Origin of the sequence: Planobispora rosea, assembly GCF_014648175.1 — a bacterium.
GTDB lineage: Bacteria > Actinomycetota > Actinomycetes > Streptosporangiales > Streptosporangiaceae > Planobispora > Planobispora rosea.
Genome location: NZ_BMQP01000019.1, coordinates 56,728 through 114,398, shown reverse-complemented (window position 1 = coordinate 114,398; position 57,671 = coordinate 56,728). Strand labels below are relative to the sequence as shown.

Sequence of the window (57,671 nt, the reverse complement as noted above, 5' to 3'; positions counted from 1 at the left end):
GGCCCAGCCGAACCGCGAGGCCTGGGAGGCCCTGCGCACCTGGAGCAAGCCCTTCCTGGTCGCCTTCAGCGACCGTGACCCGATCACCGGCCCCATGGCGGGGGTGTTCCAGAGTCTCGTGCCGGGCGCGCAGGGGATCGACCACCCGGTGCTGGAGGGCGCCGGCCACTTCCTGCAGGAGGACGCAGGCGAGCGCCTCGGCCACGAAATCGTGCGCTTCGTCCGGAACTGAGAGCTCGCGGCACTGGACCAACGCGCTCCCGGCACTGCACCAACGCGTTCCCGCCAACCCGCCGCCTCCCGGAACGGCGCCTACGCGGCCCGGCGACTCGTGGCCGGACAGGAACAGCGGAGCGACCCGGCGGGTGGCGCTGCCTGCGGTCATGCGGGGTAGGACAACAGTTGTCAACGGCCGACGGCGGACGCCGGGGCCGACGGGGGCGAGGAACCACATGCCGGACCAGGAGCGGGAAGAATCGCTGGTGACGTTGCTGGAGGACATCACCGCGATCTTCGATATCACCGAGGATCCGCGCTCAGCGGCCCAGGCGATGCTGCACGCGGTGCGGAAGATGATCGGCTGGCCGCTGGGCCATCTGTGGGTACCCGACGGTCCCGAGGGCGCGCTCGTCTCCTCCGGCGTCTGGGCGGGATCCATCGAACACTTCCCGCACCTGCGCGAGGCCACGGCACAGGCCAGCCTGCCGGTGGGAACCGGCGCCGCCGGTCAGGCCGTCGCCGCCGGCAGGCCGCTGTGGTCGCGCGACCTCACCGGCGACCCGCTGTTCGCGCATGTCCATGACGACGCGGCGGTGGAGGCCAGAGCGGCGCTGACGGTGCCGGTGACGACCGGTGACGGCGTGGCCGTGGTGCTGGAGTTCTTCTGTCCCGAGGTGCTCGCCCCGGATGAGCCGCTGCTGCGGATCCTCGCCAGCCTGAGCCGCCAGATGGGCCGGATGGCCGAGCACTGGCTCGCCCGCCAGGAGACACGGACCGTCAGACGCCAGCTGGAGCAGGTGATCGAAACCTCGGTCGAGGCATTCGTCTCCACCGATGCCGATGAACGCATCATCGGCTGGAACGCCGCCGCCGAGCGCATGTTCGGACTGTCGCGCCGGGAGGCCCTCGGCAGGATCATGAGCCATACGATCGTGCCGGTCCGCTATCGGGCCCTCTACCGGCAGGAGCGGGAGAACTTCCTGGCCACCGGCCGATCGTCGACGCTGGGACGCAGACTGCAGGTGGCCGCGATCCGCGCTGACGGCAGCGAGTTCCCGGTCGAGACGGTCATCTGGGCCACCCGGGAAGCCGGGGTCTGGACCTTCAACGCCTTCCTGCACGACATCACCGACCGCCGCCGCGCCGAACAGGCTCTGCGCCAGGCCTACACCCAGGAACAGGCCACCGTGGCGCGCCTGGAGGAGCTGGACCACGCCAAGAGCGTGTTCATCGACACCATCGGCTACGAGCTGAGCACCCCGCTGGCGGGCATCCTCGGCTACCTGGAAATCCTCACCACCACCGACGACGAAGCGCTGCCGGCCGAGCGGCGCGTCCGGATGATGCGGGCCGTGACCGACAACGCCGTGCGGCTGCAGAAACTGATCGAGGACGTCCTCACGGTCAACGCCACCATCGGCAGATCGCGGGAGATCACTCCCGCTCCGACGACGGTGCAGGAGGTCATCGCCGAGGCGGTGCGTAAAGCGGAGTCCGAGACCCGTTCCGGCGAACATCCCGTCCGGGCGCGCGTCGACGCCGGCCTGCCGACCCTGCATGCCGACCACGGCCTGCTGGTGCGCGCGGTGAGCGCGTTGTTGTCCAACGCGGGCAAGTTCTCCGCGACCGGGACCCCGATCACCGTGCACGCCTCGCACTCCGGTGACGCGGTGGCGATCGCCGTCAGCGACTCGGGGATGGGGATCAGCGCCGACGAGCTGCCGCATGTCTTCGACCGTTTCTACCGCACCGCCGCCGCCCGCCAGGCGGCCATCCAGGGCATCGGATTGGGACTGGCCATCGCCAAGGACATCGCCGAGGCCCACGGCGGCACCCTCACCGCCGGCAGCGTCCCGGGAGAGGGCTCGACCTTCACCCTCACTCTTCCCTGCCCGCGATCCGGCACCTGAAGATCGGCGGGCCGCCCCCGGAACCCCGGGTGTCACAGGAAGGCTGCCACCAGGGCGGCGAACTCCTCGCAGGTGACGACCTTCACGCCCAGCTCCTCGGCCTTGGCCTTCTTCGAGCCCGCCTTCTCGCCGGCGACCAGCAGCGCGGTCCTGGCCGAGACGCTGCCCGAGGCCCTGCCGCCGGCGCGTTCGATGAGCTCGTTGACCTGGTTGCGGGACAGCTCCGCCAGCGGGCCGCCCATCGCCCCGGTGGCCACCACGGACATGCCGGCCAGCGGCAGCCCGGCGGCCGGTTCAGCGCCCTGACCGCCCTGGCCGCCCTGGCCGCCCTGGCCGTCCTTGCCGTCGGACGCGGCGGGGGCGGGGGCGGCGCCGGGCTCGGTCATGTTGACGCCCGCGGCGACGAGCTTGTCGATCAGCGGGCGCAGCTCGGCCAGCTCGGCGACCACCACCGGCGCCTTCTCCGGGCCGATGCCCTCGACGGCCTGCAGGTCCTCGGCGGTGGCCGCCAGGATCGCTTCCATCGTGCCGAAGTGGCGGGCGATGCGGCGGCTCATCGACCGGCCGGTGCCGCGCACGCCGAGCGCGCAGAACACCCGGCTGAGCGGCCGGGTCTTGGCGGCCTCGATGGCGGCCAGCAGCTTGCCGGTGCTGACCTCGCCCATGCGCTCCAGGCCGAGGACCCGCTCGCGGGTCAGGAAGAACAGGTCGGTGAAGTCGGCGATGAGGCCGGCCTCCAGCAGCTGGACGATGCGGGATTCGGCCAGGGTCTCGATGTCGAGCTGGTCGCGGCCGGCGGCGTAGACGATGGAGGCCAGCGCGCGGCAGGCCCGCCCCCGCACGCACCGCCAGCGCTCCTGTGCGGTGTCGATGGCGTCACCGCAGTTCGGGCAGACCTCGGGGAAGACGATCGGCTGCTCGCGCCCGGTGCGCAGATGCACGACCGGGGCCTCGATCCGGGGGATGACGTCGCCGGCCTTGTAGACGGTTACCGAGTCGCCCAGCATCAGGCCGCGGCGGGTGATGTCGGCCGGATTGTGGAGTGTGGCGTAGGTGACGACGCTGCCGTCGAGCTCGACCGGTTCCAGTACGGCGCGCGGGGCGATGACGCCGGTCCGGCCCACCGCCCACTCCACGCCGACCAGCTTGGTGATCTTCTCGACGGCCGGGAGTTTGTAGGCGATCGCCCAGCGCGGCGCCCGCGAGCTGAACCCGGCCTGGGCCTGGTCGGTGGCGAGGTCGGCCTTGACGACGATGCCGTCGATGCCGAACGGCAGCCCGGCCCGGGCGGCGGCGATCTGCTCGATGCGGGCCTGGATCTCCTCCACCGCGGTGGCGACGATCCCGGCGACCGGGGTGCCGGCGGTGGTGGCCACGCCCCAGGCGGCGACCTGGTCCATGATCTGGCTGTGCGGCAGGGTGCGCAGCCGGGTCGCGAGCTCGGAGGCGTCGCCGGGAGGCAGCGGCAGCGCGCCGTAGCCGAAGAAGGTCAGCTCGCACACGTACGGCCGGTCCTGGGCCCGCAGGGTGCCGGCGGCGGCGCTGCGGGGGTTGGCGAACGTGGTGCCGTCATGGGCCTGACGCTTGGCGCACGCGGCCTCGAACTGCTCGGCGGTCATCATGACCTCGCCGCGGATCTCCACCGTGACCGGCTCGGCGAGCTTCTCGGGCAGGCCGATGACGGTGCCGATGGCGTGGCTGACGTCCTCGCCGGCGGCGCCGTCGCCTCTCGTGACGAGCTGGACCAGGCGGCCGGCCCGGTAGCGGGCCGAGATGGCCATGCCGTCGAGCTTGGGCTCCACGCTCCACGCGGTGACGCCGCGGCCTATGCGGCGCTCCAGCCCGGCCACCCACCGGGCGAGGTCCTCGGGTGAGAAGACGTTGTCCAGGCTGAGCATCGGCGTGGTGTGCGGGACGTCGCCCTCGACCGCGCCGCCGGCGACCTTGCCCGTGGGGGAGTCCGGCAGCACGTGGCCGGGATGGCCGGCCTCGTAGGCGGCGATGCCGCGCACCAGCCGGTCGTAGGCGTCGTCGTCGAGCCGGGAGGTGCCGTCGCCGTAGTAGGCGGCCGCGGAGTCGACCGCCAGCTGCACGGCTTCGGCGTAGGCGGACCGGTCGGCCAGGACGGTGGGGGAGGGCGCGTCGTTCATGGGGCCATCCTCTCGGGCGGCACCGACATTCTCCGATCGGAAAACACGATGTGAGCTGGGGAGCCGCCGGATCGGGGGTCGGTCGCGGGGCGGGCGAGGCAGCCGGCTCGCGCCCGTCACCGAGGAGGTCACCTCGCGCGATCTTCCCGTCACCGGGGGTTCCCCGCCGCCCGGTCGAGGGCCCGGCGCAGGGCCGTACCGGAGAAGGCGGGCAGCACCGCGGCCAGGTGACCGTCCGGCCGGACCAGGTGCACACTGTCGTCGCGGGCGCGCAGCGCGCGGGTCACCACGCCCGCGGCGTCGATGCCGGACAGGCCGTACACCGTGACGGGAGGCCCGCCCGCGCAGGCCGTCCGGGCCTCCTCGACGCGGTCGGCGCGCGCCGTCAGCACCGTGAACCCGGAACCGAACAGCCGCCGCAGCCGCGTCGCCCGGCCCGCGACGGTCACCGGCCCGTCGGGGCAGATGACCCCGGGCAGCGGCGGGCGCACCGCGCCCGGCTCGGCCGGCACGGAGCCGCCGAAGGTGGTCAGCGGCGAGTCCGTGTACCAGTACGGCTCGGCCAGTTTGCCGGAGTCGATCTCGGCACGGGCGGCGGGGTCGGTCAGGGCGCGGGCGAGGGCCGAGCGCCGCCGCTCCCACCGTTCCTCGTCCTGCGGCACCAGGAACGCCATCGTGTTCCCGGTGATCCTCAGGTTCTCCAGGGCGGCGGCCCGCCGCTCCAGCGCGTAGCTGTCCAGCAGGCCCTCGCCGCCCAGGGCGAGCTTCCAGGCCAGGTTCTCGGCGTCCTGGATGCCGGAGTTCAGGCCGCGGGCGCCGAAGGGCGCGTACAGGTGCGCGGCGTCCCCGGCCAGGAAGACCCGGCCGCGCCGGAAACAGGAGGCGACCCGCTCGTGGAAGCGGTACAGGGACCGCCAGACGATCTCGTACGGCCGCTCGCCGGTGATGCGCCGCACCATGGCGTCGATGTCGGCCGTGGCCGCGTCGAACGCGGGCGGCACCTGCCAGTCGATCCGCCAGACCGAGTCCGGGCACGGGTGGACCAGCACCTGCCGCCCGGGGTTCCACGGCGGGTCGAAGTGGAAGCGGCGCTCGTCGGGGAAGGGCAGGTCGGCCTTGATGTCGCAGATGAGGAACAGGTCGTCGAAGGAGCGGCCGGGAAAGCCGATCCCGGCCAGCCGGCGGACGGCGCTGCGCGCGCCGTCCGCGCCGACCAGGTGGGTGCCCCGCACGCCGCCCGCCGCGCCGGCGTCCACCTCGACCCCGTCGCCGTCCTGCCGGTAGCCGGTGACCGCGTGCCCGGAACGGAGCTCGACCAGCGGCTCGTCCCGTACCCGGGCCAGCAGCAGCTCCTCCACCCGCGCCTGGGAGATGTTGATCCACGGGGGGAAGTGGCTCCCGCCCGGGTCGGGGAAGGTGACGGAGAACAGCTCCCGCTCGCGGTAGTAGGTGCGCCCGGTGGTCCAGGTGACGCCCTCGGCGACCATCTCCTCGGCGCAGCCGACGCGGTCGAGGACGTCCAGCACGTCGCGCTGGAAGCAGATCGCCCTCGACCCCTCCGCGTCCCGGTACGGCCGGGCCTCCAGCACCACGCTCGGCACCCGCCGGCGGGCCAGCAGCAGGGCCAGCGTCAGGCCGACCGGCCCGGCCCCGGCGATCACGACTGGAGCGCGTTCCATACCTCTCGGTCCCTCTCGGCGGTCCAGATCACCGGCCGGTCGACGCCGGACAGCTCGTCCCACAGGCGCGAGACGTTGAACGGCATGCAGTGCTCGAAGATCGGCCAGCGGCCGTAGCGGGGCTCCAGGGCGGCGTGCGCCGCCGCGAACGCCTCCTTGAGCGTGCCGCCGGCGGCGTGGACGCGGCCGACCCGGTCCAGCATGGTGGTCAGGAAATCACGGGTCTGCCCGATGGCGGCCTCCACCGCCTCCCGGCCGCGGGTGACCGCGCCGCGCCCGCCGACGAGTGTCTCGGCACCGAAGGCGGCGACCCGGTCGAGAGTGGTCGTGGCCCAGGGGCGGTGGAAGGCGTCGCCGGTGTACAGCGCGGCCCGGGACTCGACCAGGTCCCCGGCGAACATGATCCTGTGGCGGGGCAGCCAGGCGACGAGGTCGCCCTCGGTGTGGCCCCGCCCGCAGTGGGCCAGGACCAGCTCACCGCGGTCCCCGCCCAGGTCGATGGTGAGCCGGTCGGAGAACGTCACATCCGGCCAGGTCAGGCCGGGGATCGAGGCGGGCTCCCGGAACAGCCGGGGCATGCGGGCCAGCTCGGAGGCCCAGTCCTGCCTGCCGCGCTCGGTGATCAGTTTCCGGGTGCCGTCGTGCGCGACGATCACATCGGCGCCGAAGGCGGAGGCGCCCAGCGTGCGCACCGCGTGGTAGTGCGACAGGACGAGATGGCGGACCGGCTTGTCGGTGTGCTCGCGCAGGCGCTCCAGCCACGCGCGGGCGGCGACCGGGGTGGCGAGGGCCTCGAAGCACACCAGGAAGTCCTCGCCCTCGATCGCGCCGACGTTGGGGTCGCCCTCGGCGGTCAGGGCGTAGACCCCGTCGGCGAGCACCTCCAGGGTCTGCTGCCTGTCGGCCAGGTCGGCGGAGGAGGCGAACGGCTTTTCGGTCATGAACGAGCTGTACACCCCGCCGCGGCCCATGGCCAGGGTGAGGGACCTTCCGGTGGGGCCGGCGGGCGCCCGCCGACCCCACCGCACGGCGGTGTCCCGTCCGCCGGGCCGTACGGCCGGTGGTTCAGCCGCCGGGGCGCACGGCGATGTCGACGACCTGGCGGTTCCCGGGGAACGCGCCGATCTGGACGGCCGCGCCGGTCAGGAGGTCGACGGAGTGGAAGCGGTAGCCGCCGTCGGTCTTCAGCGTGGCGTAGGCGGTGTTGGAGACGGTGACGCCGTCGCGCAGGGTGCTGAAGACGTCGAACCCCGCGCCGCCGGTCGCGTCCACCCCGAGCCTGCCCGTGGGGGCGAGGCTGCCGGCGTTCGCCGGGGACTGGACCGAGACCTGGTCGGCGGTGGTGTCCAGGTCGAACAGCGTGGTCGCGGTGGCCGCGCTGAGGTCGTTGTTGGTGTACCCGGCGCCCGAGACCCCGGTCGCGGTCGCGCCGGTCGTGGCGGGCGGGACCGGCGGGCCGGTGAGGGTGCCGTCGGTCGCCGTGGTCCCCGCGGCGGGCGCGCCCGCCGGGTCGTCGATGTTGTGCCGCAGGTTCTGCCCGGTGTCGCTGATCACCCGGAGGCGGTTGGCCGCGGGGTTGAAGTCGACGCCGAAGACCGTACCGTCGAGCGCCACGGTGAGCTGGGAGACCTTCCTGGCCTTCGCGTCACCGCCGACGGTGTAGACGCCGCCCTTGTCGCCCACGGCGTACAGCTTCCGGTCCTGGACGCGGAAGTCGATGCCGACGACCCCGGTGTCGCCCGCCAGTCCAGTGATCTTTCCCAGCCGCGTCGTCCGGGCGGGGGCGTCGGCCCTGAAGGTGACCAGGGTGCCGTCGCCGGTCAGGCCGACGACCTTGGGTGCCGCGGGCGCCGCAGAGCCCTGCGCGTACGCGGGAGCCGCGGCTCCCACGCACGCGCAGGCCGCCGCGACCGCGAGGGCCAGCTTCTTGCGCATCGTTCGTCTCCTCTGCTCGGGAAGGTGCGTGCCCTCCATTCGCGCGGGTCCGGTGCATGGATGCCTCCGCGGGCGGGGTGGCGGGATCACCGTTGCCGATCCGGACGAGAGACGAGGGGGCAGCCTTCGCCGCGGAGGGCGTCATGACCAGCCGGTCCGCATCAGATCGGCAACGGATGACCGGGGCTATGGACAGCGCGGTTCCCTGGCGGAGATTCTGTCGGCCAATCCCCCCAAGTGGCCCAAGTGGTAAGGATCGCCCGTGGACTCCGCTCTGACCACTGTCTTTCTTCCCTCCGCCCTCGCCGTCATCATGTTCGGGCTCGGCCTGGGGCTGACCGTGGCGGACTTCCGCCGCGTGGTCGTCTATCCCAAGGCCGCCTTCGTCGCCCTGCTCTGCCAGATCGTCGTGCTCCCGCTGATCTGCTTCGGGCTGGTCCTCGCCTTCGGCCTGGCACCCGGTCTCGCCGTCGGCATGATGCTGCTGGCCGCCTCGCCGGGCGGTACCAGCGCCAACCTCTACAGCCACCTGTTCGGCGGGGACGTCGCGCTCAACGTGACGCTGACCGCGATCAACTCCGTCCTCGCCGTCTTCACCCTGCCGCTGGTCACCAACCTGGCCATCGCCCACTTCGCGGGTGGGGACGGCCAGGTCGGCCTGCAGTTCGACAAGACCGCGCAGGTCTTCCTGATCGTGCTGATCCCCGTCGCGGTCGGCATGGCGGTCCGGGCGAGGTTCGTCCGCTTCGCCCAGCGGATGGAGAAGCCCGTCAAGATTCTCTCCGCGGTGATCCTGCTGGCCGTGATCGCCGGGGCGATCGTCAAGGAGGCGGCGAACCTCGGCGGCTACCTCGCCTCGGTCGGCCTGATCACCCTGGTGTTCAGCGTCCTGAGCCTGGCCGTCGGCTACTGGGCGCCGCGTCTGAGCGGGGTGGAGCCCCGCCAGGCCATCGCCTCCTGCATGGAGATCGGCATCCACAACAGCACCCTGGCCATCACCGTGGCGATCAGCCTGCTGGGCAGCACCGAGATCGCCGTCCCGGCGGCCGTCTACGGCGTGCTGATGTTCTTCACCGCGGCCGCCGCCGGGATTCTCCTGCGGCGGAGCGCGGCGCGGAGCGCCACCGTCCCCGCCTGAAACCCGGTCCCCGCCTGGGACACCGCGGGCCGGGCGCGCGCCCGGCCCGGCCCGGCCCGCGGACGTTCAGCGGGCGCGCCGTACGGCCGCCAGCGCCGGGATCACCGAGGCGGCCAGCGTCAGCACCAGGCAGCCTCCGGCCGCGCCGAGCACGACCGGCCACGGGACGATCAGTTCCACGGCCGAGCCGATCCCCGCGGCCAGCGCGGACCGCACGCCCAGCAGCGCGGGCAGCGCGACCGCCGCGCCGAGTGCGGTGCCGAGCGCGGCCACGATGACCGACTCGGCGGCGACCGTCCCGAGCACCTGCCGGGGAGTGGCCCCCGACATCCGCAGCACCCGGAAGTCGGGGGCCCGGTCCACCGTGGACATCATCATCGTGTTCGCGACCGCCAGGCCGGTGTAGCCCACCGCCATGCCGACCAGGATCAGCGTGAAGATCCAGACCAGCCGGTCGTCCTCGTCCCGCTCGGCCCTGGCGTAGGCGTCCGCGGTGAGCACCCGGCCGCCGAGGATCTCGCCGGGCACGGCGGCGCCGGTGAGGATCTCCTCGGTCAGCGCCGAGGGGTCGTGGGACCGTACGGCGTCACGGGGGAGCAGCACGGCGGCCGGGGCGTCGGCGGCGACGGCCGTGACCGGCAGCGTCTCGGTACGGCCGTCCTCGAACGTCAGCGGCAGTCGCGTGCCGGGCCGCCAGCCGTGCCCGTCCGCCAGCCAGCGCGCCACGACCACCCCGTCTCCGCCCGCCCGGTCCGCGAGGGAGCCCTCCACGACCCGCAGCAGGTCCGCCGACCGGGCCAGCGCCTCCGGGGTGACCCCCACGGCCTCCAGCGGCGGCATCCCCTCGGCGTACACCGTGGTGGGCAGCGTCGCGATCCCGTCCACCGCGGCGACGACGGCGTCCGACAGGCCGGGCGTGCCGTCGGGCACGACCACCGCCCGCGCCTGGACCGCCGTGGTCCGGCCCGTCGCGACCGCGCCCGCCATCGTCTGGACCATGCCGGTGACCAGGACGGCGAAGCCCACGGTGACCAGCACCGGCGCGGTCGTGGACGCGGTACGGCGCACCGCCGCCAGCATGCCCTCGCGCACCAGCACGCCGGTCGCCCCCCGGCCGCGGGTCAGCGGCCACGACAGCGCCCGCACGACCGGCGGGACGATCGCCGGGGCCAGCAGGGTCAGCGCCAGGATCAGCGCCATCGCGGCGTACAGCGCGCGGGTGGCGGAGTCCGGCCCGGCCCCGGCCGCGGAGACGGCGAGCCAGGTCCCCGCCGCGGTGAACACCGCCCCGCCGATCCACCGCGGCGGCGTCATCGGCCGCCGGTCCGCGGCCGCCTCGCGCAGCGCCTCCATCGGACGCACCCGCCCGGCCCGCCGGGAGGCCGACCAGACCCCGAGCAGCGCGACCACCAGCCCGGCGCCGAACGCGGCGGCCGGCGGCCACGCTTCGATCCGGACCGAGAAGCCCGGCGGCTCGATCCCCGCCTCCACCAGCAGGCCGCCGAACGCGGGCGCCAGTGCGGCGCCGAGCACCGCCCCGGCCGCGGACGCGGCGGAACCGACCGCCAGCGCCTCGCCGTACACCATCCGCCGCACCTGCCGGGGCGTGGCCCCGACCAGCCGCAGCAGCCCGAACTCGCGCCGCCGCTGGACCACGCCGAACGCGAACGTGGACGCCACCACGAACACCGACACGAATCCGGAGACGGCCGTCATGGCCGCCAGGATCTGCATGCCGATCCACCGGGTCCGCTCGTCGGCCCGCGACTCCAGCGCCGCCCGCGCGTCCCCGGAGAGCACCTCGCCCGCGCCGCCGACGATCGCGCGGGCCGCGCTCTCCACCCGCGCCGGATCCGCGTCCGGCGCGGTCACCAGGCCGATGACCCGTACCCCGCCGGACAACCTGGCCGCCGCCGCGTCGGTCACGTGGAACCCGGGCGCGTCGAGGGTTCCGGTGACGGTGTACGGCACCGGCCCGGCGGCGGTGAGCAGGGTGACCGGGGAGCCGGGGGCGAGCCCGAGCGCCCGGTCCAGCACGACCTCGCCGTCCCGGGCGGGAGCCTTCCCGCTCACCAGCCGGTACGGTGCCAGCGCCGTGCTCGACCAGCCGTACCCCCGCACGTCTCCCGGGACGGGGCGTCCGCCGGCGACGGCCTGGGCGTAGAAGGGGCGGTCGGGGACGACGGCCGTCACACCGGGGATGCCGCGCAGGCGGCCGGCCAGGGCGGCGGCGGTCTCCGGGGACCAGGGGCGGTCCTGCAGGAAGCCCCCTTCGGCCTGCTCGATGACCGGGGTGCGCACCAGCACGGGCGTACCCGCGTACCGGCCGGGGACCTGCGGCGAGGCCGACATCTGGATGAGCGCGGTCATCGAGATGAGCGCCACGCCCAGGCAGAGGGCGACGAACGCCCCGGCGAAGCCGGCCCACCGGCCCCGCACCATCGCCATACCCGTCCTCAGCACGACGCCTCCAGGGCGGCCATCCGCGACGCGATCAGCTCGGGGCTCAGCCCCGGTCCGGCCGGTGCGCGGCCCGCCGCGCCACCGGAGCCGGAGCCACCGGAGCCGGAGCCACCGGAGCCGGCGTGCCCGGGATCAGCGTGCCCGGGATCAGCGTGCCCGGGATCAGCGTGCCCGGGATCAGCGTGCCCGGGATCAGCGTGCCCGGGACCGGTGTCGGCTGCGGTGAACTCGTCCACCACCCGGCCGTCGGCCAGCAGGAGCACCCGGTCGGCGTAGGACGCGGCGACCGGGTCGTGGGTCACCATGACCACCGTCTGACCCCGGCGGCCGGTGAGGTCGCGCAGCAGCCTGAGCACGTCCCGCGAGGTCGCCCGGTCCAGCGCGCCCGTGGGCTCGTCGGCGAAGAGCACCGACGGCCGGGTGACCAGCGCGCGGGCGATCGCCACCCGCTGCTGCTCCCCGCCGGACAGCTCGCCCGGCCGGTGCCGGGCCCGGTCCGCCAGCCCCACCTCGGCCAGCGCCGCCCGCACCTCCACGCCCCGAGGCCGGAGCCCGGCCAGCCGGAGCGGCAGCGCCACGTTCTGCTCGGCGGTCAGGGCCGAGACGAGGTTGAAGGCCTGGAACACGAACCCGATCCGCCTGCGGCGCAGCAGGGTCAGCGCGGTCTCGCCCAGCGGGCCGAGGTCGGTCCCGTCGATGATCACTTTGCCGTCGGTGGGCCGGTCCAGCCCGGCCGCGCAGTGCAGCAGGGTGGACTTGCCGGAGCCGGAGGGGCCCATCACGGCGGTGAAGGTGCCCGCCCGGAAGGAGACGGTCACATCGTCCAGCGCGGTCACCTCGCCGGCCGCGGAGCCGTACACCTTGCGCACGGACCACAGCTGGACGGGCTCGTCCGTCACCGCGCGCGGCGTCGTGGAAGCGGAAGTCGTCATGGGGCAAGCCAACTGCGGGCCGGTCCCGCGGCACATTGGCGGTGGTGCGAGGAACGGGACTACACCTGGCACTACTGCGCCCTCCCACGGGGAGTGGTTACGGTCGGATCATGAATCTCCGGCGAAAGGCTCCGCCGTGACGCTCAGGGCCGGCCGGACCGTGCTGGAGGCGCTCACCCGGCAGCCGCTGGGCTTCCTGCGCTCCTCGTGGCCGTGGCGGTCCCTGGGGTACCTGCTGTCCGGCGCGCTGTTCGGGATCGCCGCGCTCACCCTGATCGAAGTCGCCGTCCTCCTCGGTGCTCCCGTGGCCCTGGCACTCGGCACGCTCACCGTGGCGTGCGGCGGGTTCGTGGTCGGGCGGCTCGAGCGGTGGCGGCTGCGGCTGATCGACTCCGCGCCCGTCCCGGACGCGCACGGCACGCCTCCCGGGCCGGGCCCGCGCGCCTGGCTGCGCACCCGCCTGCGGGAGGAGGCCACCTGGCGGGAGTTCGGGTACACGCTGCTCGCGCTGCTCGTCCTGGGGTGGATCGACCTGACGGTGGTCGGCCTGTCCTTCTGGTTCCCCCTCATGCTCCTGTCGGGGCCGTTCCAGCCGGACGCGTCACTGGGGCTGGGACTGGGCACGGCCGTGGCCGGGGCCGTGCTCCTGCCGATCGCGGCCTACCCCATGGCGGCCTGGGCCGGGACGCGGGCGACGCTGACCCGGGTGATCCTCGCCCCCCGTGACGCCGAGCTGGTCGAGGTCGTCCGCTCCCGGGCCCGCCTGGTGGACGCCTTCGAGCTGGAGCGGCGCCGGATCGAGCGGGACCTGCACGACGGCGCGCAGCAGCGGCTGGTCGCGCTCACGCTGACGCTGGGGATGGCCGGACTGGACCTGGAACCGGGTTCCCCGGCGGCCGTGCGGGTCGCCGAGGCGCACGAGCAGGCGCTGCTCGCCCTGGCCGAGCTGCGCGAGCTGATCCGCGGCGTGCACCCGAAGGTCCTCACCGACCTGGGTCTGCCCGACGCCGCCTCGGACGTGGCCGGGCGCTCGCCCGTCCCGGCCGAGGTCGACATCGTGCTGCCCGGCAGGCTGCCCGCCCCGATCGAGGCCGCGGCCTACTTCGTGATCACCGAGGCGCTCGCCAACGTCGCCAGGCACAGCCGGGCGGGCCGCTGCCGGATCCGGGGCCGCATGGCGGGGGAGACGTTCATGATGGAGATCCGCGACGACGGGATCGGCGGGGCCGATCCGGCCGGGGGGACCGGGCTGGCCGGGCTGGCCGACCGGGTCGCGGCGGTGGGCGGCGGGATCTCGGTGTCCAGTCCGGCCGGGGGGCCGACCGTGGTGCGGGTGGAGATCCCGTGCGGGTGATCCCGGCCGGAGGGCGATTCGTCGATCATGGTTCCGGTGGAGGGCGTAGGGTGATCGTGATCGGGAGAGGTGCGTTGTGCGGGTAGTCATGGCGGAGGACTCCGTACTGCTCCGTGAGGGGCTGGTCGGCCTGCTGGAGCGCTTCGGTCACACCGTGGCCGCCGCCGTGGGCGACGCCCCCGCTCTCGTCGCCGCCGTCGAGGAGCACGCGCCGGACATCGTGGTGACCGACGTGCGGATGCCCCCCGGTTTCACCGACGAGGGCCTGCGCGCCGCCCTCACCCTGCGCCGGGCGCGTCCCGCCCTCCCCGTGCTGGTCCTCAGCCAGTACGTCCAGCAGGCGTATGTCGAGGAGATCATGGGGCCGGGCATCGGCTACCTGCTCAAGGACCGGATCGGCCACGTGACGGAGTTCGCCGACGCGCTGGAGCGGGTGGCGGCCGGAGGCACGGTCGTGGACCCCGAGGTGGTCAAACAGCTCCTCGCCCGGCGCCGGGACCCGCTCCAGCGCCTCACCCCGCGGGAGCGCGAGGTCCTCGCCCTGGTCGCGGAGGGCCGCTCCAACGCGGCGGTCGCCCGCGCGCTCGTGGTGACCGAGGCCGCCGTCGCCAAGCACATCGCCGGCATCCTCACCAAGCTCGACCTGCCCCCGGCCCCGGACGACCACCGCCGGGTCCTGGCCGTCCTGGCCTACCTGAGATCCTGAACCCCGGCCGTCCGTCCTGTCCGCCGCCGGCCGGTTTCCCGGAACCTCACCCGGTCGCGGCCGAACGCCGCCGGAGCACGGCCAGAGCCCATTCGCCCCACCGCTGATTCTCGCGTTCGAAGGCCAGACCGCGCATCAGCGTCAGATAGGGGCCGACGCGCTCGGCGCGCGCCAGGTACTCCTCCTCGCCGCGGCCGTCCAGCAACCGGGCGCGCAGCCGCTCGTATCGGGCGATCTTGGCTTGGGCCCAGGCCATGCGCTCCTCGACGGCGGCTCGCACGGCCTCGACGTCACCGGCGTCAACGGCCTGCACCTTGACCATCAGCTCGTCGCGGATCGCACCCGGCCGCGGCGGCGCGGCGGTGAACTCGTGCAGCACGCGGCGTCCGGTCCCGGTCAGGGAGAAAAGCCGCTTGTCGGGGCGGCGCTCCTGCCGGACGACCCGTGCCCGGACCAGGCCCTCGGCCTGCATTCTGTCCAGCTCCCGGTACAGCTGCTGGGGCGTGGCCATCCAGAAGTTGGCCACCGACGCGTCGAACCCCTTGGCCAGGTCGTATCCGGACGCCTCACCCTCCAGCAGCGCGGCCATCACCGCGTGGCGCAACGACACGCGCCCAAGGTAGCACCGTGCCGGCCGCTGAGCCTGCCGGCGTGATACCGCTCGATCACGGCGGTGCGTGAGCCGACGAGGTCCCGGCACGTCCGCCGCGAGGAGAGATCCCCGTGCGAGCGTCATCCGGTTCGAATCCGGGGGCGGGCCTCGACAGGCAGGGAGCGATGGTGCCGCCAGGCTCGCAGGGCCTCGTGGCGACCGGCGCCGGGGTGGGCCGCGTGCCAGTCGCGAAGGAAGCGGTTGAGCTCGAACTGGGCGCCGATCTGAGAGGGCGGGGCCTGACGCGTCGCGTGCCAGTGCCGTACGGCCTCTCCGAGGGTGCGCCCGGCGCCGGTGGCGATGAACTCGCGCATCGCGGCGTCGAAGTGGAAGGCGGCACCGATCCGCTCCCGGAAGAAGGCGCGCAGCTGCTGGCTGCAGCGCTGTCCGTCGGGAAGCACGGTGTCCGGCGTCAGCGGCTCGGGCAACCGGGCTGCCGGTGGCCTGCGGGCCGCCGGGGGCGGCTGCGGGAGGGGGCGGCCGTCCAGGGCCGCCGCCAGACGGGCCAGCAGGTCGTGCTTGCCGCCGCCGGTGCCGGCGCCGATCCGCCGGGCGAGGGCGACCAGCTCGTCCTTGCGCCAGTACCAGCGCATCAGCTCCTGTCCGGTCAGCTCGGGGGTGAGGGCGGGGCGGAGGTCGGTCATGGGGACGAGAATGGCAGAGGCGCCCGACAATCCCCGGCGCCCCTGCGATCCGGGCGCCCGTCCCGGAAAACAGAGTGCGGGAAAAGAGGGCGGGAAAGAGGCCGGAAAAAGCCGGGAAAAAAGACGGCGGATCGTGCCGGTCCGTTGTCCGATCCGGCGCGTCGGCTCCGACGTCCCAGGCAGATCCGGTCTTCAGAAAGGACTGCGCACCATGGGCAAGGTGATCGCGAGCGCGACGGTGTCGCTGGACGGGTTCATCGCCGACGAGTCCGGCCAGGTGGGCCCGCTCTTCGACTGGTACGGCAACGGGGACGTCCCCTTCAACGGCGGCGACCCGGAGCGGGTCTTCCACGTGTCGGCCGCCAGCGCCGCCTACATGGAGCGGACCTGGCCGCGGATCGGAGCGGCCGTGATCGGTCGCCGGCTGTTCGACCTCACCAACGGCTGGAACGGCCGCCCCGCAGCCGGTGACGCCGTCTTCGTGGTGACCCACGAACCGCCGGCGGACTGGCCGTTCCCCGAGGCGCCGTTCACGTTCGTCACCGACGGTCTGGCGAGCGCGATCGCCCAGGCCAAGACCGCCGCCGGGGACAAGGACGTGTCGCTGACCGGCGGCGACCTGCTCGGCCAGGCCCTGGCCGCCGGCCTGGTGGACGAACTCCAGGTCGACCTGGTCCCGGTGGTCTTCGGCAAGGGCGTACGGTTCTTCGGCGCCTACGACGGCCCGCTGGTGCTCCTCGGCGACCCGGAGATCGTCCAAGGCGACCGCGTCACTCACCTCCGGTACGACGTGCGCCGGTAGCGCGCGGCTCGGCTCGCACGCGGGCGCTCCTGCCCGCCCTCCAGCGTGGTCGGCGGTGCGACGGGACGGCTGCCGATGCCTGGACAACGCCTCCCGGCGGAACTACTGTCAGCCGTGAATAGTAAACAAATTGACTAGGGGTGGGCATGCATCCGTTCCGCCAGGCCGTCGAGGCACGCGACGCCGCGGCCGTGGAAGCGCTTCTCGCCGACGACGTCGTGTTCATCAGTCCGGTCGCCTACAAGCCGTATCCCGGCAAGGCCATCACGGCGGCGATCCTGCGCGGCGTCATGAGAGTCTTCGAGGACTTCCACTACGTCCGGGAGATCGCCGACGCCGGCGGCCGTGACCACGTGCTCATGTTCCGGGCGACGGTGAACGGCAGGCAGGTCCACGGTTCCGATTTCCTGCACTTCGACGACGACGGCCTCATCGGCGAGCTCACCGTCATGGTCCGGCCGCTGTCGGGAGCGAACGCGCTGGCCGAGGCGATGGGCGCCCAGTTCGAACGGATCCGGCGCGAGGCGATGGGGGAGGTCGCGCCGCCGGCGGTGTGACCTCCGCCGGCCCACCGTCGCGGACCGCGGTGTCAGGGCGGGAACGGCTGCCGGCCGACGTCGCTCACCGCCGGGTACGGGCCCCGCGACGTGCCGGTCGGCCGGCGCTCAGATGCCGAACGCCGCCAGGGTCGCCCACGCCGAGCCCGCGCCGCTGACCACCCCGGCGGCGACCTGGGCCCAGGTGTGGTGCTCGAGCCGTACCCGGGCCCAGCAGATCAGCGCCACGAGCAGCGCGCCCGCCGTCAGGGTCGGTACGGCCGGCAGCACGTGGGCCAGGAGCACCACCGTGCCCGCCGACACGGCCGCGTGGAAGGAGATCTTCCACCGCAGGGTGATCGGGACCGTCAGGGCGAGCGCGGCCAGCATGGCGGTCACCGTGGCCACCAGGAGCCGGGGCGCGTCCAGGACGGCCAGCAGCACCAGCGCCGCGATCACCGCGACCATCGCCACCAGCAGCGGCCTGGTCCGGCTCGCGCGGTCCACCAGGTGGTGGGAGTCCAGCCGCCCGGCGCGGACCCCGGCCATGATCACTCCGGCCGGGACCCCGCCGCACAGCGCCGAGGCCATCAGCCCCCAGCCGGCGCCCGGCCAGCCGCCGGTCATCAGCCCGATGACCGGCGGCAGCCCGATGACCAGCGCCTGCGGGGCGAACAGCCCGGTCACCCAGCGCGCGACCCGGGTGCCCGCGCTGGAGTCGCCGGAGTCGATCGGCGCGTCCGCCGGGGAGCCCGGCACCGCCTCCTGCTCGGCCATCCCGTCAGTCGTTGGCGTGCAGGATGCTGTTGAGCTCCACGCCGGTGCCCTCGCGGGGGATGACCTCGATCGCGCCGGTGGTGGAGTTGCGGCGGAACAGCAGGCCGGAGGCGCCGGAGAGGGTGGCGGCCTTGACGACCCGGCCGTCGGGGAGGGTGACCCTGGTCCCGGCGGTGACGTAGAGACCGGCCTCCACCACGACGTCGTCGCCCAGGGAGATGCCGATGCCGCCGTTGGCGCCGATCAGGCAGCGCTGCCCGACGGAGATGACCTGCTTGCCGCCGCCCGACAGGGTGCCCATGATCGAGGCGCCGCCGCCGACGTCGGAGCCGTCGCCCACGACGACGCCCGCCGAGATGCGGCCCTCGATCATGGACGCGCCGAGCGTGCCGGCGTTGAAGTTGACGAAGCCCTCGTGCATCACCGTCGTGCCGGAGGCCAGGTGCGCGCCGAGGCGGACGCGGTCGGCGTCGGCGATGCGCACACCGGACGGCACCACGTAGTCGATCATCCGGGGGAACTTGTCGACGCCGTAGACGGTCACCTGACCGCGGGCGCGCAGGCGCAGCCGGGTCTCCTCGAAACCCTCGACCGGGCACGGGCCGTGGTTGGTCCACACGACGTTGCTCAGCAGGCCGAACAGGCCGTCCAGGTTCTGCCCGTGCGGCGCGACGAGGCGGGCGGAGAGCAGGTGGAGACGGAGGTAGGCGTCGTGCGCGTCGGCGGGCGGCTCCGACAGCTTGGCGATCCCGGTCTCCACGGCGACCACCTCCACGCCCCGGGCCTCGTCCGGGCCGAGCAGCGCGGCGGCGGCGGAGCCGAGGGCGGCCTCGGCCTCCTGCGCGGTCAGCCGCCGGGTGCCGGCCGCGGAGGGCTCGCCCAGGCGGGGGGCGGGGAACCAGGTGTCGAGAACGGTCCCGTCAGAGGTGATGGTGGCGATGCCGACGCCGTACGCGCCGGAAATCTGAGCTGCTTCGTTCACAACAACAAAGACTAGTGATGCCACTGAGATCGTCCGGCCGGTGGTACCTGAGATTCCGTACGGCGGACACCGGTAGCATCGGTTCCCTGACCACTCGAAGAAACTCGCCAAGCTCGATGAGTTCGATGAAGGAGCAACCGTGTCTGCCGTGCCAGGACTTCGTATCACCCTCGCCGGAGCCGAGCGTGTGGTGGCGGGGGGCACGACGTACGGCGAGGTCCTCGGCGCCGACGGCCGCTCCGTGGTCGCCGCCCGGGCCGGCGGCGAGCTGAAGGATCTCGCGGCTCCCGTGTCCGACGGCGACGTGATCGAGCCGGTCGAGGCCGGCAGCGCCGACGGCCGGGCCATCATCCGCCACTCCACCGCGCACGTCATGGCCCAGGCCGTCCAGGAGATCTTCCCGGAGGCGAAGCTGGGCATCGGCCCGCCCGTGGAGAACGGCTTCTACTACGACTTCGACGTCGCCGCCCCGTTCACTCCCGACGACCTCAAGCGCATCGAGAAGCGCATGCGCGAGATCGTCAAGCAGGGGCAGCTGTTCTCCCGCCGTCCGGTCTCCGACGAGGCGGCCCGCGAGGAGCTCGCCGCCGAGCCGTACAAGCTGGAGCTGATCGGCCTCAAGGGCGGCGCGGCCGACGAGGAGAGCGTCGAGGTGGGCGCCGGTCAGCTGACCATCTACGACAACCTCGACGCCAAGACCGGCGAGCTGTGCTGGAAGGACCTGTGCCGCGGCCCGCACGTGCCGAGCACCCGGTCCATCCCGGCGTTCAAGCTGATGCGCTCCGGCGGCGCCTACTGGCGGGGCAGCGAGAAGAACCCGCAGCTGCAGCGGATCTACGGCACCGCCTGGGAGTCGCGCGAGCGGCAGGACGAGTACCTGCACCTGCTGGAGGAGGCCGAGAAGCGCGACCACCGCAAGCTGGGCGCCGAGCTCGACCTGTTCTCCTTCCCCGACGAGCTGGGCTCGGGCCTGCCGGTCTTCCACCCCAAGGGCGGGGTGATCCGCAAGCTCATGGAGGACTACTCGCGGCGCCGGCACGAGGAGGCGGGCTACTCCTTCGTCAACACCCCGCACATCACCAAGGACAACCTGTACAAGGTCTCCGGCCACCTCGACTGGTACGCCGACGGCATGTTCCCGCCCATGGAGCTGGAAGGCGCCAAGTACTACCTCAAGCCCATGAACTGCCCGATGCACAACCTGATCTTCAGGGCGCGCGGGCGGTCCTACCGCGAGCTGCCGCTGCGGATGTTCGAGTTCGGCACGGTCTACCGCTACGAGAAGTCCGGCGTGATCCACGGCCTGACCCGGGTGCGCGGCCTGACCCAGGACGACGCGCACATCTACTGCACCCGCGAGCAGATGCGCGACGAGCTGGCCTCGCTGCTGCGCTTCGTGCTCGACCTGCTGCGCGACTACGGCCTGAGCGACTTCTACCTGGAGCTGTCCACCAAGGACCCGGTCAAGTTCGTCGGCAGCGACGAGGACTGGGAGGAGGCCACCCAGACGCTGCGCGAGGTCGCCGAGTCGGAGAACCTGGAGCTCGTCCTCGACCCCGGCGGCGCGGCGTTCTACGGGCCGAAGATCTCGGTGCAGGCGCGTGACGCGATCGGCCGCTCCTGGCAGATGTCCACGATCCAGCTGGACTTCAACCTGCCGCAGCGCTTCGAGCTGGAGTACCAGTCGGCCGACGGCTCACGCCAGCGGCCCGTCATGATCCACCGCGCGCTGTTCGGCTCGATCGAGCGCTTCTTCGGCGTGCTGGTCGAGCACTACGCGGGCGCCTTCCCTCCGTGGCTCGCCCCGGTGCAGGCCGTCTGCATCCCGATCGCCGAGGCCCACGTGCCGTACCTGCAGGACGTGGCCAAGAAGGCCCGCGAGCGGGGCGTCCGGATCGAGGTGGACGCCTCCGACGACCGGATGCAGAAGAAGATCCGCAACGCGCAGAAGGCCAAGGTGCCGTTCATGCTGCTGGCGGGCGACGAGGACATCGCAGGCGGTGCGATCTCCTTCCGCTTCCGCAACGGTGAGCAGAAGAACGGCGTCCCGGTGGACCAGGCGCTCAACGAGATCGTCGACGCGATCGAGCGCCGCCTCCAGGTCTGAGCGCCGCCTCCAGGCCTGGGCGCCGCGCTTCGAGTGCCGTGATCGGGCGGTCGGGTACGGGGACCCGACCGCCTCCGGTGCGGCGTTCAAGCACGCCCGGGGCGTCAGCCCCTCGGCCCGGAGACGGTCCGGCGGCGCGTGGGGCCGATTTCGCCTAGTCGTGCCGGGGGATGCCGGAGACCTCGTGGTCGGCGTGGAAGAGGGCTTCCTTGATGAGCGCGCGGACGTGCGCGTCCCGGGCCCGGTACACCACGCGACGTCCCTGCCTGCGCGTCTCCACCAGGCCCCCGTGGCGCAGTCTGGCCAGGTGCTGGGAGACCGACGGCCGGGCGACGCCGATCGCCTCGGCCAGCGAGGACACGTCGTACTCCCCCGAGGAGAGCAGCCACATCAGCCGCAGCCGGGTGCCGTCGCTGAGCATGCGGAACGCTTCGACGGCCGTCTCCACCTGAGCGTCAGTGGGTTGCTCCTGCACACTGTTGGCACCTGATTCGTTGTCGCGTGCGTACATGACTACATATACTCGCCTGCCTCGGTATCCTCGGCAACCGGGAGGCGGGCATGCCGGATCGGCGCGATCATGGGCAGGGTCATGGGCACGGGCGCGATCACGGTCACGGGCGCGGACATGGTCACGGGCAGGGTCACGGTCACGGGCAGGGTCACGGGCACGGGCATGGAGGCGGGCGCGATCGTCGCGTCAGGTGGTTGCCGGCCGGCATCAGACACGTGTTCACCCCGCACGACCATGACAGCGCCGCCAGGACGGACACGGCGCTGGAGGCCAGCGGCCGGGGCATGCGGGTCCTGGGCGTCTCGTTCGCCGTCCTCGTCCTCACCGCCGTCGTCCAGTCGGTCGTCGTCGCCTTCTCGGGCTCGGTGGCGCTGCTGGGCGACACGCTGCACAACTTCGCCGACGCGCTGACGGCGGTCCCGCTGGCCATCGCCTTCTCGGTGGGCAGGCGGGCGGCCACCCGCCGCTTCACCTACGGCTACGGCCGGGCGGAGGACCTCGCCGGAATCGTCATCGTGCTGCTCATCGCGGCCTCGGCCGCGCTGGCGGGCTATGAGGCCGTCACCCGCCTGATCGAGCCCCGGGACGTGCGCGCGCTGGGCTGGGTGGCCGCGGCCGGGTTCGTCGGGTTCCTCGGCAACGAGCTGGTCGCCCGTTACCGGATCAAGGCGGGCCGGGAGATCGGCTCGGCCGCCCTGGTCGCCGACGGCCTGCACGCCCGCACCGACGGGTTCACCTCGCTGGCGGTCCTCCTCGGCGCGGGCGGTGCGGCGCTGGGCTTCCCGGTCGCCGACCCGATCGTCGGGCTGCTGATCACCGTGGCCATCTGCTTCATGCTGCGGGAGGCCGCCCGTGAGATCTACCACCGGCTGATGGACGCCGTGGACCCGGACCTGGTCGACGAGGCGGAACGGATCCTCTCCGCGGTGCCCGGCGTCAGGCGTGTCGGGTCGGTACGGCTGCGCTGGATCGGACATGAGCTGCGCGCCGAGGTCGACATCCAGGTCGGCCACGAGCTCCCGCTGGTCGAGGCGCACGCCGTGGCGGTGGCGGCCGAGCACCGGCTCATCCACGACCTGCCCCGCCTGAGCGCCGCCACCGTGCACGCCGATCCCGACGGCCCCGACGGGACGGACCACCACGCGTCCCTGACCGCGCACCGGCGGCCCGGCCTCGCCGCCCGCTCCGAGGTCCCGGCGCTCCTCTCCGGCGAATCCCGCCGCCCGCCCGGCGGGGTTCCCACGACACGCCGGGAGCCGTACGGCCCCCCTCCCGCCGGTCGGATTCGCCGACCGTCCCGACCCTCCCCGCCCGGTGGCTGACACGATGTGTGATGGAGCCGTCACTGGTCGTTGACAGGTGGAATGCCCCGTCGCAGAGTGGACGGGTGTCTCGCCTCGTTCTTGATGACTTTGCCGATCTATCCGCCTGGCGGGGTTTTGCCCCTGATGGAGCCCCGTCTACGGAAATCTCCGTCACGCCGGGCCCGGCCGGTCCGCACGGCCGGAGCGCCGTGATCGCGGCGTCGGCCGCCGGTCACTTCGTGGAACGTTCCATAACCTCGGCTGATCTGCGGAGCTTCGACGACATCGAGTTCTGGACCGAGGGGGACCGGCCCGCAGACGGGACGGCTGGGCGGCCGTTCTTCTGCGAGGTGCGGCTGGGCTCGGAGGCGGCGCCGATCGGCTCCGCGGCCAACCGCTGGCACCGATACGTCCCGCTGCTCGGGCCGGGCCCGCCCCAGCGGGTGCCGTTCGCCCTGGACGATCTGCCCGGCCCGGTCCGCTCCGCCTGCTCGGAGATCCGGATCACCTTCCTGGACGCTCCCGCCCGGGTCCGGTTCACGCCTCCGGCCGCGGTCCGGCCCCAGCTGCTGGCCGACACCGACGCGGCGCTGACCGGCCGGCTGGACAACCGGCTGAGCCTGCGCGGCACGCCGGTCCGGGCGCTCCTGCAGGCCGATCCGGACCAGCCCAGGCCGTACCTCCTGCTCGTCAACCACTCGATCGAGCACGCTCTCACGCGCGTCTCGGCGGGGGAGATCAGGACCGACTTCACCGAGGGCGGTTTCGCGATCCGGTCGGCGGGCGTGCCGTACGACCTCGGCTACCGGATCGAGGCGGTGGCCGATCGCAGAGAGGACATCGCGGTGCTGCTGGAGTTCGTGCTGGCGGAGCTCGGCCCCGGCGCGACGCTGGAGGTCGGCGGCACGGAACTGCCGGTCGAGTGGCCCGCCCCGTGGGAGCGGCTCGCGGACGGGGCGGGCGGAGACCTCCACGAGCAGCAGACGTCCCTGCGTATCTCGATCCCGGTCGTGACGCGCCCGAGGGCCGTGCCGCGCCGGGCCGTCCCCCCGCACCACAGCATCCAGGTGGAGGTGGCGCACCATGCCGACACGTGAGCCGACACGTGAGCCGACACACGAGCAGCCGTGTGAGCCGACATGCGACAGCGGGGCGGGAGCGGCCTCCGGCCGGGCGCGGCGCCGTACCGGCTCCGGAAAGGGAGACTGAACGTGGCATTCGACATCGGGCTCAACGTCGTCGAGGTCGACGGCAGCGCGTCCCCGGCCATCACCGGCGCCGCCACGTCGGTGGCGGCCTTCAACGTGGCGACCCAGCGCGGGCCGGTGAACCGGCCGGTACGGGTCACCTCCTTCGCCCAGTTCGCGGAGGTGTTCGGCGGGGCGGACAGCGATACCCTCGGAGCCTTCCTGGTCCGCGGCTTCTTCGACAACGGCGGCCGGCGCGCGTGGGTCAACCGGGTCTCCGGGGCGAACCCCGCGGCGGCCGCCTGCCAGTTCGCGGCCGGTCAGCGGCAGACCCTCAAACTGGAGGCGGGCTACCGCGGGCAGCGGGATCCTGGGGCGTGGGCCAACCGCATCGCCGTCGGCATCGCGCCGTCGTTCAGCACCAGGCTCAAGGGGCAGACGCTGAACGACACCAACGGTGACTTCGCCGGTCTGGCGGGGCTGGCCAAGGGGGACACGGTCGTCCTCACCGACGGGGCGAAGTCCGCGACCGTGACGATCGCCGATCTGGACCCGGCCACCGGGAAGGCCACCTGGAAACCGGCGGTCGCCGACATCGCCCAGTACGACAAGGCGAAGACCCGGATCGACTCCACCGACTTCGACCTCTCCCTCACCGGCCGGGACGGGCAGCCGCTGGAGTCGTTCGAGCGCCTGACGCTGGACCGCTCCTCGCCCCGGTACGCGGTGCCGGTCCTCAACGACGTGGCGCGCGGCTCCCGGTACGTGATGGTCACCGACTCGCGGGCGGCGGGCGAGACCGCGGCGGAACCGCCGGGCGCCGCCGCCGATCCCACCCTGCAGGGAGGCGTCAGCCGGGCCGCCCAGGCGGCCGACTACCAGGGAGAAGCGGCCCAGCACACCGGCTTCCACGCCTTCGACGCCTTCGACGTGCAACTGGTGGGCTGCGACAACAGCGACGTCACCGTGATCAGGAAGGGGCTGGACTACTGCGAGCGGCGCGGCGACTGCATGTTCGTCGGCGCGGTGCCGCAGGGCAGCACGGTGAGCAGGGCGATCGAGTTCGGCGCGGGGCTCCAGGGGCGCAAGGTGTACGGCGCGCTCTACGGGCCGTGGATCCGGGTGAGCGACCCGCTGTCCAAGGCCCCGACCCCGCTGCGCCTGGTCCCGCCGACCGGGCACGTGATGGGCGTCTACGCCCGCATCGAGACGGACCGCGGCATCCACAAGGCCCCGGCCGGCGACGAGGCCCGCCTGCTCGGCGCGCTCGACGTGGAGTTCCCGCTGAGCGACGCCGACCACAACGACCTGGTCAAGCAGGGCGGCGTCAACGGGATCCGGGCGATCCGCGGCGCCGGGATCGTCGTCGACGCCTCCCGCACGCTGTCCACCGACACCCGCTGGCTGTACGTCAACGTGCGGCTGCTGTTCAACTACGTCAAGAGCAGCCTGCGGCAGGGCCTGCGCTGGGTCCGGCAGGAGCCCAACCGGGACACGCTCTGGGACATGGTGAAGTTCGGCACCGTGCGGCCGTTCCTGATGGGCCTGTGGCGGCAGGGCGCGTTCGGGACGGGGGAGCCGGACGACGTGTTCACGATCGTCTGCGACGCCTCCAACAACCCGCCGGACCAGGTGGACAAGGGCAACTTCACCGTGGAGGTGTACTTCTACCCCTCCAAACCGGCCGAGACCATCGTGATCGTCGTGGGTCAGCAGCCCTCCGGCGGCAGCGCTTCAGAAGGGTAGGGGGACCCATGCCCCAGGTGGGGGATTTCTGGGAGGCCTACAGGGCCAGCGAGTTCGTGCTCATCATCGGGGACCAGGTGAGCCCCGGGGTCACGAAGGTGAGCGGGCTGAGCGAGGGCGAGATCGACACGATCGAGCAGCCCGACGGCGGCACCAACCACGTCTACAAGATCGCCGCCACGAAGATCAAATATGAGCCGCTGACGATCGAGCGGAACGTGGACGGCAGCCCGGAGGACCGGCGGTTCCGGCAGTGGTTCCAGGAGATCTTCAAACTCGCCGCCACCGTGCAGGGCGGCTCGGCGATCCGCAAGAGCGGGCTGATCGAGAAGCGGCACAACGGCGAGAAGGTCATGACCTTCGCGTTCTACAACGCGTGGATCAAGTCCTCCAAGTTCACCGATCTGGAGGCCGGTTCCACGGGACTGTTCAAGCAGACCATCGTCCTGGAGCACGAAGGGCTGGAGCGTGTCGACTAGACGCGAGTTCGAACTGACCCTGCCGGTCGGCTACGTCGACGGGGAGGGGACGGTCCACCGCGAGGTGGTGCTGCGCAAGATGACCGGCCGGGAGGAGGCGATCCTCGCCGACCGCAGGTACCAGCGCAACGGCGGCAAGCTGGTCACCGAACTGCTGCACAGCTGCGTGCTCCGGCTCGGGGACCTGGAGCGCGACGGGCGCGGGCCGTTCACCGGGATGACCTCGGTGGACCGCAACTTCCTGCTGCTCAAGCTCCGCTCCATCACCTTCGGCCCGGCGCTGGAGGCCGGATACACCTGCCCCGGCTGCGGCCAGGCGGTCACCCGCACCGAGGACCTGGACGAGCTGCCGGTCCGCTCCGCCCCCGAGGGCGCGCCCGAGGTCACGGTGGAGCTGGAGGACGGCTACGTGGACAAGGAGGGACAGCTGCACACGGCGCTGACGCTGCGGCTGCCCACCGGGGCCGACGAGGAGGCGGTCGCCCCGCAACTGCGGGAGAACCCCTCGCTCGGCAAGAACGCGCTGCTGGCCAGGTGCATCAAGAGCCTGGGAGACGTGCCGCGGCACCGGCTGGAGGCGCTCGGATCGCGCATCCTCGCGGATCTGACCATGACCGACCGGCGCCTGATCGACCGCGCGATGGCGCAGGCCGCCCCCGGGGTCGACCTGGTCCGCGAGATCGAGTGCACGGCCTGCGGCAAGACGTTCTCCGCCACGATCGACCTGTCCAATTTTTTAGCGACGGCGTAGACCTCGACGGGCTCCGCCGGGAGATCTTCTTCCTCGCCTACCACCTGCACTGGTCGTGGGGCGAGCTGATGGACCTGGACGTCGCGGAGCGGCGGGTCTACGTGAACCTTCTGATCGAGCAGATCGAGCGTGAGAACAGCCGGATGGAAGAGACGAGGTGAGATGCGCATGCCGCTGGCGCTGCTCCTGCAGGCCCGTCTGGGCGTGGTCGTCCGCGGCGTGCGGGCCCTGCCCGCCTGGGCGCGCGCCTTCGACACGCTCGCCCTCGTCTGGCACCGCCGGCGCAGCGAGTGGCTGGTCCGCTGGTTCGGCGTGGGCCTGCCGGTCGAGGGGGCGGCGCTGCGGGCCGTACCGGTGAACCGGGCAGAGCTGGGGGCGGCGCTCCGGACCGCCGGGGGCCGGGAGGCCGGCGGGGGACCGAACCTGTACGAACCCCTGGCGGGCCTGACCGGGACGCTGACCGGCCTCCTCGCCGCCCCGACGACCGGGCTCGCCCTCGCCCTGCTGGTCAACCGGCTCATCCCGGAGTGGTGGGCGCAGCTCGCGAGCGGCCTGACGTGGATCACCCTGGGCCTGCCCGTGACGCTGTCGCTCGGGGTGATCGGCGGCGGCGGGCTGCTCGCGCTCCTGTTCCTGCCGGTGCCGCTGCTCGGCTCCGCCAGGCCCGTGCACCTGCTGCTCGGGGAGATCCCCCTGCTGTACGGTGCGCTCCGGCGCCTGTGGGAGCAGGTGAGCGGGCCTCGCGAGCGGGTCCGGCACCCGCTGCTCAAGGCCGGGCTGGAGCTGGCCGACCGGGTGGTGACGCTGGCGGCGCAGGTGTTCGGGTTGCTGGCGGTGCTGGTCGCCCGGATCCTGCCGCTGGCCGCGCTCCAGCGCGCGGGCGCCGTCGCCGTCGCCGGGATCGCCGGCGCCCTGGGCGGGGCCATCACCGATGCCGCGCTGTCGGCCCTGACCTACCTGAACGACCTCACCGGCTTGGCCACCGGTCTCGCCCGCCGGGTGCTGCGGGGGTTCTCCCGGCTCCTGGCCGGCCTGGGCGGGCGGCTGTCGCGGGCGGCCGGGACACTCGGCCTCGGCTCGCTGTCCGAGCGCGGCACGGAACTGGTCACCGGCTGGTGGAAGCAGGCGGAGCCACGGGTCGAGGAGCTCACCGTGGAGCACCCCACGGTGCGGTGGCTGCGCTCCTTCGCCGCCGCCCTCGGCGCGGCGCTCAGCTTCCTGCCGCGCGCGTTCGCGTCGCCGCCGTCCGGCCCGGCCGGGCCCTCACCGTGGGCCGGTCTGCTCGCGGCCGCGTGGACGGCCTTCAAACTCGTGCATCCGCCCCCCGCCCACGCGCCCGTCCCGCCGGGACTCCCGCCGGGACTCCCGCCGTTCCCGCAGCTGGTGCCGCTGTCCGCGATCGACCGGACGGCCGGGCGCATCGCCATGCCGGAGGTCCTCGGCACCGGGCGGGCCGCCGCGGTCCGCCGGGCCGGGCGGGTGCCGAGCCTGCTCGAATGGGGCGCCCTGGAACGCGACGCCGCGGGCAAGGGCACGGGCACCGGTCCGGAGCCGTCGCGGGAGCGCCTGCTGGAGACGGCGGTCTACCTCAGTCTCGCCGAGCGGATCGTCTCCCCGGCGGCGGCCGGGTACGTGCGCCGCCTGGAGGGGGTGCTCTCCGAGCTGGACCGGAGGATCCGGCCCGCCCTCCCCGTCAGGACACCGCCGGAGCCGGTCCGGCTGCGGCCGAGGATCGGCACGCTGCGCCTGCGCGGGACGGACCGTGAGGCCCTCGGCGGATGGGTCCCGCTGCTCCGCCGGGAGCTGTCGGCCGCCCCCTACCCGGTGCCGGGGGGCTGAGCCGTGCCGATCGACTTCGCCGCCGTCGCCACCCGGTACGACCCGCTGCTGACCGCGCAGACCCGGGCGATGATCCCGGTCCTGCTCCGGCTGGCCGAGACGGTCAGGCGGCTCGCCGTGCTGAGCGAACGGGCCGGGACGGCCACCCGCGCCTATCCGGTCCTGCGCTACGAGGCGGGAGCGGTCGCCGTCCATCTCGCAGGAGGTCCCCTGGACGCGACCGGGCCTCTCCCCGGACCGCCGTCCGCGGACCCGCTCGCCCAGATCCCGGCGATGGTCGCCCAGGAGCGGGTCATCCCCGGCGCGGTCGCCCTCCTGCTGGAGGTCGTGGCGCCGGTGGCCGACTCCCTCGACCGGTTCGCGGACGCCTCGCCCGCCGTGTTCGGCGACCGGCGCCTGGCGGACGTCTTCGGGCTGGCCAATCTGGCCTTCGCGGTGCTGCTGGAGGACCGGGAACGCTTGCGCGGGCTCAAGCTCCAGCTCGGCGCGTTGCTGGAGTTCCGGAGCCGGCCCGCCTCCGTGCCCGGGGCGCCCGAAGCACCCGGGCCGCCCGCGTCGTCCGCGCCGTCCGCGTCGTCCGCGCCGCCCGGAGGCCCGGACGCCCTGGCGGTCACGCTGGAGTCGGCGGCGATGTCCGTCTTCGACCTGCTGCTCCTGCTGCCCGTCGCGGACCGGGTCCTCGACGCGGCGGCGCGCGAGGCCGCCGCGTACGGCAGGCGGCTGGTCCTCCTCCGGCTCGGCGAGGTGGAGAGAGCCGTCACGGGACTGCGCGTGGCGGTCCTGGAGGGTTTCATCGCGGGTGCGGGCCTGCTCACCCTCGCCCAGCAGTGGCTCCACGCGGCCCGGGCCGTGGCCGGCCTCGACGTGCTGATCCTGAGGTTCGCCCTGCCCTGGTGGCTGGGACGGCTGCTGGACGGCGTCACCGCGTTCGCCGGGTCCCTGACGCAGTGGGGCCGCTGGGTCACCGAGCTGGTGGAGGCCGTCCGGGCGACCGTCGACGCCGTGATGGGGTTCGACCTCGGTAAGGCGGTCTTCGGCCCGATGACGGAGGGTCTGCGCGCCGTCCCGGGGCTCGGCGGGCGGGTGCCCGATCCGCCGAGCCTGACCGTGGACGAGCTGATCGGCATCGTGACCGGGCAGGCGGCCACGGGCGTCCGGGACAGGGTGGTCGGTTTCCTCCTCGCGGTGCGGGGGGTGCTCTGGCTGGTGCGGGCGACGGACCGGGCGGCCAAGGTCGGAGCGCTCGCCGAGCTGCTCGGCATCGTGCTGACCCCGACCCGTTTCACCCTGCCTCCCGACGTCCTGCCGGCCGGTCCACCGGCCGGGTTCCCCGACGTCTACACGGCGTTCTTCGGCGGCGGGCGGCGCGAAGACCTGCTCGCCGCGGTCGACCGGCTCGGGACGGAGGCGCGCGCCGGGGTGCGCGGCGTCCTCACCGCCGGTTCCGCGCTGGTCTCCGAGCTGGGCCGTACGGCCTCCGCTCCGGTGGAGCTCGCCGGTGATCCGGCCGCGCTGCGCCGGGCGGCGGAGCGCGCCGCGGGCTTCGCCGAGCAGGTCTTCGGGGCGGAGGCCGACCGGGCCGCGGAGGCGTCCGCCCGGTCCCGCGCGCTGACGCCCTTCGAACGCTGGCAGGTCTCCGGCGGGTTCGCCCTGGCCGGTGCGGCCGTCGACGTCTACATCGGGGAGATGCGGCGGTTCTGGGGGCCGGGCCGTGAGGTGCGCAGAGGCGGGGCCCCGGTGGCGCACCCCACCTCGCCGCACATCCTGGCCAGGCACGGGCGGCTGGGCGCCGTACGGCTGCCGCGCCTGACCGTCCGCGCGGCCGGGCGCGTCCCGGACGAGGCCCTGGCCGCGGAGGTGTCGGCGCGGTTCCGGGAGAACGTCGCGGCGGCGTACCTGTCGGGGCTGCGGGAGTTCCGGAGGCTGGGCGGTCACCCCCCGAAGGGGGACCGCGGTGGACGATGAGGTGATCACCCAGCTCGGCCTCCTGCTCACCCAGATGAGATACACCCGGATGGCGCTGGAGAACGTGGAACGCTCCACGGCCCGCTATGCCGGGCTCGCCCTCACCGCCCCGGCCGCGACCGGCACCGGAGCGGTGGCCGTGTTCGGCGCGCCGCCCATGCTCGACGGGGCGCTCAAGGTCTACGTGGTCAACCTGCACGAACTCGCCTCCGGCGGGGGAGGGCCGGGGAACCCGCTGGCCGGGCTGATCGGCGGCGCGGGCCGCTTCGCCGGCGGCCTGGCCGGAGGTTTCGCCGGCGGGGTGATCGGCGGGGTGACCCTGCCCTACCTGCTGTTCAAGACGGCGCAGATCGCCGGCACGGTCGAGCGGATCGTGAACCGGCTGGGGGTGCGCGGCGCCCCGAGGAGTCCCGAGAAGAACAATCCCGGGCCCGGCGTGCTGGAGCAGCTCGACGCGCTGCTGAAGGTCCTGCGGGAACTGCGGGCCGTGGTGGACCTGACCGCCCGGCCCCGGGCCGGAGGCGGGAGCGGGGGCGGGGGCGGAACCGAGGACGACAACCCGCCCGCCCCGGTGCCCGGCGGCCCGGCGGAGCTGTACCTGCGGATGGTCCAGGCGCTCACCCGCATGGTCGACGGGCTGATCCTGCTCGTCCCGATCCTCACCGGGGCGCTCGCCTCGCTGCTGATCCGGCTGGACGACATCAAGCTCGTCATCGTGGACCTGCTCCGGTTCGGCCTGCGCAACGTGCTGCTGCTGCGCGCCGCGGTGATCGCCACGGTGCTCGACACCGTCTCGCTGGCGGCCAGGCTCGCCGTCACGGTGGTGGGCATCGTGGCCGCCGCGGTGGACACCGTGCTCGCCTCGGTGCTGGCCGTGATCCGTACCGCCCTGGAGACCGCCCTCACCGCGGTCCGCATCGCCTCCACCGGGGTCAAGAACACGGTGGACGCCCTCATGCTCTTCCTGCGCGACGGCGTCGGCGCTCTGCTGATCTTCATCGGGAACCTGCGGGTCTTCCGGCTGATCGTGCACCTCGCCCAGGTCCTCCCGCTGGTCCTGCCCGCGATCGCCAGGATCAAGGGGGTCGAGCTCGACAGGCGGGAGACCGAGGCCCTGACGAGGGCCGGAACCCTCATGCCGCCGGGCGCGCCCGCGGCGGGGGCGAGCCCTCCGGCGGCGATCGCGGCCTTCCCCGACCTGGCCGAGAAGCTCCTGCCGGAGGACGCGCGCCGCGAGCTGGTCGACCAGGTGGGCGAGCTGGGCGCAACCCTGCGCAGGGAGACCGGGATCGCGCTGGGCGCCGTCTCCCGCGGGGTGAGCGGACTGGCCGCCGCCGCCCGGGAGACGGCCGACAACCTCGACACGGACCTCGGCAGGAGGCTGGCCGACCGGCTCGGTGAGGCGAGGAAGCACGCCGTCTCGCTGGCCGACTCGTTGCGGGCGGCCGAGGAGGTGGCCCGCAGACGCCCGGAGACCGGGCTGGAGGTGATCGCCGCGGCGTACGAGGGGTGGCTGCGCGGCGGCGGCCTGGCCGGGCTGCTGGAGAAGATCACGGCACACTTCGAGCGGACGCCGGTGAGCGCCGCGGACCCGGCGGCCGGCGCGCGCACGATCCCCGGCCGCGTCGTCACCGGTACGGCGGTGACGCCCGCGGGCGCCGAGGTCGTGGTGGAGATCGGCGAACTGGTCGTCGACCTCGCCCCCGCCGCGGCCCCGGAGCGGCCGGGCCCGGCCGGGCCCGCCGGAGCCGCCTTCGACCCGGAGGCGTACCAGGACTGGCGGCGAGACCTCCGCGATCGCGGCGCTCTCGCACTGAAGGAGGGGTGAGCCGTGGAACGCAAGACGGGCTACCTGGCCAACATATTGAACGTCCCCCCGCTGATCTTCCGCTTCCAGTTCAACCCGGAGATCCTCGCGGAGAAGAAGAGCTACCGCTACCAGCAGGCCAACGCGTTCGGGCAGTGGGGGTTCGACCAGGCCTCCGCGGCCAGGGGCCTGCTGGCGACGGCCGCCGGCCTGTACAAGGACGTCAAGGAGATCGGCTCCCTGCTGGTGGCGACCAAGCCCCTGGAGGCGATCGAGGGCGAGCTGCGCACGTTCGAGCTGGAGTTCAAGCTGGACGCCTCGGTGCCCGGCCCGCTGGACGGGGACGACCACTACGGCGGGAGCATCGCCCCGGACCTCGCGCTGCTGCGCTCGTTCGTGAACCCCTCGTACGACCTGCTCGACACCGTCAAGATCTTCTCGGGGAACGTGCCCTGCCTCACCCGGCCGCCGGAGCTGACGCTCAACTACGCCGGGCTCTCCACCACCTGCGTCATGACCGACCTGACGATCAAGATGGTGGCGTTCAAGGACAACGGCGACCCGCTCCGCGCCGAGGTGACGACGACCCTGAAGGAGCAGACGTTCTCGCACGCGCCGATCGTGGAATTCGTCACCCGTCACGTGGACGTGGCCCGGAGCTACGGCAGGAAGGGCATCGGCACCGACTTCCTGGCCAACACCCCCATCGTCGGAAATTTCGTCTGAAGCCGGAAACCTGAAACAGTCTGAAGGGATTGACAGCGCCGTGCCCGTTCCCGTCACGTCCCGCTACCACGGCCTGACCCCGGTCGAGGCGCCCGCCCGGGACGGATCCCGCCGCCCGGCCGTCCCCGTACGGTTCGCCCCGGACCCCGCAGCGGGACCGGGCGACCTGCTCCACACCGTGGTCGCCGGGGACACGATCGACCGGCTGGCCGCCCGCTACCTGGGCTCCAGCGAGGCGTGGTGGCAGCTCGCCGACGCCAACCCCGCCATGTTCCCCGCCGTCTTCCCCGCGGAGCTGGTCCCCGGCACGGTGCTGGTCATCCCCGCGGGCCCGCCCACCGGCCGGATCGAGCGGACCCGGGCGTTCTGACATGGGCACGCCGTACCTCGACATCACCTGGCAGGGGAACAGGAAGTTGTCCGCCTCCGCCCTGGAGGTGCGGGTCGAGGACCACGACCGGCTGATCGACCAGGCCACGCTCACCCTCTCCGACCCGGCCGGGACCGGGGCCGCCACGGTCCAGCCGGGGCAGCGCCTCACGATCGACCTGGGCTGGGACGGGGAGCACGCCGTGATCTTCGAAGGGCTGGTCGCCGAGACCCGTGCCCAGGCGCCGCAGGGCGGCCCGCAGGTCGTCACCGTCGTCGCCCGCGACCTGTCCCAGCTCATGCAGCGCGAGCGCCGCCCGCACGAGGACTACCACGGCACGCTCGGCTCCGTGGTGCGCGCGGTCGCGGCACGCCATCCGGAGATCCCGATCGGGCAGGTGGCCTGCGACCCCGACCCGTCCTTCCCCGAGGACAGACCGGTGCGCCAGCACGACCAGACCGACTACGAGTTCCTGCTCACCCTCGCCCAGCGGTACGGCGCGCGCTTCTTCGTCGAGTACAACGAGGGCGCCTCCAAGCTCTACTTCGTCTCCGACAAGAAGATCGCCGCCGCGGAACCCCTCGGCGTCCTGCCGTACTGCCGGGGGCGGGGAAAGCTCATCGCCTTCACCTACGAGAACGTCGCCGCCCGGGCGGCGCGCCGGACGAGCGTCAGCGTGCACGACCCGATGACCGGCGAGGTCCGGAAGGCGGAGGGGACCGCGCCGCCGCGGCCGCCCGCGCTCGCCGTCGACTCCGGCCGGGCGGCCGAGATCGGCCGCGCCGATCCCGCAGCCCGCGCGGTGTACGAGTCCGCCGTCGCCGCCGGCACCGTCACGCCCCCGCCCGCCGTGACGGACACCGCGGTCGCGGTGGCCTCGGACCCGGCCGCCGCCGAGCAGGCGACCGTACCCGACCCGACCCGGCTGCTCGGGCTGCGCGGCACCGGCCGGGCGGTGGGCACCGTCATGCTGCGCGCCAAGGGGAAGGTGACGATCCACGGCATCGCCCCATGGGCCGAGGGCGACTGGTACGTCAGCCGGGCCACGCACATCTGGCGCGACACCTCCGCCGGGGGCCGGCCCGGCGCCTCGTACGAGGTCGAGTTCACCGCGACCAGATAGTGACCACAAGCGACCAGGCAGCGATCGGGAAGCGATCGGGAAGGGAGCGGCATGGCTCCGCGATACGGGAAGTACAGCGGCGAGGTCGCCGACAACGCCGACCCCGAGGGGCTCGGACGGCTCCGGGTGACGGTCCCGGCGGTGTTCCCCGGGGGCGAGCCGGTCTGGGCGCGGCCGTGCCTGCCGTACGGGCACTTCCTGGTGCCGCCGAAGGGCGCGAAGGTGTGGGTGGAGTTCGAGGCCGGGGACGTCGCCTTCCCGCTCTGGGTGGGCACCTGGTACCCCCGGGGCGCGGTCCCGCCCGCCGTCCCGGACCACCTGGTCAAGGTCGTCCACAGCGACACCGCCGAGACCGTCCTGGTCAGCCACAGGAGCGGGTCGTTCCTGACGTTCGACGACAAGGGCGGGGTGCTGCTCTCCGACGCGAAGGGGGCCTACCTCTACTTCAACGCGGACAAGGGGGAACTCACCGCGGGCGGCGTCCAGGGACACATGATCACCCTCACCGGGGAGGGGGTCGCCGTCCTGCACAAGGACGGCACCCGGGTGGAGGTCGCCGGGGGGAAGGTCAAGATCTCCGGCAAGGACGGCGTGCAGCTGCTCTCCGACAAGATCTCCCTGGCCGGCGGGTCGGTCGCGCTCGGCGGGCAGGCGACCATGTCGGCGGTGCTCGGGGAGGCTCTGGTCACGCTGTTCAACAGCCACGTCCACCCCACCGCGCAGGGCCCGAGCGGCCCGCCGGTCCCCCCGATGGCCGCGGGGCCGCCCCTGCTCTCCCAGAGCGTCAAGGTCCAGCAGTGACGGGAGCCCATGATGAGCTGCGACTTCCCGCCGCTGCCGGATCTGCCGGTGCCGTCGCTCCCGGTGCCGGTCCCGGCGGTCCCGGTGCCGGATCTGGCGCTGCCGGCGCTGCCCGAGCCTCCGCCGTTGCCGTCCCCGCCGCCGCTGCCGGATCTGCCGGTGCCGTCGCTTCCGGTGCCGGTCCCGGCGGTCCCGGTGCCGGATCTGGCGCTGCCGGCGCTGCCCGAGCTTCCACCCTGCCCGTTCGACTGAGCATCCCGGTGAGTGAGAGATGACACCCAGCGCATCCGGCGCGCCCCACGGAAACGACCTGTCCGGTGTGAGCGGCGCCGCCTTCCCCTTCCGGATCGAGGACGGCCGGGTCCGGATCGCCTCGGGCGAGCAGAAGATCCGGCAGAACATGATCCTGGTCCTGGGGACCCGGCTCGGCGAACGTCCGATGCTGCCGGACTTCGGCACCCGCCTGGCCGGGATCGTCCACGAGCCCAACGACGACGTCCTCGCCGACATCGCCCGCACGCACGCCGTCGAGACGCTGCTGCGCTTCGAACCCCGGATCGCGGTGACGGGCAGCACCGTGGAGCGCGACGCCGACAGCGGGGTCGTGCAGCTGCGGCTCTCCTACGTGCACACCACCGGGCGGCCCGGCGGCCAGGCCGTGATCCCGCTCGGATGACGGGGGCCGGGGTGGAGACGGTGCGCGCGGCGGGGCGGCGGGGGAGGAGACCACGATGGACCCGGTGATCGACTACACGGACAAGGACTTCCGGTCCCTGCGGCAGGCGATGCTGGACCTGGCGGCCTACCGGCTGCCCGAGTGGACCGACCGCTCGCCCACCGACCTCGGGGTGCTGCTCGTCGACCTGTTCGCCTACATGGGCGACATCCTCAGTTACTACCAGGACCGCATCGCGGCCGAGTCGTTCCTGGACACCGCGGTGGAACGGCGCAGCGTGATCAACCTGCTCCGGCTGGTCGGCTACGAGCTGGCGTCCCCGGCCCCCGCCTCCGCGGAGCTCACGCTGACCTTCACCGCCCCGGCGCCCGGCCGGCCCACCACCGTGACCGTCCCCACCGGCGCCCGGTTCGGCACGGCCGCCGCCCCCGGCGGGGGTGAGCCGCCGGTCTTCGAGTACCTCGACGAGCCGCTCACCGTCGACCTCGCCGCGGGCCTCACCGTCACCGGCCTGCCGGTCCGGCAGGTCCGGACGATCCGGGAGGAGATCCTCGGCTCGGCCACCGACGAGCCCGGGCAGCGCTTCCGCCTGGCCGCCCCCGCCCCGGTCCCGGACAGCATCTCCGTCACCGTGGACGAGGGCGCCGGCCCCGTCGGCTGGAACCGGCGCGAGAACCTGCTCTACCACCGCGGCCCGGACGGCCGCATCACCCTGTCCGGCCCGGAGTCCACCGACTACTACGTCCAGTACGACGAGGAGGACCGCGCCGAGGTCGTCTTCGGTGACCGGCTGTACGGCAGGCCGCCCCGGTCCGGCCGGGACAACGTCCGGGCGAGCTATGCGGTCACGCTCGGCGCGCGCGGCAACGTCCCCGCCGGGACGATCACCCGGGCGCTCACGGAGATCCCCGGCCTGGCCGCGGTGGGCAACCCTCGCCCGGCCGCCGGCGGCGCGGACGCCGAGCCGATCGAGCGGGCGGTGCGCTCCGGCCCGCTGGCCTTCCGCTCCGGCGACCGGGCGGTGACGCTCGGCGACTACGTGACGCTCGCCCTGCGGGCCGGCGGCGTGGCCAAGGTCCGGGCGAGATCCAGCGGCTGGAACCGGGTCGATCTCGTGGTCGCCCCGGAGGGGGAGGAGTGCGCGCCCTCGAGCGCCCAGCTCAAGAAGGACCTGCTCGGCTACTTCGACGACCGCCGGATGGTGGGCACCTCGATCCGGATCGTCGACCCGGTCTGCGTGCCGGTCGACATCACGGTGGAGGTGGTGCCCGAGCACAACCACCTCCCGCAGACCGTACGGCAGCAGGCCGAGCGCGCCGTACGCGGCCTGCTGGCCTTCCGCGCCGTCGAGTTCGGGCGGCCGCTGTACCTGTCCAAGGTCTACGAGGCGGTCGAGGCGCTGCCCGGGGTGGCCGCGGCCACCGTGACCCGCTTCCGCCGCGTGGACGCGGGGCCGCCGGTGACACTGCGCCGCAAGGTGCTCGCCGACGCCGGGCTCGCGGACGTCGGCGACTTCATCGACCGCGTGTACGGCGGGGCGGTGGCGGTCGAGGGCCGTATCGGGATCGGCGAGACCGAGCTGCCCGTGCCCGGGACCATCACGGTGACCCTGCGTTCCGAGACGTCCTGAGAGCGCGCCGGCGCGACAGATCTGCTGAGGACATGCCATGACCGTCGAGAACTTCACCGCCGCCGCGGACCTGGTCGGACACCGGGTCGTGCTGCGCTGGGACGCGCGCCCCGGCGCCGGCGGGGACGCGGCCGTGCGGGTGCGCCGCAAGGAACGGGACTTCGAACCGGAGGGCCGCTGGAGCCCGGTCTACGACAGCACGGCCTTCCCGCCCCCCGGCACCGAGGTGACGGAGGCCGCGCCGCCCGGGGGCGGGACGGTCGAGTCGTGCGCGCGGGACGGCGTCGAGGTCCTGCGGCGCGTACGGCGGCGGCACGGCGACGGCTGGCGGGTGGAGATCCTCGACGTGGGCGGGTCGGCCGCCGGGCTGCGGCCGGGGACCACGTACTACTACGAACTGGTCGCCGCGCCGCCCGGGGACGGGCCGGACGGGGAGCCGGAGACCGGGCCGCCGCTGCGGGCCGTGGCCACCCCCACGGGGCTGCACCGTTCCGGCGCGCTGCTGTACGGCGCGCTGCCCGAGATCTACCGGCGGCACGACGTGGTGCGCGGGCCGGACCCGATCGGCGCCGTCCCGGAGTCGACCCCCGGCAACGGCCAGCTCCGCCGCTTCCTCGACGTCTTCGGCGCCGCCCTGGACCACCTGCGCAGCCGCGCCGACCAGCTGCGCGGCCTGCACGACGTGGACGCCGCCGACCACCGGCTGCTCCCGCACCTGGCGGCCCTGGTCGGCTGGGAGCCGTCGCTGGACCGGGGCATCGCCGTACGGCGGCACGAGGTGAAGTACGCCGCCGCCCTCTACCGGATCACCGGCACCACCGCGGGCTGCGTGGTGTGGGTGCGGCGCCTGACCGGCTGGGACGCGCGGATCAAGGAGTTCTGGCGGAACGTGCTCATCACCAACGACCCCGGCGACCCCGGTGATCCCGGCGGCGGGTTCCACGGCTCGCGCACGCTGGACACCTCGGATCCGGAGGCGATGGCCGGGCTCGGCCGGTTCGAGGACACGGCCTCCTACACCTACGACACCGGGACCGGCCCGGACAGCCGGTACGCCCACAACCTGATCGGAATCTTCGTCGCCCCGCGCGAGAGCGTCGATGAGGTGCTGCGGCTGCGCGGCCGGCTGCTCTCCGGGGCCTCCCGGTTCCTGCCGATGAACCTGAGACCGGTCGTGGTGATCGAGACGGAGCCCGAGCGGCGCGCGGCCGTGGACGCGCTGGGGGTCAGCGACGGAACGGACGAGGTGGTCGCATGAGTTTCTCCAACGGCGGGGTCGACACCTTCGATCCGGGCAAGGGCTACATCGGCGTCCGGCTGCAGCAGGGGGTGCCGCTGCTCGACCGGGACTGGAACGAGCTGGAGGACATCCGCCGCCACTTCGAGCGGGAGCTGCGCCGCCGGCACATCGGCGAGGGCGTGCCCGGCCTCGACGGCTTCCGGATCTCCCCGGCCGACGCCGACGACGACGTGGTCATCGAGCCGGGCGGTCTGGCGGCCGACGGGTACGACCTGGTCAACCGGGAGGGCGTGCTCCTGTCCGAGCAGGGTGACCGTACCCCGCTGCCCGCCGGTGACGTCGCGCTCTATCTGGAGGCGTGGGTGGAGCGGGTCACCTCGGCCGAGGACCCGGCGCTGGGCAACCCGCAGGACATCAACATGGAGACCTGCGTGCGGGACCGGCTGCGCTGGGCGGTCCGGTGCGCGGTCCGCCCGGAGGTGCCCCCGCCCGGCACCTACCTGCTGGCGGAGATCGAGCGTCCGGCGGACGCCCGCCGGGTCACCGCGGAGATGATCCGGGACCGCCGCCGGACCCGGCTCAACCTGGCCGAGGCGGTGGACCGGCTGGCCGGGGCGGAGGTCCGGCTGGGCGCCCTGGAGGAGACCGCGCGCCGGATCCAGTCCGACCTCGACACCGTCAAGCAGGACCTGTCGCGGTTGCTGTGGGATGTGAACATCGATTACGAGAACCAGATGCTCTACTTCGGCTGGGAGCAGGACTTCGTCGTCACCGTCACCGACCGGTTCGGCGCTCCGGTGCCCAACGCCGAGCTGTTGTGCACCGCCGACTGGGGGGCGCTCTCCCCGGCGGTGTCCGTGACGGACGCCGCCGGGCGGGCCAGGATGAGCTTCACGGGCGTGGCCTCGCCGGCCGCGCCGCCCCCGGCCGACCTCGGCAAGCTCCACCGGATCGGTCAGAAGGTGGCCGCGCACGCACTCCAGGAGCAGGCGCAGGGCCTGGCCGCCGTCGAGTACGCGAAGGTGCGGTTCGACCCCGACGAACTGGAGATCATCTCCCGTTACAGCCCGCCCGGGGTCTTCGACGACATCTCGGCCGCGCTGCCCCTCACCCCGATCGTCGCGGTCCCCGACGTCCGGGTGGCGACGATCACCGTCACCGCCCGGGCGGCCGGGACCACGAACGTGCGCGGCACCGGCTGTCTCCAGTTCCAGGTGGGTTTCTGGGTGTTCGACTGGGCCCGCAGCAAGATCATCGAGGCGATCTCCGGCGTCCGGGTCGGCAGCCGGATCGGCGACCTGCTCCGGCAGGGCATCGTCGAGGACGGCTTCGACAGCGGGAAGGTCGCCCAGCGCCTCCCCTTCACCCTGCAGGGGATCGGCGACGACATCCAGCTGGCCCTGAAGCGGTCGCTGTTCACCGATCCCGACGTCGGCGACGATCTGCTGCACCGCGGCGGCAAGCTGGGGCAGGTCATCGCGCAGGAGGCCACCGCCGCGATCGGCGCCAGGACCAACCAGGCGGTGGTCACGCTGCTCCAGCAGTTCGCCGACTCGCCCGAGATCCCCCTCGACGAGACCGACGCCAGGGCGGCCAGGACCGAGATCGTGCAGCGGGCCTCGCAGATCACCGCCGGGTTCGCGCAGAGCCAGCGGCAGCTGTTCACCGCCACCCGGCTCGGCGGGTGACCGATGGCGCTGGTCCTGCGGGGGCTCGACCTCATCGGAGCCCTGCTGTGCGCCCGGCCCGGCGCCCGCCCGGCCGGGCTGACCCACCTGGCGGTCGGGACCGGGGATCCCTCCTGGGACACGGGCCCGCCCCCGCCGGACCGGGCCCGTACCGCGCTGACCCGCGAGGTGGCCCGCGTCCGCATCACCGCCCTGCGCCACGAGGCCGGGGTGATCACCGCGCGCGCCGTCCTGCCCGACCTCGGCGGGGAACTGCGGGAAGTCGGCCTGTTCGGCGGTGACGCCTCGTCCCGCCCCGGCTCCGGCTACCTGGTCAGCCACATCGCGCACCCGCCCGCGCCGGTGCCGCGGGCGAGGGAGGTACGGCTGGCGCTCCCACCCGGCCTCGCACCCGGAGTGCGGGACCTGATCGGCGGGCTGCTCGCGGGGGAGGCCGGGCTCACCGGGATCAGCCACGTGGCCCTCGGCACCGACGGGGACCCCGGTGACCCGGACGCGCCGCCGTCCGCCCTGCTCGCCGAGGCGTACCGGGTGCCGGTGGACCGGCGCCGCCTCCGCTACGACCAGGCCGCCCACGCGGTGCTCCTCAGCGCCCGCTTCGGGATCGGCGAAGGGCCTCCCGTCGTCCGCGAGGCCGCCGTCTTCGCCGGTGACGTGATGGTGGTCCGCGAGACCGGCCCGGAGGTGGACCGCACCCGGCCGCGTGCGCTGGAGCACGCTTTCACCATCGCGCTGGTCGCCCGGCTCGACGTGCCCGTGCCCGAGCTGACCGGCCTGGGGCCGGAGGAGGCCCGGGACGCCCTGTCCGCGGCGGGCCTGGTGGCGGGCACGATCACGGAACGGGAGGCGCAGGGACGTGACGCCGCGACGGTCGTGGCGCAGTCGCCCCGGGCGGGCGGGACGGTCCACGAGGGCACGCCGGTCGACGTGGTCGTCGAGATCCCGGCGCGCGTCGCCGTGCCCCCGCTGATCGGGGAGCCGGTCGGACGGGCGGCGGCGCTGCTGGAGACGATCGGCCTGGCCGTGGGAGAGCTCACCGACGCGCAGAGCGAGACGCCTCCCGGGACCGTGCTCGCGGTGGCGCCCCCGCAGGGGACGCGCCTCGCGCCGGGCACCGTCGTCGCGCTCACGGTCGCCGTGCCGGTCCAGGTGATCGTCCCGGACGTGCGCGGCCGTACCCCCGCCGCCGCGGAACTGCTGCTGCGCGGTGCGCGGCTGTCGGCGGCGGACCCGCCGTACGCGCAGGAGGAGAGCCCCGTCACCGCCGGCACGGTCATCCGGCAGGAGCCGGCCGCGGGCACCTCGGCCCCGGTCGGCGCCTCGGTGACTGTGACGCTGGCCGCGCCGCTGGCGATAGCCGTGCCCGGTCTGACCGGCCGCTCCCTGGAAGAGGCGCCGGCCCTGCTGGAGGCGGCCTCCGCCGCGCGGCTGAAGGAGCTCGGGCTGCTCCCCGTGCCGCCAGCGCTCTCCCTGGGCAGGCGCATCGTCGAGGCCGGCGACCGGCCCGAGGGAGAGGTGGTACGGCAGGAGCCCGCGGAGGGGACGCGGGTGCCGCTGCACAGCACGGTCGACGTGACCGTCTCGGGTCTCCCGGAGCGGAGCGTGCCGGATCTGACCGGTCTCGCCCTCGCCGCGGCGAGGGCGGCGCTCTCGACGGCCGGGTTCACGCTCGGCCGCCAGCAGGGACGCGCCTCCGACGCCGAGAGCGGGACCGTCCTCGGTCAGGACCCGCCGCCCGGCTCGGTCTGGCCGCCGGGCGCGCCGGTCGCGGTGACCGTCGCGACCGGGCGGACCGTGCCCGTGCCCGAGCTGGCCGGCCTCATCATGGAGGCGGCCCGGGAGGCGGCCGCGGCACGCGGGCTCACCCTCACGGAGACCACCCGGACCGTGCCCGGCAGGCCGGGAACCGTGCACAGCCAGTCGCCCGCGCCCGGCACGGAGGTGGCCTCCGGCTCGGCGGTGGGCATCGTGGTGCGCGCGGGAGTGCCCGCGCTGGTGGGCCTGCCCCTCGACGAGGCCCGGGACCTGCTGGAGAGCCTGGGGCTGGAGGCGGACGCGACCCTGGAGGAGACCGACGGGCCCGCCGGGCTGGTCCTGCGGCAGGATCCCGCCCCGGAGCGGCCGGTGCCGCAGGACGGCACGGTCCGCGTCGTGGTGTCGGCCCTTCGGACCGTGGAGGTTCCCGACGTCGTCGGCCTGCTGTTCGACGAGGCGGCGCAGCTGCTCGACGAGGCCGAGCTGGCCGCGGCGGTCCTCGACTCGGAGTTCAGCGACGAGCCGGAGGACACCGTCCTGGCCCAGGCCCCCGGCGCCGAGGAACGGGTGCCCGTCTTCACCCTGGTGGCTCTGACGCTCGCGATGAAGCCTCCGGTCCGGGTGCCCCGCGTGACGGGCCTCCCCGTGGCGGAGGCCAAGCGGGCGCTGGAGGAGGCCGGCCTGCGGATCAAGGTGACCGGCTCCCGGCCCGTGCTGGGGGCCCGGGAGGAGAGCGTGGTCGAGCAGGATCCCGCCGAGGGGACCGAGACGCATCCCGGCACCGTCGTCAGGGTCGTGCTGGCCACCCGGGTGAAGACGGTCGTCGTCCCGGAACTGCGCGGCCTCACCGTGCAGCAGGCGGGCGCCAAGCTGGAGGCGGCCCAGCTGTCGGCGGGGATCGTCGAGGACGTGCCGGGCGATCAGCCTCGGGGCACGGTCGTCGGCCAGAACCCCCGGGCGGGTGAGGCCGTGCCGCCGGGGACCGCCGTCGCGCTGAGCGTGGCCGCGCCGCGCCGCGTCGCGGTGCCCTCCACCGTGGGGATGCTCTTCGACGTCGCCTTCGACGCGCTCACCGAGCGGGGGTTCGTCGTGACGCACGACTACGAGACGAGCTTCACCGTGGCGGGGATCGTCATCCGGCAGGTGCCCGGGGGCGGCACGCTGGAGCCGGGATCGACGGTCCTCGTCATCCTCTCCCTGGGCTGGGACGCGGATCCCCGCTCCCCTGTCGTCAGGCCGCCCGTCAAGCCGCCGATCAGGTTCCCCATCGAGCTCCCGCCCCGTCCGCCCCGGCCTTCCCCGTGAGGCCGGGGGTTCCCTGAGACCGGAGGGCCGGTGTCAGAACGATTCCGCGGTCCGGTCCCGGGGCTCGCCCCCGACGGGGGAACCGGGCCGGAGCTCGCCGGGCAGGCGGACGTCCTCGACGCCCACGTTGACCTCGACGACGCGCATGCCCAGCATCCGGCTGACCGTGCGGGCCACGTTGGTCTTCACCTCGTTGGCCACGTCCATCACCACGTGGCCGTACTCGGCGACGATCGTCACGTCCACGGCGACGGTGCGGTCCTGGACGTGGGCGCTGACACCGCGGGGGCCCCGTCCGCCGCCGGGAGCGTGCTCGCGGATCGGCTCGGCCAGGCGGTCGATCTCCTCACCCAGGGCGGCGACTCCGGCCACCTCCAGTGTGGCGAGCGCGGCGACCTTCTCCACCACCTCGTCGGCGACCTTGATCCGCCCCTTGACCACGGCCGCGGAGCTCGCGGGGCCCGCGGGGCCCGCGGGGCCCATGGAGCCGACGGAGACCGGTTCGGCGGCCGGGGGGACGGACACGCCGAGGGAGAACGGGCGGGAGGCGGTGGCCGTCACGATGGGGGACTCCGTCTCCGTGCCGGTCTCACGGACCTCCTCGCGGGTGTCCTCGCTGGTCTCCGCACCGGTCTTGTCGAGGGTTTCCTCGACGGAGACGTCGGTCATGGCATGCTCCTCGGCAGTCGTCTGTCATGCTCGCTGAATTCTGCCGGAAGTATGCCGTATTCGTCCGCTGCACAGGGGAGGGAGCACCCCGATCGGGAGCCGCCGGAACGCACGGATCTGCCTGGCAATATGCTGACCGCCATGAGCGACGAGCCGCAGGCGCAGGACGGGACGGGAACGCCGGACGCGTTCGAGAGGCTCTGGACCCCGCACCGGATGGCCTACATCAAGGGAGAGAACAAGCCGACCGGCTCGGGACCGGAGGACGGATGCCCGTTCTGCGACATCCCGAAGCTGAGCGACGAGGACGGCCTGGTCGTCGCCCGGGGCGAGCGGGTCTACGCCGTCCTCAACCTCTACCCCTACAACTCGGGTCACCTGCTCATCTGCCCCTACCGGCACGTCCCGGACTACACCGACCTGGACGCCGCCGAGACCGCCGAACTGGCCGCCTTCACCCAGCGCGGGCTGACCGCCCTGCGCAAGGCCAGCGGCGCGCACGGTTTCAACGTGGGCATGAACCTCGGCACCGTGGCGGGCGCCGGCATCGCCGCCCACCTGCACCAGCACGTGGTGCCCCGGTGGGGCGGCGACACCAACTTCATGCCGGTGGTCGGCCAGACCCGGGTGCTGCCTCAGCTGCTGCGCGACACCAGGTCGCTGCTCGCCGGCTGCTGGCCCTCCGGGATGTAGGCCGCCGCCTCGGGGTCGCGCAGGACCGCGACGCCCACCGACAACGTCAGCGGCACGGCCAGCGCCAGGGCCATGGACAGCACGGCCGCCCCCGAGTCGTTGACCAGCATCCCGACCACGCCGCTGACGAGGGTGCCGATCAGCCCGGCCCGCAGCGCGGGGGAGTGCCCGAACGCGGCGGGCAGCGCCCCGGCGCTGGCCGCCTCCGGCCGCATCAGCGCGTAGACGAGGAACGCGACCGCCGCGATCACGATCGGCATCAGGGTGGGGTTGAGCAGCGTGCCCAGCATCGCCGAGAGCTTGCGGGCGATCACCTCCACCGCCTCGCCGCTGGATATCTGGCCGACGAACCGGCCCAGGTGGGTCTGGGAGCCGGGCGGGCGCAGGTAGTCGAGATAGGCGATCGCCATCACGGTGACGCCGCCCGCCGCCACGAGCGCGCCCAGCTTGACCGCCGAGACCCTGCGCCCCGCCAGCAGCATCGCGGTCACCGCGATGCCCGGCACGAACGCGATCACTCCGCCGAAGTCGCTGCCCACCCCCGGCCAGCCGCCGAGGATCATCGCCGAGCCGCCGAGCACCGCCACGACGGCGACCGCCGCGACCCTGCGGCCCCGCCGTATCAGCCGGTGGGCGATGACCGAGGCCAGCAGCAGGACCGAGGTGGCGAACAGGGCGAACGGGATGTTGCCCAGGCCGTAGTAGCGTGCGCCCACCACCGCCGTGTATCCCATCACGCTGTTGAGCTGCAGGGACGTCCCGGTCAGCAGGTCCCCGGCGAGCACCGCCGCGGTGACCGCCGCCACGACCGCGAGCGGCCCGAGCGGGCTCGGGAAGCCACGCGCGTCCCCGGCGGGAGACCGGCGCAGCCGCGCCCAGGCCCACGGCAGCGTCAGAGCGGCCGCCGCCAGCAGCAGCGCGCACCCGACGATCCCGCCGCCCAGGGCGAACAGGGGTGTGCCGGCGTGCCGCCAGCCGACGAGGTTGACCAGGTAGGTCGAGACCGGCAGGGAGGCGAGGGCGACCGCGGCCACGCGCACCAGGCCCAGCCCGCGCCCCCGCCGCAGCAGCAGGAACGCGACGAGGTAGAAGGCGACCTGGAGCACCGCGATGCTGATGAAGAACGCGCCGCCGATCTCCCGGATCGTCTGGCCGGCGACGTCGGCGCGCTCCAGCCCGGTCCGGGCCCGCTCGACCCCGCCGGTACGGCTCTCGCTCGCCCGCCAGGACGTCCCGACCACCGAGTGCGGCTCCGGGACGCCGATCACGGACAGCACGGTGGCCGTGATGTCCGGCAGGATCGTGACGTCCTCGCGGCGGGTGGAGACCGCGCCGAGGAACCGGTCCCGGTCGCCGGGGCCCGAGCGCATCATGGCCACCCGCAGGTGCGGCTGCGATCCGTGGTCGGACAGGCCCGCAAGGAGCACGGTGGTGCCCTCGGGGAGCATGCCGAGCACCGTCCCGGCCTCGGCGTCGGCCAGCCGCAGCGCGGCCTGCCGCTCGGGCGCGGGGAGCGCGTCCTCGACCTTGGGGAGCCGGTCGTCGGCCGCCAGGTAGGGCCGGATGAGGTCGTCGATGTCGAACGCGAGCACCCGGCACGCGGTCAGCGCGTCCGCCTGGAGCTGCGCGGGGGAGGCGGCGTAGCGGTCCACCCGCCCGGTCCGGTCGGCCAGGGCCAGCGCGGCTCCCGGGCCGACGGCGAGCGTGCATCCGCCGGCGGCGTGTACGGCCTCGCCGAGCAGGCCGGCGTTCCGCTGGCCGGCGACCCGGTGCAGGTAGTCGTAGTCGGGGATGACCGCGCCGTCCCCGCCGGGCCGGGCCTCGGGCACCGGCGGCAGGCCGCAGCCGTACCCGGCGGCGGACCTGATCCCGGCCGACACCGTCAGCCACCCGTCGTAGGGGCAGGTCACCCGGCCGACGGTGCGGACCGACAACGAGCCGAGGGCGCTCTCCCCGGCCAGCCGCCAGAGGTTGGGTGTGGTCCCGGGCCCCAGGTCGCTCCAGAGCAGGCCGGGGATCCCGATCAGGGCCACCCGTTTCTCCGCCGCGCGGGTTTCCGCCGCGCCGGGGGAGCCGGAGACCCGCGCGCCGCCGGGATCCGCGGACGCCTGTGCGGCGCCGGGGACCGTGGCCGCCTGTGCGGCCCCCGGCCACACCGCGCTCAGAAGCAACGCAAACGCGACCAGCGTCCGCCTCACCGAATGTCCTCCCTGCCCCCGGTTCCGAATGCTGGCACCGTAGGGGAAGACAGGGCCCCGGGTCCAGCGAACGGCGCATCACGGGGTGGTGCCGGCGGCGGGCGCCGGGCTCGGAGGCGGGTGATCAGGCCGGGGCGGGGCGGGCCGCCAGCCGGGTCGCGGCGGCGCGGAGCACCGCGGGCGCCAGCCGGCGGTGGACGGCGGCCAGCGGGGGCCACACGACGTGGCCCGGGAACCGGGCGTAGTGCAGGAAGGTCGTCAGCGAGACCCGGCCGCCGGCTGTCTGCACCAGGAGGTCGGCGGTCAGGAACCAGGACGCCGCCCCGAGCCGGATCCAGTCGTCGCCGCGGCCGTCGATCCGCCATCCGGCCACGGTGGCGGGCGACCGCCCCGGGCTGAGCCGGAGACCGAGGAAACCCCGCCAGATCAGCAGCTCCCCGGCGCTGGGGACGTCGCCGAACATCGCCCGCGCCCACCGCTCCGGTGACGCGTCCGCGTCGGTGGACAGGAGGGTGAAGCGGTCGGCGTAGTCGATGCGGGGCAACGAGCTGAGGGCGCGGACGGAATCGGGGACGTCGCGCGTTCCCACGACGCCGTCGACCGGGCCGAAGTCCATCTCATCGTCTCCATCCATGTATACGATGCCGTATAAAACGCAGGCTAACCCATTTATACGCCATCGTATATACGATGGCGTATAAAGAGAGGACATGTGGTGCCGACGACCCGCACACCGCGCGACAGATGGATCGAGGAAGGGCTGCGGGCGCTGGCCACCGGCGGCCCGGACGCCGTCCGCGTCGAGGCGCTGGCGAAGCGGCTCGGCGTCACGAAAGGCGGGTTCTACGGGTTCTTCGCCGACCGTGACGCGCTGCTGGAGGCGATGCTGGACACCTGGGAGCGGGAGAGCACCGACGAGGTGATCGACCGTGTCGAGCGCGAGGGCGGCGACGCGAAGACCAAGATCCAGCGCGCGGGCGTGCTGACGTTCTCCGGCGATCGCCTGCTCCCGATCGACCTGGCCGTCCGGGACTGGGCCCGGCGCGACGAAGCGGTCGCCGAACGCCTGCGGAGAGTGGACAACCGGCGCATGGCGCTGCTGCGTGAGATGATCGGCACCTTCTGCTCCGACGCCGACGAGGTCGAGGCCCGCAGCCTGCTGGCCTTCTGTGTGGCGATCGGCGAGCACTTCCTCGCCGCCGACCACGGCGACCGTACCCGGGCCCAGGTCCTCACCCGCGCCGCCGACCTGCTGCTCGACCGCCGGCCCGGGTCCGGCCCTTCCTAGGGGAGCGCGGCCCGGGTGGCGGGGCTCTCGTGGTGCAGGCGGTCCAGGGCGGAGACCAGGTAGGTCCCCGTACCCCGCATGGCGAAGGTCTGGCGGGCGCCGCCGGCGGCGGGGACGATCGCGACCAGGTTGCGGGCGTCGGCGACGGCGCACGCGCCGGTGCCGCCGGAGGTGACCCGGTAGACCGCGTAGGAGGCGGCGCCGGGGGAGGACTTCCAGGAGAGCTTCGCGCCCTCGACCCTGACGTCGCGCGGCCGGTCCGGAGCCTTGCCGCCGAGGCCCTTCATCAGGGGGCGCAGCGCCGGGCGGGCGTAGTGGTCGGCGGTGATCCGGTCCATCACGCGGAGCGGGTTGGAGGAGACCTGCTTGGCGCTGAAGTAGACGTCGCCGCGGATCTCGGGGTACTTGCGGTTGCGGGTCAGATGGGAGGGGAGCTCCCCGGGCCTGCGCCAGGCGGGGGTGTCGGTGGCCCCGACGCGGTACAGGGCCTGGCCGATGTACAGGTGGACGTCGGTGCCCCTGACCTCCTTGGCCCACCACGGCGCCAGCACGTCGTAGTCGGCGATCTGGAAGCCGCGCGGCCAGTAGAGCTGCGGCATGACGTAGTCGACCGTGCCCGAACGGATCCAGTGGCGGGAGTCGGCGTAGATGGCGTCGTAGGCGGACATGCCCCGGGTCGCCGACCCGCTGGGGTCGTTGGAGGCGTTGCGCCAGATGCCGAACGGGCTGATGCCGAACTTCACGTGCTTCTTGGTCGTGTGCACCGCCCGGTCGACCTGGGCGACGAGCTTGTTGACGTTGGCGCGGCGCCAGTCGGCCAGCTTCATGCCGCCGCCGTACCGGGCGAAGGCGGCGCCGTCGCGGAACGTCCCGCCGCCGCCGGGGTAGGGGTAGAAGTAGTCGTCGAAGTGCACGCCGTCGACGTCGTAGCGCCGCACCACGTCCGTGATGACCTTGGTGACGTGGTCGCGGACCTCGGGCAGGCCCGGGTTGTAGTAGAGCCGGTCCCCGTACTTGACGACCCAGTCCGGGCGGACGCGGGCCGGGTGGGAGGCCGGCAGCTTGCTCCGGTCGGTGTCGTAGGCCGCGCGGTAGGGGTTGAACCAGGCGTGGAACTCCATGCCGCGCTTGCGGGCCTCGGCGATGAGGAAGGGCAGCGGGTCCCAGCCGGGGTCCTTGCCCGCCGTACCGGTCAGGAACCTCGACCACGGCTCCAGCGACGACCGGTAGAAGGCGTCGGAGGCCGGGCGGACCTGGACGAAGACGGCGTTGAGGCGGCGCTCGGCCGCATCGTCGAGGAGCTTGACGTACTCGGCCTGCTGGGCGGAGGGCGACAGGCCGGTCCGGGTCGGCCAGTCGATGTTGTTCACCGTGGCGATCCAGACCCCGCGGAGCTGCCGCTTGGGGAATCGCGCGTCCACCGGGCACGACGACGCGGCGGCGACGGCCTCGGGGGCCTCGGGCACGGTCCCGCCCGCGGAGGGGGCGGCGGTTCCGGCGTCCGGTCCGAAGACGTACGCGGTACCGGCGGTGAGGACGGCGAGGGCGGCGGCTGCGAGCAGGGGGCGTCCGGTGCGCATGGACCACAGTGTGGCATCGGGTTGGGAATGCTTTGGCCGAAAGAACGAAATCGTTTTGTGATGTATATGTGACTTATGTGACGAATGTGGCCGACGGGAGGCGCGGGGCCCCGGTCCGCGCCTCCCGTCCGGGGGTCAGGCGGTGACCTTGTCGACCAGGTGCGGGGGGAGCGGTTCGTAGCGCAGGAAGGTGCGCTGGAAGGTCCCCGTTCCCTGGGACATCGACCGCAGGTCGATGGCGTAGCGGGTGATCTCCAGTTCGGGCACCTCGGCCCGGACCAGGGTGCGGCCGACGCCGACCGGCTCGGTGCCCAGGACCCGGCCCCGGCGCGAGGACAGGTCGGACATCACCGCGCCGACGTAGTCGTCGGGGATCAGCACCGCCACCTCGTCGACCGGCTCCAGCAGCAGCGTCGGGACCTTGGCGGCGGCCTCCTTCAGGGCGAGCGCCCCGGCGATCTGGAAGGCCATGTCGGAGGAGTCGACCGAGTGGGCCTTGCCGTCGTAGAGCGTCACGCGGACGTCGACCACCGGGTACCCGGCGACCACGCCGCGTCCCATCTGGGTCCGTACGCCCTTCTCCACCGACGGGATGAACTGGCGCGGCACCACACCGCCGACGATCTTGTCCACGAACTCGAAACCCCCGCCGGAGGGCAGGGGCTCGATCTCCAGATGGCAGATGGCGTACTGGCCGTGACCGCCCGTCTGCTTGACGTTGCGGCCCATGGCCTGGCATTTGCCGCCGAAGGTCTCCCGCAGCGGCACCCGCAGGTCGACCTTCTCCACCTCGACGCCGTGCCGCTTGCTCAGCCGGTCCAGCAGCACGTCGGCGTGGGCCTCGCCCATGCACCACAGCACCAGCTGCTTGGTCTCGGGGTTGTTCTCCAGCCGGAGCGTGGGGTCCTCGGCGACGAGGCGGCCCAGCGCCTGGCCGAGCTTGTCGTCGTCGGCCTTGGACCGCGCCTGGACCGCGACCGGCAGGAGCGGGTCGGGCATCGTCCAGGCGGTCATCAGCAGCGGCCGGTCCTTGTCGGAGAGCGTGTCCCCGGTCTCCGCGCGGGACAGCTTGGCCACGGCGACGATGTCTCCGGCCACGCACTTGGCCGCGGGCCGCTGCAGCTTGCCGAGCGGGGAGGAGAGCGCGCCGATGCGCTCGTCCACGTCGTGGTCCTCGTGCCCGCGGTCGGCCAGGCCGTGCCCGGAGACGTGCACGGTCATGTCCGGGCGCAACGTCCCGGAGAACACCCGCACCAGGCTGATCCGTCCCACGTAGGGGTCGCTGGTGGTCTTGACGACCTCGGCCACGAGCGGGCCGTCGGGATCGCAGGCGATGCCGGTCACGGGCTTGCCGTCGATGGTGGTGATCTCCGGCATCGGGTGTTCGAGGGGGGAGGGGAACCCCTGGGTGACGATCTCCAGGATCTCCTCGGCGCCCACGCCGCCCCCGGCGGCCAGTACCGGGTAGAAGCCGCCCCGCGCGACGGCCTTCTCCAGGTCGTCGATGAGGACCTTGGTGGCGATCTCCTCGCCGGCGAGGTAGCGGTCCATCAGGGACTCGTCCTCGCTCTCCTGGATGATGCCCTCGATCAGGGTGTCGCGGTACTCGTCGATCCGGGCCTCGTGGTCGGGGCCGGGGGCGTGCTCGCCGCGGGCGCCGGTGGCGTAGTTGTAGAACTTCCGGGACAGCAGCCCGATCAGGCCGTTCACCTTGCCGTTGGTGATCACCGGGAGGTAGAGCGGGGCCACGCCCTCGCCGAAGGCGTCCTGGCAGGTGGCGAGCACCTCGTCGAAGTCGGCCCGCTGATGGTCGATCTTGGTGATCACGACGGCGCGGGGCATGCCGACCGCCGCGCACTCCTCCCACAGGATCCGGGTCAGGCCGTCCACGCCGTCGGCCGCCGAGACGACGAACAGCGCGGCGTCGGCCGCGCGCAGGCCCGCGCGCAGGTCGCCGACGAAGTCGGCGTAGCCGGGGGTGTCCAGCAGGTTGATCTTGATGTCGTTGTAGACGATCGGCGCCACGGTGAGGTTCACCGAGCGCTGCTGCCTGATCTCGACCTCGTCGAAGTCGCTGACCGTGGTGCCGTCCTCGATCCTGCCGTGCCGCTGGATCGTCTTGGTCGCCGCCAGCAGCGACTCCACCAGGGTCGTCTTGCCCGCTCCCGAATGGCCGACCAGCACCACGTTGCGCACCATGTCCGGCCGGTCGGCCATGGGTGCCCTGCCCGCGGCTCCCGCTGTGCCGGTTGCTCTCTCCGCCATGTCGCCTCCCGCGTCGTCGCCGAAACGGGCCGAAAAGGAGCGGTCGTGCGGCCGCTCCTGAAGGGTCCGCTACCGCGTCCGGACACCGCAAGGACGCGGTGTGTTCACCAAATACCCATGTGGCGAATATCACAAGGGGGCGCGCGCGATACGCTCCCGGGGCGCTGTGCGCGCACCGGGGGACGGGGTGGCCTACGATCAGAGCGCGATGTTGAAACTTCTGCGCCCCGCCGTCACCCGGATCCTTACCCCCCTGGGCAGAGCGCTGGTCAACCGGGGGATCGGGCCCGACGCGGTCACGGCGGCCGGCACGCTCGGCACCGTCGCCGCCGCCCTGTTCTTCTATCCCCGGGGGCAGCTGTTCGCGGGCACGATGGTGATCACCTTCTTCGTGCTGGCGGATCTCCTGGACGGGGTCATGGCCAGGATGACCGGACCGGGGAGCACCTGGGGCGCCTTCCTCGACTCGGCGCTCGACCGGGTGGGCGACGCCGCGATCTTCTCGGGTCTCGTGCTCTGGTTTATCGTGAGTGAAGAGCGGGTTCTGGCCGGGGTCGCGCTGTTCTGTCTCGTCGCGGGGGCGATGGTGTCCTACGTCAAGGCCAGGGCCGAGGGGCTGGGCCTGACCTGTGACGTCGGCCTGGCCGAGCGGCCCGAGCGGTTGGTGGTGGGCCTGGTCGCGGCCGGCCTGTCCGGTCTCGGCGTCCCGTACATCCTGCCCGCCGGGCTCTGGCTGCTGGCCGTCGCCAGCACGGTCACGGTCGGCCAGCGCCTGCTGCACGTCTACCGCCAGGCCGCCGCAGCCCCGCCCGGGACCCTTCGCCGACCGGGAGAGTCATGACCGAGCTTGCCGAGGTCGTCGGCATGTACAGCACCTTGGGCCAGTGGCCGACGGAGGAGGGCCCATGACCGACAAGCCGTCCCTGCAGGACCGCCTCGTCGCGGCCGGGTTCGGGATCGGCTGGGCGGCCGTGCCCCGCCTTCCCGAGCGCCTCGCCACCCGGGGCTTCGACGCCGCCGCCGACCGGTTGTGGAAACGCCGGGGCAAGTCGGTGCTCCGGCTGGAGGCCAACCTGGCCCGGGTCAAGGGCACCTCGCCCGACGATCCGGTGATCCGGGAGCTGAGCCGCGCGGGAATGCGCTCCTACTTCCGCTACTTCCACGAGGTCTTCCGGCTTCCCTCCATCCCGCGGGAGGAGGTCGTCGCGCGCACCCACCTCACCGGCGCGGAGCGGATCATGGAGAACCTGGAGAAGGGGCGGGGCGTGGTGCTGGCCCTGCCGCACATGGGCAACTGGGACGCGGCGGGCGCCTGGCTCATCGGCGCCTCGGGGATGCCGTTCACGACGGTCGCCGAACGCCTCCGGCCCGAGTCGTTGTTCCGCCGCTACACCGCCTTCCGCGAGGGGCTGGGGATGGAGGTGCTGCCGCTGACCGGCGGTGAGGGCAGCACCTTCGGCACGCTGGCCCAGCGGCTGCGGGCCGGCCGGGCGGTCTGCCTGCCCGCCGAGCGCGATCTGACCGCCAAGGGGATCGAGGTCCAGTTCTTCGGCGCCGCGACCCGGATGCCGGCGGGGCCGGGGCTGCTGGCGGTGCACACCGGCGCGGCGCTGCTGCCGGCGCTGCCGTACTTCAAGGGCCGCGACTGGGGTCTGGACATCGCCGAGGAGATCGAGGTCCCCGCGGAGGGCACCCGCCAGGAGAGGACGGCCGCCGCCATGCAGAGCCTGGCCGTCGCCTTCGAGAAGGGCATCACCGAGCACCCCGAGGACTGGCACATGCTCCAGCGCCTCTGGCTGGAGGACCTGGAGCCCCGTCCTGTGAGGGAGCGATGAGAGTCGGCATCGTCTGCCCGTACACCTGGGATGTGCCGGGCGGCGTGCAGGCGCACATCCGCGATCTGGCCGAGGCTCTCATCGAGGACGGCCACCAGGTCGAGGTGATCGCCCCCGCGGCCGACGACGCGCCGTTGCCCTCCTACGTGACGCCGGCGGGACGCGCGGTGCCCGTCCCCTACAACGGGTCGGTCGCGCGGCTGGCGTTCGGCTTCCTCTCGGCCAACCGGGTGCGCCGCTGGATCCGGGAGGGCCGCTTCGACGTGCTGCACGTGCACGAGCCGTTCGTGCCGAGTCTGGGGGTTCTGGCCTGCTGGGCGGCGAAGGGGCCGATCGTGGCGACCTTCCACGCGTCCTACCAGCGTTCGCGGGCGTTGTCGGTCTCGGCGCCGGTCCTGCAGAGCGTGGTGGAGAAGATCACGGGCCGGATCGCGGTGTCGGACGCCGCACGCAAGACCCTCGTCGAGCACATGGGCGGGGACGCCGTGCTGATCCCGAACGGGGTGACGGTGAGCCGTTACGCCGAGGCCGAGCCGCTGCCCGGCTGGGACGACGGCGAGGTGATCGGCTTCCTCGGCCGGATGGACGAGCCGCGCAAGGGCCTGCCGGTGCTGCTGGAGGCCTTCTCGCTGCTGGCGCCGGTCCGGCCGGGCCTGCGGTTGCTGATCGCCGGCCCGGGTGACGCGGGGGAGGTGCTGGAGAAGGTCCCTGCGGAGTTCCACGACCGGGTGGGCATGCTCGGCATGGTCAGCGAGGAGGACAAGGTCCGCGCCTACCACTCGGTCGACGTCTTCTGCGCGCCGAACCTGGGCGGGGAGAGCTTCGGCATCGTGCTCACCGAGGCGATGTCCGCGGGGGCGGCGATCCTGGCCAGCGACATCCCGGCTTTCCGCAGGGTCCTCGACGACGGTCAGGCCGGGGCGTTGTTCGAGACGGGCAACGCGCGGTCGCTCGCCGACGCGGCGGCGGCGCTGCTGGACGATCCCGCCCGCCGGGCCAAGCTCTCCGACGAGGCCCGTACCGCCGTGTGGAAGTACGACTGGTCCACCGTCGCCCGCGACGTCGTGCGCGTCTACGAGACCGTGGCGAGCGTGGGCGGGGTCGAGGAGGACGACCGGCCGTGAGCGAGCGGAGCGAGCGAGCCATGGGCGCGGCAGCATTGCGAACGCGGCCGACGGAGGAGGCTGCGTGAGCACCACGCTGATCCTGGTGGTGGGCGCGATCGTGGTGCTCACCGCGGTCTACGTCTCCTGGCGGGCGGGCCGGCTGGACCGGCTGCACATCCGGCTGGAGCTGGCCCGGGAGTCCCTGGACGCGGCCCTGGTACGGCGGGCCGCCGTCTGCCTGGAGCTGGCCGCCTCCCGCATCCTGGACCCGGCGACGAGCCTGGTGCTGGCCGCGGGCGCCCACGAGGCCAGGACGGCGGGTTCCGAGGAGCGCGAGCACGCCGAGAGCGACCTGTCGCGTACCCTCCGGGCGGTGCTCGACCAGGACCGTTTCCGGGAGAAGCTGGCCGAGACCGAGGCGGGCCCGGAACTGCTGGAGGAGCTCGACGCGGCGGTGACCAAGGTGGTCTACGCCCGCCGCTTCTACAACAACGCGGTCGGCGTCACGCGGGCCGCGCAGCGCCGCTGGCTGGCCCGCACGCTCCGGCTGGCCGGGCACACGCCGTACCCGGATTTCTTCGAGATCGACGACGACCCGCCGCAGGCGCTGGCCGCGGGCGGCGCGCAGTAGGGCGCGGAGCGGGTGGGCGACGCGGGCGGGAGCCGGGCGGGTGGGCGACGGGGGCGGGGGCCGCGGGCGAGGGGAAACCCGCCGGACGGGGGAACGGAACGCCGCCGTACGGACGTCCGATATGCAGGCGCCCGGTGTGCCGGAAGCCGATTATCTGACATGTCCACCACGGGTAAGCTCTTGGGGATTTAAGGCCCGATTTGAGGAGATGAGCCGTGCGGGTGCCTCGGATGATCGCCGTCACACTGGCCGGAGCGGCGGTCCTGGTGCCGGCCGCCGCCTGCTCGTCCGACGAGCCCGCTCCGGGCAGGGCGCCGCAGGCGGCCACCGGGACGTCCGCCACCCCGACCCCCACCCCCGAGCCGACGCATCCCTTCACCGGACTGCCCGGCGCGGCCCGCAGGCCGGTGCTCGCGGTGAAGATCGAGAACACCTCCGCAGGCAAGCCCCAGCTCGGTCTCAAGAGCGCGGACATCGTCTACGTCACGCAGGTCGAGGCCGGCCTGACCCGCCTGATCGCCGTCTTCTCCTCGAAGATCCCCGCCAAGATCGGCCCGGTCCGCAGCGCCCGCATCACCGACCTGCGCATCCTCCCGCAGTTCGGCAAGCCCGCCTTCGCCTACTCCGGCGCGCAGACCAAGATGCTCCCGCACATCGCCGCCGCCCCGCTGTTCGACGTGTCCGACAGCCGCGCCGCCGGGGCCTACTTCCGCCAGCCCGGCCGCTACGCCCCCTACAACCTGTTCGCCGACACCAAGCGGTTGCTGGCCGGGGCCCCCAAGGCGAGCAGGGCCAGGGACGTCGGCTTCACCTTCGGGGAGGCCCCCGCCGAGGGCGGGACGCCCAGGAAGCTCTTCAACGTGAGGTACCCGGCGGCCCGCTTCGCCTTCGGCTGGTCGGAGAAGGCCGGCAAGTGGCTGATCTGGCAGGACGGGAAGAAGAACATGGCCGCCGAGGGCGGCCAGCTCGCCGCCCCCACGATCGTCGTGCAGTACGCCAGGACCGTGCGCTCGGAGTTCCACGACAAGAACCAGAGCTACACGCCGCTGGTGCACACCGTCGGCAAGGGGCGGGCGGTCGTGCTCCGCGATGGCATGGCGTTCAAGGCCAGGTGGTCGCGGGCGAGCGAGAAGGAGGGCACCGTCTTCACCACCGAGTCCGGGGAGCCGATGAACTTCGCCCCGGGTCAGGTCTGGGTCGTGCTGGCCGCGCCCAAGCCCGTCACCCCCTGAAGGCGCGCCGTACGGCCCCTGCGCCGTACAGCCGACCCCCTGTGCCGTAGGCTCGCCCCCCTGGACCGCACGGCCCCGTACACAGTGTCCAACAACGACGGCCCTTGGCGACAAGGTGGAGTGTAAGGGGCTGTCCGCTGAACCGCCTACGATGAAGGTGTGATGGTCCTTTCCGGGCCTGTGATCCGCAGCAACCAGCCGTCGTGAGGTAGAGACCGTGTCCAGCAGCACGCCCGAAGTCACCGAGACCGCCGTCACCGGAACCGCCCGGGTGAAGCGCGG

51 protein-coding genes (2 of these 51 only partly in view) are annotated in these 57,671 nt (G+C 73.4%); 34 read left to right on the top strand and 17 right to left on the bottom strand.

Features of this window, described 5'->3' with window-relative positions:
• Positions 1-232, top strand: partial view of a haloalkane dehalogenase gene (locus tag IEZ08_RS20300; RefSeq protein ID WP_189242682.1) — the end only. Its footprint begins 656 nt before the window's first position; the window shows 232 of its 888 coding nt (coding positions 657-888); its start codon lies beyond the left edge, outside the window; it ends in the stop codon at positions 230-232.
• A gap of 220 nt (positions 233-452) precedes the next feature.
• Positions 453-2,129 carry a sensor histidine kinase gene (locus IEZ08_RS20295; protein WP_189242681.1) on the top strand — a complete coding sequence of 559 codons (1,677 nt, stop codon included), beginning with the start codon at positions 453-455 and terminating at the stop codon, positions 2,127-2,129.
• 32 nt (positions 2,130-2,161) lie between these two features.
• On the opposite strand, the gene ligA is transcribed toward IEZ08_RS20295, so the two are convergent.
• The 4 genes from ligA to IEZ08_RS20275 all read right to left on the bottom strand — a co-directional run bounded on the left by ligA (position 2,162) and on the right by IEZ08_RS20275 (position 7,893).
• Positions 2,162-4,279, bottom strand: coding sequence for an NAD-dependent DNA ligase LigA (ligA, locus tag IEZ08_RS20290; protein ID WP_189242680.1), 2,118 nt, complete (start codon positions 4,277-4,279; stop codon positions 2,162-2,164).
• 149 nt (positions 4,280-4,428) lie between these two features.
• Entirely contained in the window at positions 4,429-5,958 is a 1,530-nt protein-coding gene (locus IEZ08_RS20285; RefSeq protein ID WP_068924279.1) for an FAD-dependent monooxygenase, read from the bottom strand.
• Positions 5,937-6,899 (bottom strand): MBL fold metallo-hydrolase, encoded by a 963-nt coding sequence (locus IEZ08_RS20280; protein WP_068928912.1) that lies wholly within the window; start codon positions 6,897-6,899, stop codon positions 5,937-5,939. The genes IEZ08_RS20285 and IEZ08_RS20280 overlap by 22 nt, the downstream gene beginning before the upstream one ends.
• Positions 6,900-7,023: 124 nt before the next feature.
• Positions 7,024-7,893: a DUF4394 domain-containing protein gene (locus tag IEZ08_RS20275; RefSeq protein ID WP_068924278.1), complete on the bottom strand. Its 870-nt coding sequence runs from the start codon at positions 7,891-7,893 to the stop codon at positions 7,024-7,026.
• A 262-nt stretch (positions 7,894-8,155) separates the two neighbouring features.
• Here IEZ08_RS20275 and IEZ08_RS20270 point away from each other — a divergent pair, with 262 nt between their 5' ends.
• Complete coding sequence (locus IEZ08_RS20270) at positions 8,156-9,031, top strand: bile acid:sodium symporter family protein (RefSeq protein WP_068924277.1); 876 nt, start codon at positions 8,156-8,158, stop codon at positions 9,029-9,031.
• A 66-nt stretch (positions 9,032-9,097) separates the two neighbouring features.
• Here the strand turns inward: IEZ08_RS20270 and IEZ08_RS20265 are convergent, their stop codons facing one another.
• Positions 9,098-11,494, bottom strand: a complete 2,397-nt coding sequence (locus IEZ08_RS20265) for an ABC transporter permease (protein ID WP_203863421.1) — start codon at positions 11,492-11,494, stop codon at positions 9,098-9,100.
• Complete coding sequence (locus IEZ08_RS20260; RefSeq protein WP_189242679.1) at positions 11,488-12,426, bottom strand: ABC transporter ATP-binding protein; 939 nt, start codon at positions 12,424-12,426, stop codon at positions 11,488-11,490. The genes IEZ08_RS20265 and IEZ08_RS20260 overlap by 7 nt, the downstream gene beginning before the upstream one ends.
• A 136-nt stretch (positions 12,427-12,562) precedes the next feature.
• On the opposite strand from IEZ08_RS20260, the gene IEZ08_RS20255 reads away from it, so the two are divergent.
• Together IEZ08_RS20255 and IEZ08_RS20250 are read left to right on the top strand one after the other, a co-directional pair.
• Positions 12,563-13,780 (top strand): sensor histidine kinase, encoded by a 1,218-nt coding sequence (locus IEZ08_RS20255; protein WP_229803329.1) that lies wholly within the window; start codon positions 12,563-12,565, stop codon positions 13,778-13,780.
• Positions 13,781-13,868: 88 nt separating this feature from the next.
• A complete protein-coding gene (locus IEZ08_RS20250; protein ID WP_189242690.1) occupies positions 13,869-14,486 on the top strand; it encodes a response regulator in 618 nt (205 codons plus the stop codon).
• A gap of 46 nt (positions 14,487-14,532) precedes the next feature.
• Here the strand turns inward: IEZ08_RS20250 and IEZ08_RS20245 are convergent, their stop codons facing one another.
• Complete coding sequence (locus IEZ08_RS20245) at positions 14,533-15,096, bottom strand: PadR family transcriptional regulator (RefSeq protein ID WP_176728537.1); 564 nt, start codon at positions 15,094-15,096, stop codon at positions 14,533-14,535.
• Between the two features lie 122 nt (positions 15,097-15,218).
• Positions 15,219-15,782 (bottom strand): DUF6434 domain-containing protein, encoded by a 564-nt coding sequence (locus tag IEZ08_RS20240; protein ID WP_068924272.1) that lies wholly within the window; start codon positions 15,780-15,782, stop codon positions 15,219-15,221.
• 211 nt (positions 15,783-15,993) lie between these two features.
• On the opposite strand from IEZ08_RS20240, the gene IEZ08_RS20235 reads away from it, so the two are divergent.
• Entirely contained in the window at positions 15,994-16,584 is a 591-nt protein-coding gene (locus IEZ08_RS20235; protein WP_189242677.1) for a dihydrofolate reductase family protein, read from the top strand.
• Between the two features lie 146 nt (positions 16,585-16,730).
• A complete protein-coding gene (locus tag IEZ08_RS20230; RefSeq protein WP_189242676.1) occupies positions 16,731-17,141 on the top strand; it encodes a nuclear transport factor 2 family protein in 411 nt (136 codons plus the stop codon).
• Between the two features lie 108 nt (positions 17,142-17,249).
• Here IEZ08_RS20230 and IEZ08_RS20225 read toward each other — a convergent pair whose 3' ends face one another.
• Both IEZ08_RS20225 and dapD read right to left on the bottom strand, forming a co-directional pair.
• Positions 17,250-17,897, bottom strand: a complete 648-nt coding sequence (locus IEZ08_RS20225) for a phosphatase PAP2 family protein (protein WP_068924270.1) — start codon at positions 17,895-17,897, stop codon at positions 17,250-17,252.
• Positions 17,898-17,901: 4 nt separating this feature from the next.
• On the bottom strand, positions 17,902-18,879 hold the full coding sequence (gene dapD / locus IEZ08_RS20220) for a 2,3,4,5-tetrahydropyridine-2,6-dicarboxylate N-succinyltransferase (RefSeq protein ID WP_189242675.1): 978 nt from the start codon (positions 18,877-18,879) through the stop codon (positions 17,902-17,904).
• A gap of 139 nt (positions 18,880-19,018) precedes the next feature.
• Here dapD and thrS point away from each other — a divergent pair, with 139 nt between their 5' ends.
• Positions 19,019-20,986, top strand: a complete 1,968-nt coding sequence (gene thrS / locus IEZ08_RS20215) for a threonine--tRNA ligase (protein WP_068924268.1) — start codon at positions 19,019-19,021, stop codon at positions 20,984-20,986.
• 154 nt (positions 20,987-21,140) lie between these two features.
• Here the strand turns inward: thrS and IEZ08_RS20210 are convergent, their stop codons facing one another.
• On the bottom strand, positions 21,141-21,461 hold the full coding sequence (locus tag IEZ08_RS20210) for an ArsR/SmtB family transcription factor (RefSeq protein WP_229803328.1): 321 nt from the start codon (positions 21,459-21,461) through the stop codon (positions 21,141-21,143).
• A 38-nt stretch (positions 21,462-21,499) separates the two neighbouring features.
• Positions 21,500-21,640 (bottom strand): hypothetical protein, encoded by a 141-nt coding sequence (locus IEZ08_RS39655; protein ID WP_229803327.1) that lies wholly within the window; start codon positions 21,638-21,640, stop codon positions 21,500-21,502.
• Between the two features lie 75 nt (positions 21,641-21,715).
• Here IEZ08_RS39655 and IEZ08_RS20205 point away from each other — a divergent pair, with 75 nt between their 5' ends.
• The 18 genes from IEZ08_RS20205 (at position 21,716) to IEZ08_RS20120 (ending at position 43,892) form a co-directional block, all read left to right on the top strand.
• On the top strand, positions 21,716-22,822 hold the full coding sequence (locus tag IEZ08_RS20205; RefSeq protein WP_229803326.1) for a cation diffusion facilitator family transporter: 1,107 nt from the start codon (positions 21,716-21,718) through the stop codon (positions 22,820-22,822).
• A 221-nt stretch (positions 22,823-23,043) separates the two neighbouring features.
• A complete protein-coding gene (locus IEZ08_RS20200) occupies positions 23,044-23,901 on the top strand; it encodes a hypothetical protein (RefSeq protein WP_141704110.1) in 858 nt (285 codons plus the stop codon).
• Positions 23,902-24,015: 114 nt separating this feature from the next.
• Complete coding sequence (locus IEZ08_RS20195; protein WP_068924264.1) at positions 24,016-25,737, top strand: phage tail sheath C-terminal domain-containing protein; 1,722 nt, start codon at positions 24,016-24,018, stop codon at positions 25,735-25,737.
• Between the two features lie 8 nt (positions 25,738-25,745).
• Positions 25,746-26,216 (top strand): phage tail protein, encoded by a 471-nt coding sequence (locus tag IEZ08_RS20190; RefSeq protein WP_068924263.1) that lies wholly within the window; start codon positions 25,746-25,748, stop codon positions 26,214-26,216.
• The gene (locus tag IEZ08_RS20185; RefSeq protein ID WP_068924262.1) at positions 26,206-26,967 is read left to right on the top strand and encodes a T4 family baseplate hub assembly chaperone; all 762 of its coding nucleotides are present in this window, start codon (positions 26,206-26,208) and stop codon (positions 26,965-26,967) included. Before IEZ08_RS20190 ends, IEZ08_RS20185 begins: the two co-directional genes overlap by 11 nt.
• A gap of 162 nt (positions 26,968-27,129) precedes the next feature.
• Positions 27,130-28,806 (top strand): hypothetical protein, encoded by a 1,677-nt coding sequence (locus tag IEZ08_RS20180; protein ID WP_189242673.1) that lies wholly within the window; start codon positions 27,130-27,132, stop codon positions 28,804-28,806.
• Positions 28,807-28,809: 3 nt separating this feature from the next.
• Positions 28,810-30,771 (top strand): hypothetical protein, encoded by a 1,962-nt coding sequence (locus IEZ08_RS20175; RefSeq protein WP_189242672.1) that lies wholly within the window; start codon positions 28,810-28,812, stop codon positions 30,769-30,771.
• Positions 30,761-32,599 carry a hypothetical protein gene (locus IEZ08_RS20170; RefSeq protein ID WP_189242671.1) on the top strand — a complete coding sequence of 613 codons (1,839 nt, stop codon included), beginning with the start codon at positions 30,761-30,763 and terminating at the stop codon, positions 32,597-32,599. The genes IEZ08_RS20175 and IEZ08_RS20170 overlap by 11 nt, the downstream gene beginning before the upstream one ends.
• A 3-nt stretch (positions 32,600-32,602) precedes the next feature.
• Entirely contained in the window at positions 32,603-33,304 is a 702-nt protein-coding gene (locus tag IEZ08_RS20165) for a CIS tube protein (protein WP_068924258.1), read from the top strand.
• 40 nt (positions 33,305-33,344) lie between these two features.
• Positions 33,345-33,674 (top strand): LysM peptidoglycan-binding domain-containing protein, encoded by a 330-nt coding sequence (locus IEZ08_RS20160; protein ID WP_068924257.1) that lies wholly within the window; start codon positions 33,345-33,347, stop codon positions 33,672-33,674.
• Position 33,675: 1 nt separating this feature from the next.
• Positions 33,676-34,797: a phage late control D family protein gene (locus IEZ08_RS20155; RefSeq protein ID WP_068924256.1), complete on the top strand. Its 1,122-nt coding sequence runs from the start codon at positions 33,676-33,678 to the stop codon at positions 34,795-34,797.
• Positions 34,798-34,848: 51 nt separating this feature from the next.
• Entirely contained in the window at positions 34,849-35,598 is a 750-nt protein-coding gene (locus IEZ08_RS20150; protein ID WP_068924255.1) for a phage baseplate assembly protein V, read from the top strand.
• A gap of 12 nt (positions 35,599-35,610) precedes the next feature.
• Positions 35,611-35,850 (top strand): hypothetical protein, encoded by a 240-nt coding sequence (locus IEZ08_RS20145; protein WP_189242670.1) that lies wholly within the window; start codon positions 35,611-35,613, stop codon positions 35,848-35,850.
• 19 nt (positions 35,851-35,869) lie between these two features.
• Positions 35,870-36,274, top strand: coding sequence for a GPW/gp25 family protein (locus tag IEZ08_RS20140; protein ID WP_068924253.1), 405 nt, complete (start codon positions 35,870-35,872; stop codon positions 36,272-36,274).
• Between the two features lie 55 nt (positions 36,275-36,329).
• Positions 36,330-37,904 (top strand): baseplate J/gp47 family protein, encoded by a 1,575-nt coding sequence (locus IEZ08_RS20135; RefSeq protein WP_068924252.1) that lies wholly within the window; start codon positions 36,330-36,332, stop codon positions 37,902-37,904.
• 37 nt (positions 37,905-37,941) lie between these two features.
• A complete protein-coding gene (locus IEZ08_RS20130) occupies positions 37,942-39,162 on the top strand; it encodes a phage tail protein (protein ID WP_068924251.1) in 1,221 nt (406 codons plus the stop codon).
• Entirely contained in the window at positions 39,159-40,832 is a 1,674-nt protein-coding gene (locus tag IEZ08_RS20125; RefSeq protein WP_068924250.1) for an Ig-like domain-containing protein, read from the top strand. The genes IEZ08_RS20130 and IEZ08_RS20125 overlap by 4 nt, the downstream gene beginning before the upstream one ends.
• A gap of 3 nt (positions 40,833-40,835) precedes the next feature.
• Positions 40,836-43,892 (top strand): PASTA domain-containing protein, encoded by a 3,057-nt coding sequence (locus IEZ08_RS20120; protein WP_189242669.1) that lies wholly within the window; start codon positions 40,836-40,838, stop codon positions 43,890-43,892.
• Positions 43,893-43,925: 33 nt separating this feature from the next.
• Here the strand turns inward: IEZ08_RS20120 and IEZ08_RS20115 are convergent, their stop codons facing one another.
• A complete protein-coding gene (locus tag IEZ08_RS20115; RefSeq protein ID WP_189242668.1) occupies positions 43,926-44,561 on the bottom strand; it encodes an Asp23/Gls24 family envelope stress response protein in 636 nt (211 codons plus the stop codon).
• A 141-nt stretch (positions 44,562-44,702) separates the two neighbouring features.
• Between IEZ08_RS20115 and IEZ08_RS20110 the strand changes: the two genes are divergently transcribed.
• Positions 44,703-45,254 (top strand): HIT family protein, encoded by a 552-nt coding sequence (locus IEZ08_RS20110; protein WP_229803324.1) that lies wholly within the window; start codon positions 44,703-44,705, stop codon positions 45,252-45,254.
• Here IEZ08_RS20110 and IEZ08_RS20105 read toward each other — a convergent pair.
• Complete coding sequence (locus IEZ08_RS20105; protein WP_189242667.1) at positions 45,197-47,452, bottom strand: alkaline phosphatase family protein; 2,256 nt, start codon at positions 47,450-47,452, stop codon at positions 45,197-45,199. The genes IEZ08_RS20110 and IEZ08_RS20105 overlap by 58 nt on opposite strands.
• 124 nt (positions 47,453-47,576) lie before the next feature.
• The gene (locus IEZ08_RS20100) at positions 47,577-48,086 is read right to left on the bottom strand and encodes a hypothetical protein (protein WP_229803322.1); all 510 of its coding nucleotides are present in this window, start codon (positions 48,084-48,086) and stop codon (positions 47,577-47,579) included.
• Between the two features lie 81 nt (positions 48,087-48,167).
• Between IEZ08_RS20100 and IEZ08_RS20095 the strand changes: the two genes are divergently transcribed.
• On the top strand, positions 48,168-48,740 hold the full coding sequence (locus tag IEZ08_RS20095; RefSeq protein WP_141704108.1) for a TetR/AcrR family transcriptional regulator: 573 nt from the start codon (positions 48,168-48,170) through the stop codon (positions 48,738-48,740).
• On the opposite strand, the gene IEZ08_RS20090 is transcribed toward IEZ08_RS20095, so the two are convergent.
• Entirely contained in the window at positions 48,737-50,320 is a 1,584-nt protein-coding gene (locus IEZ08_RS20090) for a glycoside hydrolase family 10-like protein (protein ID WP_189242666.1), read from the bottom strand. The two genes, IEZ08_RS20095 and IEZ08_RS20090, sit on opposite strands and share 4 nt — an antisense overlap.
• Before the next feature lie 135 nt (positions 50,321-50,455).
• The gene (locus IEZ08_RS20085) at positions 50,456-52,585 is read right to left on the bottom strand and encodes an elongation factor G-like protein EF-G2 (RefSeq protein WP_068924243.1); all 2,130 of its coding nucleotides are present in this window, start codon (positions 52,583-52,585) and stop codon (positions 50,456-50,458) included.
• Between the two features lie 208 nt (positions 52,586-52,793).
• Between IEZ08_RS20085 and pgsA the strand changes: the two genes are divergently transcribed.
• The 6 genes from pgsA to pdxS all read left to right on the top strand — a co-directional run.
• Positions 52,794-53,426 carry a phosphatidylinositol phosphate synthase gene (pgsA, locus tag IEZ08_RS20080; RefSeq protein WP_068928909.1) on the top strand — a complete coding sequence of 211 codons (633 nt, stop codon included), beginning with the start codon at positions 52,794-52,796 and terminating at the stop codon, positions 53,424-53,426.
• A 64-nt stretch (positions 53,427-53,490) separates the two neighbouring features.
• A complete protein-coding gene (locus IEZ08_RS20075) occupies positions 53,491-54,420 on the top strand; it encodes a phosphatidylinositol mannoside acyltransferase (RefSeq protein WP_068924242.1) in 930 nt (309 codons plus the stop codon).
• Complete coding sequence (locus IEZ08_RS20070) at positions 54,417-55,544, top strand: glycosyltransferase family 4 protein (RefSeq protein WP_068924241.1); 1,128 nt, start codon at positions 54,417-54,419, stop codon at positions 55,542-55,544. The genes IEZ08_RS20075 and IEZ08_RS20070 overlap by 4 nt, the downstream gene beginning before the upstream one ends.
• A 64-nt stretch (positions 55,545-55,608) precedes the next feature.
• Positions 55,609-56,157 carry a LemA family protein gene (locus tag IEZ08_RS20065; RefSeq protein WP_068924240.1) on the top strand — a complete coding sequence of 183 codons (549 nt, stop codon included), beginning with the start codon at positions 55,609-55,611 and terminating at the stop codon, positions 56,155-56,157.
• Positions 56,158-56,372: 215 nt separating this feature from the next.
• Positions 56,373-57,389 (top strand): DUF3048 domain-containing protein, encoded by a 1,017-nt coding sequence (locus tag IEZ08_RS20060; protein WP_229803320.1) that lies wholly within the window; start codon positions 56,373-56,375, stop codon positions 57,387-57,389.
• A gap of 217 nt (positions 57,390-57,606) precedes the next feature.
• Positions 57,607-57,671: the 5' portion of a pyridoxal 5'-phosphate synthase lyase subunit PdxS gene (pdxS, locus tag IEZ08_RS20055; RefSeq protein WP_068924238.1), read on the top strand. It continues 850 nt past the right edge of the window; only the first 65 of its 915 coding nucleotides appear in the window; its start codon is at positions 57,607-57,609; its stop codon lies off the right edge, out of view.

Excerpts from the sequence above, each read along its gene's own strand:
- IEZ08_RS20295 (WP_189242681.1), top strand. The coding sequence starts at position 453 with ATGCCGGACCAGGAGCGGGAAGAATCGCTGGTGACGTTGCTGGAGGAC.
- ligA (WP_189242680.1), bottom strand. The coding sequence starts at position 4,279 with ATGAACGACGCGCCCTCCCCCACCGTCCTGGCCGACCGGTCCGCCTAC.
- IEZ08_RS20285 (WP_068924279.1), bottom strand. The coding sequence starts at position 5,958 with ATGGAACGCGCTCCAGTCGTGATCGCCGGGGCCGGGCCGGTCGGCCTG.
- IEZ08_RS20280 (WP_068928912.1), bottom strand. The coding sequence starts at position 6,899 with ATGACCGAAAAGCCGTTCGCCTCCTCCGCCGACCTGGCCGACAGGCAG.
- IEZ08_RS20275 (WP_068924278.1), bottom strand. The coding sequence starts at position 7,893 with ATGCGCAAGAAGCTGGCCCTCGCGGTCGCGGCGGCCTGCGCGTGCGTG.
- IEZ08_RS20260 (WP_189242679.1), bottom strand. The coding sequence starts at position 12,426 with ATGACGACTTCCGCTTCCACGACGCCGCGCGCGGTGACGGACGAGCCC.
- IEZ08_RS20250 (WP_189242690.1), top strand. The coding sequence starts at position 13,869 with ATGGCGGAGGACTCCGTACTGCTCCGTGAGGGGCTGGTCGGCCTGCTG.
- IEZ08_RS20240 (WP_068924272.1), bottom strand. The coding sequence starts at position 15,782 with ATGACCGACCTCCGCCCCGCCCTCACCCCCGAGCTGACCGGACAGGAG.
- IEZ08_RS20235 (WP_189242677.1), top strand. The coding sequence starts at position 15,994 with ATGGGCAAGGTGATCGCGAGCGCGACGGTGTCGCTGGACGGGTTCATC.
- IEZ08_RS20230 (WP_189242676.1), top strand. The coding sequence starts at position 16,731 with ATGCATCCGTTCCGCCAGGCCGTCGAGGCACGCGACGCCGCGGCCGTG.
- IEZ08_RS20225 (WP_068924270.1), bottom strand. The coding sequence starts at position 17,897 with ATGGCCGAGCAGGAGGCGGTGCCGGGCTCCCCGGCGGACGCGCCGATC.
- IEZ08_RS20190 (WP_068924263.1), top strand. The coding sequence starts at position 25,746 with ATGCCCCAGGTGGGGGATTTCTGGGAGGCCTACAGGGCCAGCGAGTTC.
- IEZ08_RS20180 (WP_189242673.1), top strand. The coding sequence starts at position 27,130 with ATGCGCATGCCGCTGGCGCTGCTCCTGCAGGCCCGTCTGGGCGTGGTC.
- IEZ08_RS20155 (WP_068924256.1), top strand. The coding sequence starts at position 33,676 with ATGGGCACGCCGTACCTCGACATCACCTGGCAGGGGAACAGGAAGTTG.
- IEZ08_RS20150 (WP_068924255.1), top strand. The coding sequence starts at position 34,849 with ATGGCTCCGCGATACGGGAAGTACAGCGGCGAGGTCGCCGACAACGCC.
- IEZ08_RS20145 (WP_189242670.1), top strand. The coding sequence starts at position 35,611 with ATGAGCTGCGACTTCCCGCCGCTGCCGGATCTGCCGGTGCCGTCGCTC.
- IEZ08_RS20140 (WP_068924253.1), top strand. The coding sequence starts at position 35,870 with ATGACACCCAGCGCATCCGGCGCGCCCCACGGAAACGACCTGTCCGGT.
- IEZ08_RS20135 (WP_068924252.1), top strand. The coding sequence starts at position 36,330 with ATGGACCCGGTGATCGACTACACGGACAAGGACTTCCGGTCCCTGCGG.
- IEZ08_RS20130 (WP_068924251.1), top strand. The coding sequence starts at position 37,942 with ATGACCGTCGAGAACTTCACCGCCGCCGCGGACCTGGTCGGACACCGG.
- IEZ08_RS20125 (WP_068924250.1), top strand. The coding sequence starts at position 39,159 with ATGAGTTTCTCCAACGGCGGGGTCGACACCTTCGATCCGGGCAAGGGC.
- IEZ08_RS20120 (WP_189242669.1), top strand. The coding sequence starts at position 40,836 with ATGGCGCTGGTCCTGCGGGGGCTCGACCTCATCGGAGCCCTGCTGTGC.
- IEZ08_RS20115 (WP_189242668.1), bottom strand. The coding sequence starts at position 44,561 with ATGACCGACGTCTCCGTCGAGGAAACCCTCGACAAGACCGGTGCGGAG.
- IEZ08_RS20110 (WP_229803324.1), top strand. The coding sequence starts at position 44,703 with ATGAGCGACGAGCCGCAGGCGCAGGACGGGACGGGAACGCCGGACGCG.
- IEZ08_RS20100 (WP_229803322.1), bottom strand. The coding sequence starts at position 48,086 with ATGGATGGAGACGATGAGATGGACTTCGGCCCGGTCGACGGCGTCGTG.
- IEZ08_RS20090 (WP_189242666.1), bottom strand. The coding sequence starts at position 50,320 with ATGCGCACCGGACGCCCCCTGCTCGCAGCCGCCGCCCTCGCCGTCCTC.
- IEZ08_RS20085 (WP_068924243.1), bottom strand. The coding sequence starts at position 52,585 with ATGGCGGAGAGAGCAACCGGCACAGCGGGAGCCGCGGGCAGGGCACCC.
- pgsA (WP_068928909.1), top strand. The coding sequence starts at position 52,794 with ATGTTGAAACTTCTGCGCCCCGCCGTCACCCGGATCCTTACCCCCCTG.
- IEZ08_RS20075 (WP_068924242.1), top strand. The coding sequence starts at position 53,491 with ATGACCGACAAGCCGTCCCTGCAGGACCGCCTCGTCGCGGCCGGGTTC.
- IEZ08_RS20070 (WP_068924241.1), top strand. The coding sequence starts at position 54,417 with ATGAGAGTCGGCATCGTCTGCCCGTACACCTGGGATGTGCCGGGCGGC.